At 50.7% G+C, this 57,671-nt stretch carries 36 protein-coding genes (1 of these 36 running past the window's edge); 17 read left to right on the plus strand and 19 right to left on the minus strand.

Annotation, left to right across the window (positions count from 1 at the left end):
- Positions 1–221: 221 nt before the first annotated feature.
- Positions 222–1,355 carry a hypothetical protein gene (locus tag C5O22_RS02890; protein WP_132779698.1) on the plus strand — a complete coding sequence of 378 codons (1,134 nt, stop codon included), beginning with the start codon at positions 222–224 and terminating at the stop codon, positions 1,353–1,355.
- Complete coding sequence (locus tag C5O22_RS02895; protein WP_243692855.1) at positions 1,352–2,371, plus strand: hypothetical protein; 1,020 nt, start codon at positions 1,352–1,354, stop codon at positions 2,369–2,371. Before C5O22_RS02890 ends, C5O22_RS02895 begins: the two co-directional genes overlap by 4 nt.
- 157 nt (positions 2,372–2,528) lie before the next feature.
- On the opposite strand, the gene C5O22_RS02900 is transcribed toward C5O22_RS02895, so the two are convergent.
- A complete protein-coding gene (locus C5O22_RS02900) occupies positions 2,529–3,104 on the minus strand; it encodes an NUDIX hydrolase (protein WP_132779699.1) in 576 nt (191 codons plus the stop codon).
- A gap of 55 nt (positions 3,105–3,159) precedes the next feature.
- Here C5O22_RS02900 and C5O22_RS02905 point away from each other — a divergent pair, with 55 nt between their 5' ends.
- The gene (locus tag C5O22_RS02905) at positions 3,160–4,659 is read left to right on the plus strand and encodes a sensor histidine kinase (RefSeq protein WP_132779700.1); all 1,500 of its coding nucleotides are present in this window, start codon (positions 3,160–3,162) and stop codon (positions 4,657–4,659) included.
- Positions 4,660–4,878: 219 nt separating this feature from the next.
- Complete coding sequence (locus C5O22_RS02910) at positions 4,879–5,700, plus strand: cytidylate kinase-like family protein (protein ID WP_132779701.1); 822 nt, start codon at positions 4,879–4,881, stop codon at positions 5,698–5,700.
- Between the two features lie 142 nt (positions 5,701–5,842).
- Here the strand turns inward: C5O22_RS02910 and C5O22_RS02915 are convergent, their stop codons facing one another.
- Both C5O22_RS02915 and C5O22_RS02920 read right to left on the minus strand, forming a co-directional pair.
- Entirely contained in the window at positions 5,843–7,663 is a 1,821-nt protein-coding gene (locus C5O22_RS02915; RefSeq protein ID WP_132779702.1) for a phosphoenolpyruvate carboxykinase (GTP), read from the minus strand.
- A 214-nt stretch (positions 7,664–7,877) separates the two neighbouring features.
- Positions 7,878–8,255, minus strand: coding sequence for a hypothetical protein (locus C5O22_RS02920; RefSeq protein ID WP_132779703.1), 378 nt, complete (start codon positions 8,253–8,255; stop codon positions 7,878–7,880).
- Between the two features lie 225 nt (positions 8,256–8,480).
- Between C5O22_RS02920 and C5O22_RS02925 the strand changes: the two genes are divergently transcribed.
- From C5O22_RS02925 to C5O22_RS02935, 3 genes are all read left to right on the plus strand, one after another.
- Positions 8,481–9,149, plus strand: coding sequence for a tRNA 2-thiocytidine biosynthesis TtcA family protein (locus C5O22_RS02925; RefSeq protein ID WP_486389485.1), 669 nt, complete (start codon positions 8,481–8,483; stop codon positions 9,147–9,149).
- A 362-nt stretch (positions 9,150–9,511) separates the two neighbouring features.
- Positions 9,512–11,476, plus strand: coding sequence for a glycosyltransferase (locus C5O22_RS02930; protein WP_132779705.1), 1,965 nt, complete (start codon positions 9,512–9,514; stop codon positions 11,474–11,476).
- A gap of 122 nt (positions 11,477–11,598) precedes the next feature.
- Positions 11,599–14,592 carry a hypothetical protein gene (locus C5O22_RS02935; RefSeq protein WP_132779706.1) on the plus strand — a complete coding sequence of 998 codons (2,994 nt, stop codon included), beginning with the start codon at positions 11,599–11,601 and terminating at the stop codon, positions 14,590–14,592.
- 66 nt (positions 14,593–14,658) lie between these two features.
- On the opposite strand, the gene C5O22_RS02940 is transcribed toward C5O22_RS02935, so the two are convergent.
- From C5O22_RS02940 to C5O22_RS02960, 5 genes are all read right to left on the minus strand, one after another.
- The gene (locus C5O22_RS02940) at positions 14,659–16,794 is read right to left on the minus strand and encodes a beta-galactosidase (protein ID WP_132779707.1); all 2,136 of its coding nucleotides are present in this window, start codon (positions 16,792–16,794) and stop codon (positions 14,659–14,661) included.
- An 18-nt stretch (positions 16,795–16,812) separates the two neighbouring features.
- Complete coding sequence (locus C5O22_RS02945; RefSeq protein ID WP_132779708.1) at positions 16,813–17,676, minus strand: sugar ABC transporter permease; 864 nt, start codon at positions 17,674–17,676, stop codon at positions 16,813–16,815.
- Positions 17,673–18,995: a carbohydrate ABC transporter permease gene (locus tag C5O22_RS02950; protein WP_132779709.1), complete on the minus strand. Its 1,323-nt coding sequence runs from the start codon at positions 18,993–18,995 to the stop codon at positions 17,673–17,675. The genes C5O22_RS02945 and C5O22_RS02950 overlap by 4 nt, the downstream gene beginning before the upstream one ends.
- A gap of 174 nt (positions 18,996–19,169) precedes the next feature.
- Positions 19,170–20,381, minus strand: a complete 1,212-nt coding sequence (locus C5O22_RS02955) for a sugar ABC transporter substrate-binding protein (protein ID WP_132779710.1) — start codon at positions 20,379–20,381, stop codon at positions 19,170–19,172.
- The gene (locus tag C5O22_RS02960) at positions 20,378–21,553 is read right to left on the minus strand and encodes a LacI family DNA-binding transcriptional regulator (RefSeq protein WP_132779711.1); all 1,176 of its coding nucleotides are present in this window, start codon (positions 21,551–21,553) and stop codon (positions 20,378–20,380) included. The genes C5O22_RS02955 and C5O22_RS02960 overlap by 4 nt, the downstream gene beginning before the upstream one ends.
- Positions 21,554–22,002: 449 nt before the next feature.
- On the opposite strand from C5O22_RS02960, the gene C5O22_RS02965 reads away from it, so the two are divergent.
- Positions 22,003–23,214 carry a type II toxin-antitoxin system HipA family toxin gene (locus C5O22_RS02965; protein ID WP_132779712.1) on the plus strand — a complete coding sequence of 404 codons (1,212 nt, stop codon included), beginning with the start codon at positions 22,003–22,005 and terminating at the stop codon, positions 23,212–23,214.
- Positions 23,201–23,437, plus strand: a complete 237-nt coding sequence (locus C5O22_RS02970; protein WP_132779713.1) for a helix-turn-helix domain-containing protein — start codon at positions 23,201–23,203, stop codon at positions 23,435–23,437. Before C5O22_RS02965 ends, C5O22_RS02970 begins: the two co-directional genes overlap by 14 nt.
- A gap of 122 nt (positions 23,438–23,559) precedes the next feature.
- Here C5O22_RS02970 and C5O22_RS02975 read toward each other — a convergent pair whose 3' ends face one another.
- From C5O22_RS02975 to C5O22_RS02985, 3 genes are all read right to left on the minus strand, one after another.
- Positions 23,560–23,904 carry a nucleotidyltransferase domain-containing protein gene (locus tag C5O22_RS02975; protein WP_132779714.1) on the minus strand — a complete coding sequence of 115 codons (345 nt, stop codon included), beginning with the start codon at positions 23,902–23,904 and terminating at the stop codon, positions 23,560–23,562.
- A 5-nt stretch (positions 23,905–23,909) separates the two neighbouring features.
- A complete protein-coding gene (locus C5O22_RS02980; RefSeq protein ID WP_132779715.1) occupies positions 23,910–24,305 on the minus strand; it encodes a nucleotidyltransferase substrate binding protein in 396 nt (131 codons plus the stop codon).
- 183 nt (positions 24,306–24,488) lie between these two features.
- A complete protein-coding gene (locus tag C5O22_RS02985) occupies positions 24,489–35,963 on the minus strand; it encodes an Ig-like domain-containing protein (protein WP_165910379.1) in 11,475 nt (3,824 codons plus the stop codon).
- A 352-nt stretch (positions 35,964–36,315) separates the two neighbouring features.
- On the opposite strand from C5O22_RS02985, the gene C5O22_RS02990 reads away from it, so the two are divergent.
- The 5 genes from C5O22_RS02990 (at position 36,316) to C5O22_RS03010 (ending at position 44,498) form a co-directional block, all read left to right on the plus strand.
- Positions 36,316–38,100: a sensor histidine kinase gene (locus C5O22_RS02990; RefSeq protein WP_132779717.1), complete on the plus strand. Its 1,785-nt coding sequence runs from the start codon at positions 36,316–36,318 to the stop codon at positions 38,098–38,100.
- A complete protein-coding gene (locus C5O22_RS02995; protein ID WP_132779718.1) occupies positions 38,093–38,821 on the plus strand; it encodes a response regulator transcription factor in 729 nt (242 codons plus the stop codon). Before C5O22_RS02990 ends, C5O22_RS02995 begins: the two co-directional genes overlap by 8 nt.
- Before the next feature lie 241 nt (positions 38,822–39,062).
- Positions 39,063–39,542, plus strand: coding sequence for an NADH-quinone oxidoreductase subunit NuoE family protein (locus tag C5O22_RS03000; RefSeq protein ID WP_132779719.1), 480 nt, complete (start codon positions 39,063–39,065; stop codon positions 39,540–39,542).
- A 5-nt stretch (positions 39,543–39,547) separates the two neighbouring features.
- On the plus strand, positions 39,548–42,730 hold the full coding sequence (locus C5O22_RS03005) for an FAD-dependent oxidoreductase (RefSeq protein WP_132779720.1): 3,183 nt from the start codon (positions 39,548–39,550) through the stop codon (positions 42,728–42,730).
- A 4-nt stretch (positions 42,731–42,734) separates the two neighbouring features.
- Positions 42,735–44,498: an NADH-dependent [FeFe] hydrogenase, group A6 gene (locus tag C5O22_RS03010; RefSeq protein WP_132779721.1), complete on the plus strand. Its 1,764-nt coding sequence runs from the start codon at positions 42,735–42,737 to the stop codon at positions 44,496–44,498.
- Positions 44,499–44,534: 36 nt separating this feature from the next.
- On the opposite strand, the gene C5O22_RS03015 is transcribed toward C5O22_RS03010, so the two are convergent.
- The 8 genes from C5O22_RS03015 to C5O22_RS03050 all read right to left on the minus strand — a co-directional run bounded on the left by C5O22_RS03015 (position 44,535) and on the right by C5O22_RS03050 (position 54,104).
- Positions 44,535–45,524, minus strand: coding sequence for a LacI family DNA-binding transcriptional regulator (locus C5O22_RS03015; RefSeq protein WP_132779722.1), 990 nt, complete (start codon positions 45,522–45,524; stop codon positions 44,535–44,537).
- Between the two features lie 184 nt (positions 45,525–45,708).
- On the minus strand, positions 45,709–46,707 hold the full coding sequence (locus C5O22_RS03020; RefSeq protein ID WP_132779723.1) for a glycoside hydrolase family 5 protein: 999 nt from the start codon (positions 46,705–46,707) through the stop codon (positions 45,709–45,711).
- An 86-nt stretch (positions 46,708–46,793) separates the two neighbouring features.
- Entirely contained in the window at positions 46,794–47,633 is an 840-nt protein-coding gene (locus tag C5O22_RS03025) for a carbohydrate ABC transporter permease (protein WP_132779724.1), read from the minus strand.
- On the minus strand, positions 47,630–48,493 hold the full coding sequence (locus tag C5O22_RS03030; protein WP_132779725.1) for a carbohydrate ABC transporter permease: 864 nt from the start codon (positions 48,491–48,493) through the stop codon (positions 47,630–47,632). The genes C5O22_RS03025 and C5O22_RS03030 overlap by 4 nt, the downstream gene beginning before the upstream one ends.
- A 229-nt stretch (positions 48,494–48,722) precedes the next feature.
- A complete protein-coding gene (locus tag C5O22_RS03035; protein WP_132779726.1) occupies positions 48,723–50,045 on the minus strand; it encodes an ABC transporter substrate-binding protein in 1,323 nt (440 codons plus the stop codon).
- Positions 50,046–50,347: 302 nt separating this feature from the next.
- Positions 50,348–51,523: a glycoside hydrolase family 130 protein gene (locus C5O22_RS03040; protein WP_279432185.1), complete on the minus strand. Its 1,176-nt coding sequence runs from the start codon at positions 51,521–51,523 to the stop codon at positions 50,348–50,350.
- A gap of 28 nt (positions 51,524–51,551) precedes the next feature.
- A complete protein-coding gene (locus tag C5O22_RS03045) occupies positions 51,552–53,081 on the minus strand; it encodes an AGE family epimerase/isomerase (RefSeq protein WP_132779727.1) in 1,530 nt (509 codons plus the stop codon).
- 24 nt (positions 53,082–53,105) lie between these two features.
- On the minus strand, positions 53,106–54,104 hold the full coding sequence (locus C5O22_RS03050) for a glycoside hydrolase family 130 protein (protein WP_132779728.1): 999 nt from the start codon (positions 54,102–54,104) through the stop codon (positions 53,106–53,108).
- 181 nt (positions 54,105–54,285) lie between these two features.
- Between C5O22_RS03050 and C5O22_RS03055 the strand changes: the two genes are divergently transcribed.
- The 3 genes from C5O22_RS03055 to C5O22_RS03065 form a co-directional block, all read left to right on the plus strand.
- Positions 54,286–55,983, plus strand: coding sequence for a glycoside hydrolase family 43 protein (locus C5O22_RS03055; protein WP_132779729.1), 1,698 nt, complete (start codon positions 54,286–54,288; stop codon positions 55,981–55,983).
- A 288-nt stretch (positions 55,984–56,271) separates the two neighbouring features.
- The gene (locus C5O22_RS03060; RefSeq protein WP_132779730.1) at positions 56,272–57,357 is read left to right on the plus strand and encodes a hypothetical protein; all 1,086 of its coding nucleotides are present in this window, start codon (positions 56,272–56,274) and stop codon (positions 57,355–57,357) included.
- A 262-nt stretch (positions 57,358–57,619) separates the two neighbouring features.
- Positions 57,620–57,671 carry the 5' portion of a glycoside hydrolase family 5 protein gene (locus C5O22_RS03065; protein WP_132779731.1) on the plus strand. 1,253 nt of this gene lie beyond the right edge of the window, so only the first 52 of its 1,305 coding nucleotides appear in the window; the start codon lies at positions 57,620–57,622; its stop codon lies off the right edge, out of view.

A 57,671-nucleotide genomic window follows, 5' to 3' on the forward strand; every position in this document is an offset into this window, starting at 1 on the left:
TTTTATTTTGAGGCATTACGGTAGGAGGCTCGAAAAAGTACCCTTTGCATCGGCAGGAACCTGTTTTTTGGTGGGAGAAGGGGATCAATATGGTGCTCCCCCTCGGGGTTCTCTGTAAAAATTTCAAAAAATAAAAACTTTAGTAACAAAATCCACTATTTTGTGTTGTGATAAATGAAAAATCGGTGTACAGTAAAGAAACTAAAAGTAAGGAGTTGCCTATGCATAAGCAGTTAGGACGACTACTCGTATGGGTGGTGCTGGGGATGCTGGTGGCATCCTGTGCTGGTGCCCCCAAACCGGCAGTAGGTCCGGGGGAACAACCCACGGAAACCCCTACAGAACAGCCTGCGGTGGTACAGGAAACAGACCCTGATAAGTTGCCACCGGATCAGGCGACGGAAGCGGCCCTCCTTGATCAGCAGGGACGGACGGAAAAGGCCCGCAAGTTCGCCTTTGATGTGGGAAGCCCGGAATTCTTTGCCGATGAATGGAAAGCCGTAGAGGCCCAGTTTATTCAGGCAAAGGAACTTTCTCAGCAGAAGACGATGGGTACCTATAAAAAGGCAACGGAGCTGTATCGTCAGGCCGCGGACACCTATGAAGCATTAGCGCAGAAGGCCCTTCCCCTCTATGCCCAGAAGCGGAAAGAGGATCTCCAGCGTCTTCGCTCTCAGGCTGTAACCGCAGGGGCTCAAGAGCGGGTACCGGAGCTTCTCGTTACCGCCGACGAATCGGCGGATAAGGCCCAGGCCCTTTTCGATGCGAAGGAGTATTATGGAGCTATCGATGCTGCCATTGTTGCGGAGAACCGCTATGTGATCCTTGCCATGGGCATGAAGGCCTATACGGTCCAGCAGGAAATCGATCGACGGAATTTCCGGGTGTATGATGAAAGTAACTATACCCTGGCGGAATCAAAGCTTCAGGAATCAATCCTGTCGTATAAAGAAGGGGACCTTGACAAGTCCCGCAATGCCGCAGAGGAATCCCTGTTACGCTTTAATCTGGCCCTGAATAAGGGGAAAGAGATGAATGCCCGAACCCTTTCTGATGGGGCAAATAAAGAACGACAGGCCGCATTGGATCTCAAGGCCCATGTGGCGGTAAAACAGGACTATGATGCGGCGAATGCGGTTCTTGCAAAGGCAGAGGCGGCCTTTAAAGCAGAAAAATATGATGAGGCGGCAGAACTCTATCAAGAGGCGGCAGTTCAATTTGGCAAAGTTCGGCAGGTAGCGGCCCAGAAGCGACAACAGGCCGAAGAAGCGCTCCAGAAAGCCCAGGCAGGAATTACCGCAACGGAAGAATCCGCACGACGGGCAAATGAAATCCTGCAGGGAGGTGCCCAATGAAAGCCAAAATTTCTATGGCAATGATTTTTATCCTGTGGGTCTCTATTTTTTCCCTGGGAGCCCAGGAAATAATAGGGGAAGAAATAGAACTGGTAGAGCCCAGGGGCGGAGAATTTGTTGAAACAGAAAGCCCGCAGGATCTCGTGGCGCTGGATGCTTTAGCGCCTTCTGAACTGGCCCTCGCAGAATCTGAGGTGGTTGCAGTAAGCGATAGTAACTCAGAGGTACTTGTGCAGGTTCTCCCTGTGCTGTGGAACCTCGATCTTGATTCTGGGGTGGGTGGTGTGGAACTGGACTTTAACTCTCTTGCCACGTTGGTGCAGGCTGTTGCTTCGGATTCTTCCCAGACGGTGGTAAGCGATCAGGAAGTTCCGCCGGGAGTCTTGAACAACGAGTATTATCGAGAAAGTCTCCGGTATAAGAAGCTTGCGCAGGAAGCCTTTGAGTATGGAGACTATGATGCGGCGGCCCAATATGCCGCGGAGTCCCTTAAATTTGCCCAGCAATCAAATGAATACATTGCGTTGCAACTTAAGATCCGGGAAGTAAATACCACGCTCCTTCAGGCAAAGACAAGGCTTGATTGGGCTGCATCGATTGGGGCGGATAAAACCTACCCCATTCAGGTAAGTCGGGCCCGGCAATCCTACGATCAGGCCCTCCAGGCAAAGGAGGCGGAACAGTGGGATGAAGCCCTGCGTCTTGCCAGGGAAGCGGTTCAGGTTCTTGCGGAGGTCCAGGAATTGGCTCCTCTCCCGGCCAAATATACGGTTCGGCCCTGGGCGACCAGTCGGGATTGTCTGTGGAATATTGCGGGTTATAGCTGGGTGTACGGGGATCCGACTAAATGGAAGATCCTCTATGAAGCAAACAAAAAGAAGTTTCCGCAGCCGGATAATCCTAACTTGATTCACCCGGGAATGGTACTGGATATTCCCAGTATCCGGGGCGAATATCGGACGGGAGTGTGGGTAAGTGGCCGGGCCTATGTGCCTCTTCCTAAACCTGTAAAGTAGGGAAGTTCTCTCTTGGGCGAGTGGGGAGCTTTTAAAGGAGTTGATAAGAACCACCACCGCTAGATGAGATACAAAGTGTATAATGATCCAGGGGCCCCTTTTCAGGGCCCTTTTTTACGGGAAGGGCCGATGCATACGACAACTGTTGGAGGTCCCTTTAGAGAGGGGCCGTTTGGGTAAGAGTTTTCCACTGTATAAACAGGGTGAGGGCGCTTGCCATAAGGGCATGCACATATGGGGGCTTCCCCATAGCAGAAAGCACCGTAGTAAAGGGGACCCGTTCCACATCTACATATTCATCGGCGTCAAGATGTTGGGTTCCTGTTTTTACCAGGTCGGTGGCTAAAAAAACGTGAACGCGGTTTTTCATGATGGCAGGATTGGGACTGAACTCTCCGATTTTTTGGATGGTTCCGGCCACATACCCTGTTTCTTCCTGTAATTCCCGCCGGGCCCCTTCGATAGGATCTTCTCCCTTTTCTATGACCCCACCCGGGAATTCGGTGCTCAGACATTGGGACCCATGCCGCCATTGGTGAACCATCACAAAGGTATCTTCTGTTTCCTCTTGGAGGAGAGGAATAATAATGGCCCAATCGGGGGCATCTATCACTGAGAAACTTTTCGTATCTCCCTCGGGAGAGCGACATGTCGTATCTTTTACGGAAAAAACTCGACATCGGTAGGTTTCATGTTCTTCCAGAAACGTCCATTGAAGATGTTGCTTTGTCATAGGAAGTATCATATAAACTTTTGCATTTTTCGTATATCCCGGTTATACTATTTTTATGAAAAATAACGAGCCCATTCGTATCCTCTTTGCAAGCTCGGTGGAAGAAGAAAAAAAACGATTTGAACTTCTAATAGAGGTAAAAAAACTTCCCTACGAGGTGTATTATCCAAAGGATTTCCAGGAAGCGGATCGTATCATCAGTACCGAACAAATTTCAATAATCATTACTGATACAAGTTTCTCCGCCGGGGCCTTCGCGGATTGGCTTTCCCTGTGGCCCTATCCCTATATACTCCTTGCCTATTATGGCGAAGAAGACATCGTCGATGAACTTATTCAGGATGAGGCCTGTAGTTTTATCATGAGGGATCCCTCATACCGCCATCTCGGGAGCCTTCCCACCATGATCCGGAAGGTTCTTAACATTCGGGAAAGTGTGGAACGGCAGAATGCTCACCTGCGGATTTCAGAGCAGCGCTACATGGAACTGGTAAGCTCCATCCCGGATATTGTGTATACCCTGGATGGAAAGGGCTGTTTTACCTATATAAACGACGCCATAACCCAGCTGGGGTATACCCCCTTGGAGTTAATTGGCAAGCACTTCTCCACCATTCTTGCGGAAGAAGAAATTCCCCGGGTAAGCCGGAAAGAGGTATTACCCCGCTATCGGGGTATACCGACCGGCCCGGAGCATGCCCCGAAGTTGTTTGACGAACGTCGGCGGGGTCCCCGTATGACCCGACACCTGGTGGTAAAGTTAAAGCCTAAAACCGATTCTTCCGCTGAGATGGCTACCACCGCCGTGGTCTATTCTTACGGAGAAGTGGCCGCGGTGGGGATTGAACTTCCCGAATATGAGGGGATGGAAATCGGAACGGTAGGCATTATTCGGGATGTGACCCAGCGAAAAAAGAAGGAAATCGAGCTCGAAAATGAACTCTATCATAAAGATATGCTGTTACGGGAAATTTATCATCGTATAAAGAATAATCTCCAGGTGATTGCAAGTCTTATCCGGTACCGTTGCGATGATCTTCAGGATGAACAGAGTAAGGAGATCTTTCTGGACCTTCAAAATAAAATCGAAGCCATCGCCCTGGTGCATGAACAACTCTATTCTAATCGGGTCGTTGGAAAGGTAAATATAAAAGAATTCCTTTCCCAGCTGATAGAATTGTTGCAGGATTCCTATTCGGTGAACCGAACAAAAGTACAAACCACCCTTTCTTGTGAGGCGGTTCAGATTGATTCCGAACGGGCCCTCCCCCTCACCCTTTTATTGATAGAGATTTTGAACGAGAGTTATCAATATGGGGTGCAACGGAATGGGGGTAGCATTCACATTCTGCTTCAAGTAAAGAAAAACATTCTTCGACTTACTATTGATGATGATAGAAAGGGTATACCATCTGCAGACATGAACCTCTTTAACGTGGTAGATGTACGGCTTATTAAGGCTTTTGTGGATCAACTCCATGGATCCTACCGATGGGACCATACAGACGGAAGTCATTTTGAGCTGGAATTTTCTCTCCGAAATGGGAAAAACTGATGTGGAACGTGTTTTTGGGGGCCGCTCCCCCTGTCCAAGATCGATTTTTGACAATCTGCTTTTTTCCTTATATCCTTTACTATGGGTAGTTTACCTCACAGACGGGGAACGATCTCTCAAAGAGGAATGGGTGAGTAAGGAACAAGGACGGAAGAAAGATGGTACGGTTTTAAAGGATTCCCTGGCTGTGCTCATTCTTTGTTGTAGGGAGGCGGTGCTATGGCGGTGATTGCGATTTCTCGGGAATTAGCGGCCCTGGGAGATGAAACGGCGCGAGAATTGGCTATCAAGATGGGCTACCGTTTTGTAGATAAAGAAACGCTGGAACAGCGAATTGCCTCATATGGTTTCAGTATAAAAAAAATTGAGAAATTTGATGAGAAAAAACCGGGCTTCTGGGCATCCATTTCTCGGGATAAGGATGATTATCTCCACTATCTTAAAATGGCCTTGTACGAAGAAGCTGAAATGGGAAACTGTATCTTTGTGGGTCGTGGTGCCTTTGCGTTACTCAAAGGCTTGCCTGCGGTTATATCGATTCGCCTTGTCTCTCCCCTTTCGATACGGTTGGAGCGGGTTAAAAGCTATTTCCATTGCGATGAAAAACGGGCCCGCATGATTATCGAACAAAGCGATCGGGATCGCAGTGCCTTTCATCGGTACTTTTTCGATATTGATTGGGATGATGCGACGAATTATCATATCACCTTCAATACCGGCATTATCCATCCTACTATGGCTGCGGAATTGGTGGTACATTTTGTGCAGCACCTCGTACAGCCAGGGGAGGAAGAACTTCTTATGCATAAACTCGCTAATCTTTCGCTCGGAGAACGAATTGTACACCAGATTTTATATTCTTTGGGAATCCCTATTCATTTTATGGAAGCCCAGGTAGAAGGAGATCAGGTGATGCTCCGGGGGGTGGCGAGTTCTCCTTCTGCGGCTGAGGCTGCTGTGGCGGGGGCCCAGCAAGTGCCTGGTGTTCGCCATGTATCGTCTGAAATCCAGGTGGTGCAAGAGTATAGTGTTATGCCCTGAGGTAATAGACCATATACCTGCTCTTTCTGAAAAAAAGAGGGCAAGCTTTTGTATATCTGTTTTTAAATGTTTTTAAAAAATCCCCTGCTCCTTTACCTTTATAGATATGTGTAAGAGCAGGGGAATTCTTAATTAAAAAGCCTTACTTCTGCAGCCGTTTTTCAATGGCATCCAGTTCATCCCAGAGTTCTTTGGGAAGCTTGGAGCCGAATTTGGGATAGTGATTCTCCCGAATATCGGCGATTTCTTTCTTCCAGCCTTCGATGTCCACCGCCAGGAGTTCCTTCATGTCTGCTTCGGAAACGCCTTCCGGCCGCTGGATAGCGTCGATAGTAGGCATATACCCGATCGGTGTATCCACCGCTTTACCCGTTCCGTCGCAGCGCTCGAAGATCCACGCCAGAACGCGGCTATTTTCACCGTAACCGGGCCACAGCCACTTGCCATCGGCGGTTTTCCGGAACCAGTTGACAAAGAAGATCTTGGGAAGTTTGTCTTCGGTGGTCTTCTTGCCAATGTTGATCCAGTGTTTAAAGTAATCGCCCATGTGGTATCCACAGAAGGGGAGCATGGCAAAGGGATCTCGCCGGATGGTTCCCGCCTTAAGGTCCAGGGCAGCGGTAGTAATTTCAGAGCCTACGATAGACCCCATGAAAACTCCATGAACCCAGTTTTTGGCTTCATGGACGAGCGGAACAATGCTTGGCCGCCGACCCCCAAAGAGAATGGCATCGACCGGGACCCCGTTCGGATCTTCCCATTCGGGGGCCATAACAGGGCACTGACGGGCTGGAGCAGTAAAGCGGGCATTCGGGTGGGCCGCTGGTTCCTGGGCCTTGTTGTTCTTATCCTGTACCCACTCATTCCCCTTCCAGTCGATGAGTTTGCCGGGAGCGTCGTACCCAATACCTTCCCACCACACATCTTTATCTTCGGTCATACCCACATTAGTAAAGATGGTGTTTTTCTCGATGGAACGCATAGCATTGGGGTTCGATTGCATGTTAGTACCAGGGGCTACGCCGAAGAACCCTGCTTCGGGATTAATCGCGTACAGCCGTCCATCCTTACCGAATTTCATCCAGGCGATGTCGTCACCTACCGTTTCTACTTTCCAGCCGGGAATAGTAGGTACGAGCATGGCAAGGTTTGTTTTACCGCAGGCTGAGGGGAAGGCGGCGCAGATGTATTTGGATTTCCCCGCGGGGTTGGTAATCTTAAGGATAAGCATGTGTTCGGCAAGCCACCCTTCATCCCGGGCTATGACTGAAGCGATGCGAAGGGCAAGACACTTTTTCCCAAGCAGGGCGTTCCCACCATATCCAGAGCCGTAGGACCAGATTTCCCGGGTTTCGGGGAAGTGGGAGATATATTTTTTCTCAAGAGGAGCGCAGGGCCATTTCCCATTGTCGCTTTCGCCGGCCGCGAGGGGCTTACCTACCGAGTGGAGACAGGGCACGTACTCACCGTTTTTGCCAAGTACATCCAGAACCTTCTTCCCAACCCGGGTCATGATGTGCATGTTGACCACTACGTACTCGGAATCGGTAATTTCCACCCCAATTTTGGCAATGTTGGAACCCACCGGCCCCATGGAGAAGGGGATGACATACATGTGTCGACCCTTCATACAACCCCGATACAGGTCGGTCATGGTCTTTTTCAGTTCCACGGGATCAAGCCAGTTATTGGTGGGACCCGCGTCATCCTGGGATTTACTTGCGATGTAGGTGCGGTTTTCTACCCGGGCTACGTCGGAAGGATCGGAACGGAAAAGGTAGCATCCAGGGCGTTTCTGGGGATTAAGGGGCGTTGCCATGCCAGAGTCTACCAGCTTCTTGATCATGGCATCATATTCCTGCTGAGAGCCGTCGCAGACATACACGTCTTCAGGCTGCATGAGGGCGACCGCCTCCTGAATCCACTTTTTAAGACCTTCATGCTGAAGTTCTTCAACTTTCATAGGAGCTCCTTATGAGAAAAGGTTTGGCATCTGTGAATACAGATGAGGGGGGCTGCCTTATACAGAGGCGAACACCAGTATAGTACAAAAAAGATCGATATTAGACAAGGGGGCGATAGTTAAAGAAGACAATTGATTTTAGATAGAACCGGCAATTATGTGCTAAAAAGAGGCTTATTTCATTACACCTGCTTCAGAAACCCTAAAAAGGGGGTTATGCCACCATGTTGAGGAAAGTTCCTTCCCGTAAAGAGGGGCTGGGCTGATAGGGAAATGCTTGATGGGCCCTCTGGGCTGCCTTAAGTTCCTTTGTGTATTGATCTATGAGGGCATCTATCTGTTTTTCTGAAAGGGCCGTGTTGGATAGGGTAGGGCTTCCCTTTTTGAGTTGAGAAAGCTGTTCTATCAGGGTATCCAAAATTTTAAGCCGGGTAATACTTATCCCCCGTTCTCCTTCCGGGGCCGGGGTACCTGATACATGACGAAAATGGGAATAGATATAGGCATCAGGGGATACGGGCAAAGTAAATTTCCCCTGTCCCTGAAAGATTGCCTGAGGAAATAAAGAAACAGAAGATATGCCATATATCATAGGTATCCTCTCCCCCGAAAAGATAAACGTTCTCTAACATGAGTATCGGTAAAAAATGGCTCTTTTTTAGAAGATTTTTATATTCCTATCCCATTCCTCTAAAATCTTTATCCCTCTTGTAAAATATGGTATAGTCTACCCGTCGTTAAATTTGCTGCAGGAGAAATACCGGTGGCTCTGTATCATATAGAAAAACTCATCGCCAAAGCCGTGCTTGACTACCAGATGATTCAGGAAGGGGACCGCATTCTTATCGGTGCTTCGGGGGGAAAAGATTCAACCACCCTTGCCTGGGCCTTAAGTCGCCGCCGAAAATGGCAGAGGCCCTCTTTTGAGTTAGTAGCCCTCCGAATAGCCACGGATGTGCCGGGAGGACAGCTTCCTCCTGAGGCGGTTCGATATATTGAAAATCTATACCGTAGCTGGGAGATTCCCCTTATTACCATAGAAGTCCCGGTGATGGCCCTGGTAAAACCAGGCCAGGCCATGAACTGCTATTGGTGTTCTACCCTGCGACGGACGGAGTTGCTCAAATATGCCCTGAGTCATGGGTGTAATAAGATTGCCCTGGGACATCACCTTGATGATATTTTAACCACCCTTTTGATGAACATGACAAAGAAGGGGGAATTAGGAACCATGCCGCCCCGGCTACGGTACGAAAAGTACCCCATCGAAATTATTCGTCCCCTTACGCTGGTAACGGAAGAACAGATTCGTAACTTTGCGGAGGAGATGGGCTGGGCTAAGCACACCTGTTCCTGTGCCTGGGGGGGTGATAAAGAACGAAAGGATTACCAGCGACGGCTTGAGGTGCTTACCGGGGGAAGTAAAGAAGCCAAATACCTTATGCTCCGCTCCCTTTCCCACATAAAAGAAGGGTACTTAGCCTAGCCTGATGGTCTGTTTTTATCTGAGTAAAGGGGTGCTATTCTCCCGTGGTGGAAAGGAGGGCTCACTGCGCCGCGTCCTGGTGGCCACAGCCCAGGAGCGTGTTACTCCAAAAATGGCGGAAAGGAGGGCGCCCTTGTTTTTTGTATCTATGTCCGTACCCTTCAAACATGGTAGCTTCTGAGGCCCTGGCTGCAGCGATGACCTTCCTGGGTATGCAGAGGGAGTGCACACACCCCATCTGGTCTATAGGTAAAAGGTAGGATATACTGGGGGTGCGTGTTCTATCCCTTGCTACAGCGTGTTAGCGCCGGGAAAAAGACCCACTCTGCACGGCCAGGCGCCACAAGGAAAGGAAGGGCCCGATGGTTATCGTATTTGTGATTGATAATTACGGCATTCTCACTAATGGGACAACAATTACGGCCTATCGATTCGTGGAGGCCCTTAAAGCCCGGGGACACACCGTCCGGGTGGTAAGCGTGGGTGTTAACGGTCCCGATATGTACGCCCTGCCAGAGCGGTATATTCCCATAGTAAGCGAGATTGCCCGCGGACAATCGGTGTTGTTTGCTCAACCGGTAGATAGGGTATTGCGGGAGGCCTTTACCGGGGCCGATGTGGTGCACCTTTTCATGCCCTGGAAACTGGCTCGACGGGCCCGTCGTATTGCCCGGGAAATGGGGATCCCCTGTACCGCCGCCTTTCATGTACAACCCGAGAATATCACCTATGGGGCGGGATTGGGACCTGCGGGGAGCCCGGTGGCCCATTTTATTTACCGTTATTTTCGCTGGATACTGTATCGACACATTGATCATATCCACTGTCCGTCCCAGTTCATTGCCCGTGAATTGCGACTCCATGGCTATACGGCCCATCTTCATGTGATTTCCAATGGTATCCATGATTTTTTCCATCCCGCGTCTTATCAAGAGGATAAAGAGGGAGGGACCCATCCTTCAGGCAGTGAAAAAAAGACAGAAGATGCTGAAAGGGCCGCCGGGGAGGAAACATATCCTACCCCTGAAAAGGGCACAGGGGCTGACCCTGAAAATCAAGAAAGGGGCACCCCACAAACAAAGCCCTTTACCATTATGATGGTGGGGCGCTATGCCCCCGAAAAACGGCAGGATGTGCTTATCAGGGCGATAGGACGATGTCGGTATTGGGACCGGATTCGGCTTATTCTCGCCGGGGCCGGACCCCGGGAGGCCCATTTACGGCGGCTTGCAAAACGCTATGGGATACCCGTGACCTTTGGGTTTTATAAGCAGGAGGAACTGCGAAACCTCCTGTGGCAGGCGGACCTCTATGTTCACGCGGCGGATGTGGAAATAGAGGCCATTGCCTGTCTGGAAGCCATTGCCTGCGGCAAGGTTCCGGTTATTTCGGACAGCAAGAAGAGCGCCACCCGTCAGTTTGCTCTGGATGAGCGAAGTCTGTTTCGCCATGGAAGTAGCCGGGACCTGGCTCAAAAAATTGAGTACTGGATTGAGCATCCCGAGGAACGGCATGCCATGGAAAAACGGTACTATCAGCGTTCTCGGATATTCCGACTTGAATATTCCGTTAAGAAGGCCGAGCGGATGTTCGAAGAGGCCATGCTCGATGAGCGTATCCGGCGGACAGAAACCCAGAGTGAAGGAAGGGCCTATAAAAAGCGGATCCTTAAGGGACTGCCTACCCGGCTTTTTTCTCTGGTGTTTTACTATCTTGTGGCGATTCCGCTCCTCTGGCTGTATTGCCGTTTTGTCTTGCGTGTCCATTTTCATAATCGTAAGGTGATTCGAAAACTGCTCCTCCGACGGGAGGGGGCCGTGACCATTGCAAACCATGTGCATACCTTAGATTCCGCCATGGTAGGGCTTGCCACCTTTCCTCGAAAGCCCATCTTTACGAGCCTGCCCGCCAATTTTACCCTCCCTGTGGCGGGCTTTCTGGTGAACATCCTGGGGAGTGTGCCAATTCCTTCTACGGTTACTGAAAATGGCATCTTTTTTTATGAGCTCTCTCGACGGCTCCGTCGAGGCCGGTACGTGCACTTTTACCCTGAGGGTGAACTGGTCCAATTTGATGAAAACCTGCGTCCCTTTAAGCGGGGGGCCTTCCAGTTAGCGGTGGACGCCCAGGTGCCTATTATCCCCATTGGGATTTCCTTTAAAAAAGGAAAGAGCGGCTTTCTTGGCTTCTTTTTCCGCCGTCAGATTCACGTGCGGATTGGGGACCCCCTCTACCCGGATGTGCACCTGCAACGGCGGGATGCCCTGGAAGATCTGGGGCACCGGGCCTGGCAGGCCATGGAGATCCTGGTGGGTCCCCGTTCGTAATGGTGGCGGGCACAAAAAATGACTCCCTAAGTTGGAAAAATCGGTATCCCTATGATATGGTTTTAACAGAAATTGAACAAGAAAATAGCTGGTAACACATTAAAAAAGAAGGGAGAAAATGTATGAAAAAAAAGGTCTTTTTGGGGATGGTGGTGCTTCTCTGCTATTTTGTGACAACAGGAGGAGGCCCCCTCTCGGCGCAGGTATATCGGGATTTTCGGCCCCTCTATCAGATAAAAACCCGGTATTTTACGATTATCTTCCCGAAGGAATCTTCCCTATCCGCCCGGTACCTGGCGAGTTTTGCGGATAGGGTGTACGAGGATGTGGCGGCAAAGCTCGAAACACAACCGGAGCTTCCTATCCCCGTCCTTATTACCCCCGATCAGGAAGCCTTCAATGGGTACTTTAACTACTATCCTGGGCTGGTTATCGTGCTGTATGAGACTACCCTATCGCCCAATGGGAGTCTCCTCTTTGATGATATTTTGTATCGCCTGTTCTATCATGAACTTACCCACTTTGTGTCCCTTGTGGGAACCAGTCCTTCGGCAAAATTGTTGTATCGCCTTTTTGGTTCCCTGGGGGTGGCCTTGCCCTTGTTCCTGGTTCCTTTCCCGTTTACCGAAGGGGTTACCGTTTCTTTTGAAAGCCAGGAAAGTTTAGGTCGCCCCGCCCTGGGACGAGCCCGGGACCCGCTTATTGCAGGCTATTTACGACAGGATATTCTGGAAAACCGCTGGAAAAGCTTTCCCCAAACCCTGGGCTGCTATGACCAGTACCCCGGCGCTTCGCTGGGGTATTGGTATGGAGGCTATTTTTCCCGCTACCTTCAGGATACCTACGGGATGGAAAGGTATGCCCGCCTCTGGCGCTATCTATCGAACCCTTTTTCGCTGAGCCCCCTGGAGGATGTGTACCTCCCCTTTTCTAACCTGCGGATCGCGACGGGCGCTTTTAGAAACCTGTATGGCCTTTCTCTAGAAGAGGCCTGGAATAATTTCCGGGAAGCTATGGCTATCCAGGAACCGGTCTTAATGAACCCAACCCGGCTTTCGGATTTAGGGAATTATGGGGCCCTCACTACGGATGGAAAGGCCCTCTATTATTATGATAGCTCCCGGAGAACCGTATATCGGCGGAGTATTCAGCAAAAGATGGATGGACGGGAACGCCTCTTGGCAAGCCATACGGTAAAAGAACAGGGAACGCAGCAAACCCTGGGGAGCCCCCAGCCTCTTTTTACCACCTCTTTGCCGGTGGAAGGCCTTTCGGTACATCCTGAAACCGGGGAGATCCTGGTTTCTACCTATCGGGGCGATAGGTCTTTTCCCCAATTAGCCGTGGGAATCTGGAAAGATGGTCGGTGGAACTGGCTAGCGGTCCCTCGTTTGAGCGAGTCTACCTGGTGGGGGCCCCATATTCTGGCCATTCAAAGTGTAGGCTATCAACGGAACCTGGTACTGGTTACGAGGGATGGTCGGGTCCAGCTTTTGTTCCAGGGAAGTCTGAGCAGTATCATCTGGAATCCAGTTGCCTCGGCGGATGGGAAAAAGCTGTATTTCTGGATGCGCCAGGGGGACCAGCAGAAACTGGTTCGCCTGGAGCTAGAACACCAGGGGTTTGCTCCGGAAACCGTGAAAATTCGGCAGCTTCAAGAAGCCCGGCTTCCTGATAACATCGCCTGGCTGCGGTACCTTTCTCTTGGCAAGGAGGGGCTTCTCGCTGCCTGGAACGATAATTCCCTCTACCGGCTGGTTCGTTTCTCAGAAGATAGGGTAGAGTACCAGACCATTCCCTTGAGTGGGGGTATTCATCAGCCCCAGGATGTGGGAGGGACCCTGTTCTACCTGGGATACTTTTCTGAGGGAGAGCGGATTTGTCGCCTCGATTATAAGGATGAGGAGCTTGGTGTTAAAAGGGCGCCCCTTTCATGGATAGAAGCGGGGAACTTGATTAATCAAATTTCTCCACTGGGGTTCCAGCCAGCCCGATCTTCTACCAGCCCCGAAGGGGTAGACGAAACGGCATTCCCTATCCGTCCCTATCGAGATTGGGGGGCAGTGCTCCCTCGCTCATGGTTTCCCCTGGTTACCTACAATTTTACTCAGAACTCCTGGGGGTTTGGGGGCGCTCTGTTGTTTGGGGACCTCACGGAACGGTGGAATACCCTTGTGTATGGCACCTACAATCCTCAGGGGCCCGGGGGGGTAAACCTTTCTTTAAGCTCCCAATTCATTCTTTATCCGCTACTTTTAAGTCTTACCGTATCTGACGACTTTTTCCCCGCCAGCGATGTGGGGCCAGCACAGCGTCAGAGCCTGCTGAGCCTTTCCGTTCAAGCGGGGGAGGAAGCCTACCTGGGTGGAAGTTTTTCTGTCGGTGGGGGTAGCCGTATCGAGGCCAATGAGTCCCCCTATAAAAACTGGGACTGGCTTCGAGTGGGGGCTACGGCATCTCTGGGATACCAGTTCTGGTATTCGGTTTTTAGGGATCCTTCTAAAAAACCGGGCTGGAATGTGGAGCTTTTGAGTCGTGCTCTCTACCTTCCTCCTTCAGGGGGAAGCGATTTCTTTAAGGGCCCCCTCTATGGAGGGTTTGAGGTTTTCTCCCAGGGGAACCTGGAGTGGCCCTATGTGGAATTTACCCTGGAAGGCGCCTGGAGCCCTATGGAAGGCTTAGGCTATGGCCCCCGGGGAATGGGCTATAGAGTAGGGGGACAAAACACGACGGAACAGGCACGGTACCGCTCCCTTGTGGCCCTGGATTCTCCCTACACCACCTCCTGGTACCTCCAGGGGACCGCGGCGGCGCGGCTTTTTACCCTGGAAATTCAGAAAGACTGGGGAACGCTCTATAGCCAGCGGTTGTATGGTAATTGGGGCCTCCATGGCGCCTATGCGGCCACGCCCCTGTGGACCATCAGTTTCCCTATCGTCGCCGATGGAGAAGCCCAGCCTTCCCGGGCATTTGGGGCCCTCTTTGTCCAGGTGGGAATCGTGGTTTCACCCACGGTAACCCAACTTGCCCGCGCCCACTTTGCCTTTGAGTTTGAAGGAGGCTATACCCTGGCGGGAAACCCCTATACTTACCTCGGCTTAAAGACGGCCCTTTAACCAGAAACAGAAAAACCTAAAGAGGGGCCGTACCTCGTTCTGTTCCCTTAGATCAAAAACGGCGCCCTAACCAGAAAAGGGGCGCCTTGTTTCTATTTCGACAGTTACATCGATAAGAGTGCAAAGTTCTCCTTCTGCGGGGAAGGATGGCCATTCCTCTAAAAAGAGGGGAGTCTCTTTAGAGAGCCCCTCGATTTCAAGAATGAAGGTACGGGGCTGCCTCTTCCCAAAACGTTTCAGTCCCACTTCCCACATGTGCCCTGGACCAGTGTAAAAATCATCGGCCACGAGGGAGCCATCAAGGTACAAACGGGCCACATCTCCTTCCCATTGGATTTGTAAGAAAAGATCTTCCCCTGTCCAGGAGGGCACTTCAAGACGCCAGTATCGGAGGACCCCCTGTAGAGGGGTTTCCGAACCCCGTAAATGGAGGGAGTCTCGATTTCCGCCGGTTAATTCTTTCCAGGTAAGGGTGGGGCCTGGTCGACGTTCGAAAATAAAAATGTACTCCCCTTCTTCGATAACTGGCCCTTCATGAAACAGGAGTTGTTCACGAATCTTCCATGCTCGGAGGGCCTCTTCTCGACTTAGGGTAACAATCTCTACGTCGGTGGGCCACCGATTGTTTTTAAATTGATAAAGGGCATCAATCTTACCTGCTTGCCTTAGTTTTTCTGCGTACTGAAAAGGTGTATAAAAAATCCACTGGGGCCGAGGACCGGGAATAATACAGAGGGGACTTACCAGGGCTGTTCCAAGCACACTGTCCCCTACAGGCATATTCATGGGAAGAAAAAAGTATTCCCCATCTTCAATATCCATGGGTGGAAAAAAGGATTGCCCTTGACTATCATCGAGCCCGGAAAAAGGTGCGCTATTCTCATGGCCCTGTGGTGAGGGGTGTCCCCCGACAGGATTGCTGTTTTCAGAGAGACCTCGAGGGAAAGGAATCCGCACCTCCCGATGGGGTGCCATCTTTTTTCGTCGTTGATAATTGTTTACAAATAGATATCCCCACTGACCATTGTGTCGATAGGAATAGCGCAGGTGCTCATAATCGGTGGGATGGAGGGGGTTTTCGGACGGAATTTCTGCAGACATGGTACAGAGGTCCTGTCCAAAATCGTGGAGGAAAAGGGTAAAGAGCTTTAGTTCCCGATAGGTTTCGGAAATTTGACCATATTCCCGGATAGGGGCCCGGAAATCGTAGGAATATTCTGGTAGGTCGTTGATAAAGCCGGTGGCCCGGGATTCCTGAAGGGTACTGAGTTTCCCCCGCGGATTGGTTCCTCCGTGGTACATGTAGTATCCCAAAAGGGTAACCCCACTTCCCAATTTTACAAGGCTCATGGCGCCAATGTCTCGGGCACGAGCTACAGGCCGCCGATGTCGGGTTACTTGCAGACCCCCGCCGAGTTCTGCCGTTAGATAAGGGAATTTCGAAATGTCAAAGGTAATCCCATGGCCAAACCCAAAATCACTGCCAATGTTGTGGTCATTCCGTTCGTGGGTAAAGATGTAGTTCCCTGAGGGTTCGATTTCGGTAAGCCGCTGGTCCCAGGGGGCTTCGCAGTATCCCCCCATGACAGGAATAAGACCGCCCGTTACCGCTCCTCCCCAGCCGGTGGCACTCCAGTAGGGTGCCTCGAAGCCTATTTCTCGGGCAAGGGTGGTAAGGCGTTGCATGTGCCGTTCCCCCTCTTCTCCCCCCAGACCTCCACAGTGGCCGTATTCGTTTTCAATCTGGATGCCAATAATCGGCCCCCCATCTTTGTGCTGGAGTCCCCGGATTTGTTCGTAAATGGCCCGATAAAAACGGCTTACCGTGGCAAAATAGTCTTCGTTGTTTACCCGGACGGGGAAGGGCTTCTGTAATAACCAGTCGGGGAACCCTCCGTTCCGGACTTCCCCGTGGCACCAGGGCCCGATGCGGATCCAAAAGTATAGCCCGCATTCTGCCACGGTTTCTATAAAACGCCGGAGATTCCGTTGCCCTGAAAAGTCGTATTCTCCTTCAATCTCTTCGTGATGAATCCAGATGACATATGAAGAAACAATGTCCACGCCTCCGGCCTTCATCTTAAGGAGGGATTCTTTCCAGTATTCCGCAGGATAACGGGAATAGTGAAATTCTCCCATTACGGGAAACCAGGGTAACCCATTTTTTGTAAGATACTGAGGTGTCATCCCAAAGCTGTCCATACGCATTCCTTTAATTATTTATTCTTTTACTGCTGCGCCACTGAAACTGTTCACCATGAACCGCTGAGAAAGTAAAAAGAAAATGATGAAGGGGATGGCTACGATCAGAGAACCGGCAGCAAAGGTGGTAAATTCGTTCTTTTTGTCGGTAACAAAACCAAATAATCCCAGGGCTAGGGTTTGCTTTTCCACAGAACGGAGTACCATTCGGGGAAAAATGTAATCCATCCAGGGGGCGGTAAAGCTCGTAATCGCTAAAAACGAGATAACCGGTTTGGCCACGGGGAGCATGATGCTAAAGAAAATCCTGAAATGTCCTGCTCCATCGATTTGGGCCGCTTCGTCGAGGTTACGGGAAACCGTATCCATGTAGTTTTTCACAAGCCAGGTGTTGTAGGGGAGATTTCCCGCCACGTACACCAGGACTAGTCCCCAGAGGGTATCAAGCCCATTGATTCGCAGGAGGATCACGTAGATTGCTACCATGCCCACGAAGGAAGGAAAAATCTGAAGTATCAGGTATGACATGAGGAAGGGTTTCTTAAGCGAAAAATTAAAACGAGAATAGGCATAGGCTGCAATAGAAGTAATGAGGACCGTCAAAAGACTCGTACTTGTGGCAATGTAAAGGGTGTTTAAAAACCATCGGCCGTATAGGGTTTCTGTAAAAAGACGAACAAAATGTTTTGCCGTAAAACCATCCCCGAAGGGAATTATGTTTACCGATGCGATACCGGTCCCTGGAGAGAAGGCTGCACTCACCACATATACAAGAGGATAGAGGACAAAAAGAGAAATAATGATGAATATTATCATCGTGATGGTGGTGTTTATCTCTTCGATAACCCGATAGTTTTTTCGTTTTTTTAAGGTGTCTTTCATAGGTCGCCCTCCTTGAAAGCCTTGGTTTGCCGGAAGTTAAAGATTGCAAAGGGAGCCAGTACGAGGAATATCAATACCGCTATTACGGAAGCATAATTATACTTTAAGAGGGTGATGGTAAGTTTGTATATCCAGGTAACCAGAATATCGGTTCCTCCGGCACTGGTTATGGTACTATCTGCTACGGTAGGACTACCGCCAGTAAGAAAGAAGATGGCTCCAAAATTGTTGATATTGTAGGTAAAGGACATAATGATAAGAGGCATAGTCTGGTATAATACCAATGGAAGCGTGATGTGTCGCAACACCTGAAAACGACTTGCCCCATCGATACGGGCGGCTTCAAAAATATCCTGGGAAACTGCGGTCATGGCCCCGGTTGCAAGGAGCATAAAATAGCCGAAACCGGCCCAAAGATTGATAAGGATGACCACGATTTTAGCAAGGAGGGGGTCTCCAAGCCACGGTATGGGGGTGTCTATGATATGGAGGGCCATCAAGGTGCGATTAATAGTTCCAAAGGTCCCATTCAGCAGATTCCGCCAGACGAGCATGCTTACTACCGAGGGAACCGCATAGGGAAGAATAAAAATCAGGCGGAAAAAGGGAACAAGGCGAATCTTACTTTCCCGGAGAAGGATTGCCACGAAAAGACCGCCGAAATAACAGGTAAGGGTCGCAAAAAAAGCCCAGATTACCGTCCATGTGGCCACCCGGACAAAGCCGCTGGTCCAGGACGCCTCTCCTCCTAACAGGGTTTTAAAATTGGCAAGACCAACCCAATCGACCGTATTATTCGGCGGGATATTGTCGGGAGCCGAATAGTTGGTAAAAGCCACACTGGCGGAGAAGATAAGGGGAACCACGACGAGTACCAGAATAAGAAGAAAGCTGGGGGTTAATCCTATGACAGGGAAGGCCTTGCTCAAGATATTAGAAAAGGATTCTCCCATGTTCATAGGTCGTTTTTTTCGACAGTACTCCCGGTATCCCTGTCGTGCGCTGCGAACAGATATCACGTATAAACTGAAAAATACAATGAGCGCAACGATGGTAAGGATCCCATCGATCAACATAAAGATAGAATTATCCCGCATTTTTATGGGTAATTCAGGCTGAGGACTTCCAAGCGTAACGAGGTCTATTAGTTTTTTCCCAATAGAGGGAATCATAAAAATGTAAAAGATCTCCACCGCCGCAAAAAGAAGCCCCTTCACCGTATCCCGTAGCCACAGAAGATGGGCAAGCCCCATAAAAAGAACGGCCGTTCTTACTACCTTTTTTTCTCCTGTGCCATCTAAGGGTAAAGGATTGTGCATGAAACCTCCTTGCTCCCTTTTTCAGAGGGGAAGAGGGCGAAAGAGCTCTTTTATATCAGCCTTTTTCGCCCCCTCTCTGATAGGGCTTGCTCTGACCGTTTAGATGTTAACAAACCACTTTTTCTTAAATATCACCTTTTTCGGGACCTGGGCCCCGAAAAAACTGGGAAAACACTATTTCCCCAGGATCGCCGCATTACAGGCATCCAGTTCCTTTTTTACATCCGCCCCATCCCAGATGTTTTTGCTTGCATTTCCCATGGCTTCCCAGTACGCCCCCATTTGAGGAATTGAAGGCATGGGGAAGGCATAATTAAGCTGGGTAATAAAGCCCGCCATGTAAGGGCTATCGACCTTTACGTCGATGGCAGGCATGGCGCCGGTAATATCAAACCGGAGTTTCTGCATTTCTTCGGAAACAAGGAAGGAAGCAAAGAGATGAGCTTCTTCTGGGTGGTCCGAATAGGCGGAAACGAACATAGCCCGGGTTCCTGAGAAGGATGCCGGCGGAGTGCTTTCGCCCGGGAGGGCCGGAAGGGGGGCTACTCCGAAATCAATGCCTGCATTTTTAAAGGGAACCACGTTCCATAGGCCAGTAATGTACATGGCCGCCTTTCCGGAGGAAAATGCCGTGTCAGCCACAGAGGTAGTAAGGTCTGCCGCAGGAACATTCAGAATAGAACGGAGGCTCTGGAAAAACTTCATCCCTTTGATAGATTGTTCTGAGTTAATATTAGTAGCAGTTGTGTCATTCCCGTTGGGACCGAAAAGGCGATTTCCCCCACTGGTGGTAAAGATGATGGTGTAATACGCATTCCCAACATCCATGATAAAGGCATATTTACCAGGATTGGCGGGGTTAAACTTCTTCGCAAAATTTACAAGTTCTTCCCAGGTTTTGGGAACCTCTGAGTCTTTGATATAGGCCCGGTTATAAAAGAGTGCATAGGTTTCGGCAGAAACGGGGTAGCCATACATGGTTCCATTATACGTAAGGGCCGTAGCACAGGAACTCAGAACCTTTTTCTTTATTTCCTCGGGATTTTTAGTGGGAAGTACATGACCGCCGGAAACCAGTTCGCCCAGTTTGTCGTGGGGGGCCGCAAACACATCGGGACCGACGCCGGCAGGTCCATCAAGGGCAATTTGGCCTGCCGCATCCCCCAGTTCTACGTTCACGTATTTAATCTTGATGTGGGGGTATTTCTTGGTAAAGGCCTCTCCCGCTTGTTGAATGAATTTATCGGGACCATTGGTAGATTCCCACACGGTAAGAACCACCTCTTTGCCACCCTTTGCTGTTCCTGTTTTACCCTGGCATGAAAGGGCCAGTAGGGAAAGCAGGGCCACTAGGGCACTCAAAATTACGAGCCATCGCTTATTCATGATAAGCCTCCTTTGAAAAATCCTATATTGCTCGGTTGCATCGCAACCGTCGAATCCTTTTGTACTGCCCTCGAAGAATCCCGTATCACAAAATCCGCTTTTAACCTGTGAATAGCATCAATCTTCCTTCCTTCAAGCATATCGATAAGAAGTGTGGCTGCAAGACTCCCAAGCTTCTGAATTTCCACATGAACTGCGGAAATAGGTGGAAGATGCTGTTCCATGGTTGTACTATCATGAAAAGAAACCACCGCAACATCATCGGGGATGCGAACTTTATAGCGATGCAGAATATGCAGAGCCTTAGCGGTGATAACGTCATCCATTCCGATGATACACTGGGGTCCTTGGGGGAGAATGTGGTGTATCAATTCTTCCAGAACAGTTTTACTTGTGGCATTCCAGAAAACAAGGGGGTAACCTTCCTGTAATGGTAGTTGTCGGAGATCTGTGGGCACTTGAAAAAATTCTTTTACTTCTTTGATACCTCCTTCGGTGAGGGCTAGGCGATATCCTTCGTATCGATCCTTGTTTACCTGATGATGGGGATTACCCGCCAGAAGGACCTGCCGAGAAAAATCCTGCCGCAGAAGATGGAGGGTTGCATTTTTGCATGCTTCTCGATGGTCTGAATCGACCTGAACCACGGAAAGGTCTGCCACACTACCAATCACCACAAAAGGAAGGGATTGTTCTTTTAGAAACTCGATGCTTCGATCCGTGGTAAGGGGCCGAGTATGAATGACCCCATCCACTTTACGATAACGAATAAGGCGTTTAAGAGAGGCAATGTCGTGCTCCGTGGTCACCGCTACGACCGTATCGTATTCTGAACGAGAAAGGGTTTCCGCAATGGCATGAAGGCAGGTCTGAAAAAATGGGATTTCCTGGACTTCGGTATCGCTCGGCATAGTTACCGCAATGTTGTACGTACGGGCCTCTGCTAGTCCTTTGGCAATACGATTTATCTGGAATCCCTGTTGTTCAATAAAGGAACGGATTCGTTCTCGGGTTTCAGGGCTGATACGGCCTTTCCCGGAAATTGCCCGGGAAACGGTAGATTTAGACACTCCAAGAGCTCGGGCAATATCTTCGATATTTTTTACAGAGGTGGAAGGAGATAATTCCTGAGACGATAGTGAGCCATTGTCTAACAAGGAACCTTCTGACATTATACGGTCCTCTTTCTTATGGTGCGCAACAATGCGCAACCGGTTGTTCTATTGAATAGAACTATAGCACTATTTTTTTAGTCTGTCAAATTAAAAAGGTTTTAAGGGGAACCTTATGCCGTCGGGCCTGGTAGGTAAGGCGCAGGCTTGTCGGTCCCGTACACCGAACAGCTGGGGGCGTTGCGGGGGTGTCCCCCGCAGAGGGGGTAGCGGAGGCCGCCAGAGGGCGTGGTGGGGCTTGGCAGCGGTGACCTGCTGGCTGCAAGCCCGGGACCACCGGAGAAAAGCAGTGCCGCGGCGAATTGCGCGGTGACAGGGTGCCGGGAGTTTTTCCCCTCTGGCGGCCGGAGCGAGGGGGAGACTTCCCCCTCTTCTACTCAAGGGATTATGCTAAATTCTGTATTAGAATACTTAACATTTTAGAAAAATGCGCTTATAATGTTAATTAAATGAATACAATAAAAGTACTGGTATATGTTAATCAAAAAGCAGCAGGGCTCCTTACGAGAGAAGGACGGGACTATGTGTTTACCTATCAAACAACCGACCCTTCCTGCTTTGTTTCTTTAACCATGCCGGTACGAAATAAAAGCTATGTTTTTCCCCGGGACCAGCTTCATCCTATTTTTAACCAGTATATTCCGGAGGGGTACCTTTTTGAAATTTTTAAAGCCCTCCTTTCCAAAGAAGTGGGCGAACTTGATGAACTTACCTTGCTCGCGGTTCTCGCTCCATCAATTAAGGGGAGGCTTACCTTTTCCGCTGTGGATATGCCTCCGTCGCTCATCGATAAAGTGTCACCCCCGAAAACCCCTGAGCCTCTTCTTCTGGATGAACTTATCCATAGGAAAGACGACCTTTTTGAGGAACTCCTGGAGCGGTTTTTATACCGCTCTGCGATAGGGGGAATTCAACCTAAGGTTCTCGGGGTACTCCGTGACAAAATAAATCTTTGTATGGATGATTATATCATTAAAACCAGTGGAGAGGCCTATCCATTCCTTACGGTTAATGAATATTTTTGTTTACAGGTAGCTCGGCATGCGGGCTTATCGGTGCCTGAGTTTTTTCTCAGTGATAGTCAAAAGCTTCTCATTATTAAACGATTTGCAGGTAATCAGAACCCCGCTGTCGGCTTTGAAGAAATGGCGGTCCTTCTGGGTAAAACTAATCGACAGAAATATGAAGGAAGCTATGAACAGATTGCGAGGGCTATTAGCCTGTTTACCGGTCCTTCTGAAACCAGAGGGTCTTTAGAGCAGTATTTTATGTTGATGGTCCTTATGGTTCTTCTCCGGAATGGAGACGCCCATCTTAAGAATTTTGGGGTCCTGTATGGTACTGGCCAAAGGGACTGCCGTCTTGCACCTCCCTACAACCTGGTTACTACGACCTGCTATCTTCCCCATGATACGCCGGCCCTCACTCTGTTTGGGAAAAAATCATGGTGGAATAAAAAAAGGTTGTTCCATTTTGCAGAACAGTACTGTATGATGACGCCCCGCAGGAGCGCCGAACTTTGGGATTCCTGTATTTCCGCGGTTTCTCAGGTTCGGAGGGAACTAGTAAAATACTGCAAGGAGCATCCTGATTTTAATGTTATAGGGGAACGAATGCTGAAAGAGTGGCAGATAGGAGAAAAAGCAAATGGAGATATATGATCTTGGGCCGGCCATTGCCCAACGAAGAAAGGCCCTGGGTATTACTCAGGAAGCCCTTTGCAAGGAACTGCACCTAAGTCGGGTAACCCTTTCTGCCTTTGAGACAGGTAAAAAGCTTTCCCTCTCTCTGAGACAGTTGGGTCACATTCTTAAGCGGCTTGGGCTGGAACTCGACATAAAGGAACGGTCAAGTACACCTACCCTGGATGATTTGTTGAATTAATTCAGAAATCAATGTTCATTTCTAAGAACGGGAATGTCGAGACTAATCGGCATTTTATTGCAGAATCGTCAAGACTAAATCGCATTTCATTGCGGTTTAGTCATATGAGTAAGAAAACCTAGTTAGTCGCCCACCTTCTCTGTTGTTGGCGGTATGCTCGCCGGGGCTTCGTAAATTAGCTGGCCAACCCTATCGATGTGCTCTTTTAAGGCTGGATTTTCTATGTCTTCGTAGTGGACAATATCAATAAAGTATGGTAAGGGGCCCTGGTCTTCGAGCAGAGCATGAAGTTTTGATATGGTGGTAAAGGTGATTGATGGACCCGCTATGGCAATATCAATATCTGAACCCCTTTTGTACGTTCCCTTTGCCCGGGAGCCGAAGATAAAGGCCCTCTGGATCTCTGGGAATTGTTTCAAAGCGGCTATGATATATGAAAGGTCCGCTTCGTCGAGGCCGTATTTCATATTATCTATGCCCGTCCTTCCAGAGTCCGGTAGAGGTCTTTTAGGATCTTATAATATGAATGCATTATCAGATTGGCCGCTTCTTCTGCCCGCGCTTCATCATAGGTGTGGGCCATAAGGTTCCGTTTTTCAAGGGCATCGATCCACAGATGCCCTTCGTGGATAAGGCCGGACTGAAAGGCGGTCTGAATGGTATGCCGGGGGCTTTGAATGGTATACCCTTCGGCTTCTAGATAATCCTTCATGGTTTTCCAGGCAAGTTCAAAGGTGTACTCAAAGCATTGGATAAGCCCTTGTTTTTCAAATTTATTAAGATCCCCTTTGTTAATAAATTCGTCGAGTTGGGCCATGGCTTGCTTGTAATTGGAGAATCGTTGCTTCCAGCGGATATCCTGTTCCATCTATGGGCGCCCCCTCCGGTGATAGTATAACGATAATATGGTTTTTTCTCAATGGAACTGAAAAGGGAAAAACTCAGGGCCCCCGCTGAAGGGGGCCCTGAAGGGAACCTCCTTACGTATCCTTATGGCCCATAGTAGAACACCCCCTAAGAAATTTCGGGGGTGTATACCCAAACGGATAGATTATTTTAATTGGGCTGTTTCAAGGCTAGTAGTTGTAGCATAACCAAGAATAGGCTGATTTCCCTTAATGCCTATACCTACTGTAAAGTCTTTGGGGATATTAGATGTGGGAACAGTCATGATTTCCCAACTCCCAGTGTACATATCATTATTTACTCCGTCTGATAAATCACCATTCAACCAGGCAACCTTAACACTGAAGGATGTGGCGGTAAAAGAACTCATGTAATAACTTATATAAGGAATTCGTTTTGTTCCATTGGTTTTCCAGCTTATAGAAATATTTGTCCCCACTGCAAGGAAGGAGTCTACCGTGACCACCGTGGCAGGCTGATTATAGGCACTCTTGTATGCGTACCGAAGATCGCCATTAGAAGAATTATAATATGCAATATGAATTCCCCCAAGATCATCAACAACTAGATCTACATACCACCCAGAAAAATCTGCATCAATCACAGTTGCATTGGTTTGCCATTGGGAACTGGAAGCTCCAGTTGGATCAGTGTTATAGCTAAACATAAGTTTTCGATTTGTTGCATCATACCATGCTATAACAGCAACAGAGCCATCTGGGGTAATTCCAATTGCAGAATATTGGCCGGCTTTATAAGTAGTAGTGGTGTTTCCATCGGCTACTACATGGTAACCTGCAGCAGAACCATCCGCCACATTACCATGATTTGCTATATTGCCTCCAAAAGTGGGACTCCCAGGATATGTACCGGACACAGTTCCATAGCGATACCGAACTTGATTATTAGAAGCATCGTAGTAACTCATGAATACATTTGTTGTACCACCATTAACAAACGTGACCATCTTGGGACTTTGAATCCTATTCGGATTGAAATTCGGGGATGCAGCGGTATTGCTATTTGCATTTTCAATCATGCGTTTATGGGAACCACTGCTATAGGCTCCGGTACTATTTAGTATATTGGTTCCAGCTTGCCAAGCATAGAAACCAAAATTAGCCCAGCCTCCTCCTGTACCAGTATTCATATCTTGATCACTACCAGTAACACCACTTCCTCCGTAATCTCCATTCATAGCTCCTGCATACCAGCGATCGTTTGAATCGATTGCAAAACCGGTATCATACCACTGGGTATAAGATCCATCTATTTTTGTATCTGTTCCATTGACGTTAACATGTACCTCTTGAGCCCCACTAGCGTATGCAAAGCCCACATATTCATTAGCGCTTCGGGATACCCGCATAGAAGGATAACGAATCATTGAACTGGTAACGAGACTATTGAATTTCCAGAGGTAGAGATAAGTATCATCGTTCAATTGAGCATTATTGACTCCATTACTAAAGGAATTCCATTCTTTCTCGTTGTTATTGTTATTATTAATAGAAGATACTCCGTTTACGGTAAGTATGAGTGTTCCACTGGTAGCTGTTGTTCCGGTATTAATTACGATTTGGGTCGTAGATCCACTTGATGGTGTGATAGATGTTCCATTAATAGTCACTCCCGTACTTGTCCCATTCAAATTAAATCCACTAATAGTAATATTTTCATTTTCTCTCACTGGATACCATCCAAGAGCAGACCTATTGAACGCACTCGGCTTAGATGCATACGCTGAGCTAAGCGCTGTTGTAATATCCTTGACATACGGCACCACGTCCACCTTCATGATGTTGAAGCCGGTGGTTAAGGCTGTGCTGTCAGTGGGAGTAGCGGGGGTCTGGACTGAGCCGTTGGGGCCGCCGCTTGCGGCAGGCCGGGCATCTTCTGCCCGCACCCGGATGCGCACATTCGCCCGGGCAACGCCGCTTACCTTACTGCTGTCCCATTCAAACGTCCATTCCACCGTATGGCCGCCTGCCAGGGTAAGGCTCTCACTTGTGGCAGTCCATTTTCCAAGAGTATTGCTTGTGTCTTCTACAAGACTACTGCCGCTAAATTTTGCTACCTGTTGCTCTTCGCCTGCATCAACTGTTCCGTTCCCATTCAGGTCTATCCAGATATAGAGGGCGTTAATCCGCTGATTGTCGCTGGCTCCGCCGCGGAACACGATGGTGCCGCTCACATCCGCATCGTTGCCAAAGACCTCATTCGTCTTATTAAATCCACTATCCTCGTTATCATAGGGGCTCTGGTTCCAGGGTTCGATATGGCCCTTCCATACGGACCGGTCGCTTGCGTTGTAATCCTTCACGTCCGAAGCAGCGAGCTGGTACAGCCATGCCGCGGGGGCCACCTCGTCCACATTGTCGATGGTAAGACCCACCGTAATGGTGGCGGTTAGCTCGTCGGTGGAATCATCATCGTCACTCGTGGTGCTGTCGTAGACCAGGATGGTAAAGAACCTATCGTTGGCGCTGCTGCTCTCCGCAAAACTGCTGGTATTGATGGTGACCGTATTGGATGTCAGGGTCCCATTCTGTTCGGTCCCGTTGTATGTAATCGAGTAGCGCTTGGTCCCGTTGCCGCCCGTCGCATTCACCTGAATATACAGGCGGTTCCCCCGGGCGGTAAAGTTCGTAGCGCTGTAGCCCGAGCTAATTTCGCTTGTTTTTTCGCCCGAGTCATCGGTATCGTCATCCCCATTCAAGTCTGTTCCAAGGACTATAGAAGTAATGCTTGGCTTGTTGTTGGCCACATAGGCGTTGGTGCTGCCGCTCACGGTGTTGCCCGCAAAGTCATAGGCCACATAGTTTACTTCCGTCTTGCCATCAGAAACCAGGATTGAATTGAACCGGGCCGCCCAGTTGTACACACCGCCGCTAATGGTAAGCCACTCGGCAAAGCCATCGTTATCTCCCGCAGAGCCAGTGTCGTTGCCGTCTTCCAGGCGGTTATCAATAACGATGCGGTAGTCGTTGTAGGCGCTGTCGCTCAGGTTCAGGACGCCGCTTGCATCAAGACTGCCACTACCGCCCTTTAAGCGGACTACGCTGTCGCCTCGCTTGAGGTACACCACCACCTGCTTAATACCCGACACAATGCCCGTATCCCGGACCGTTCCTTGCACTTCTGCCTGGGTACCGATGATTTCGCTCCCCGCCGTATAGGTCAGGTTCGAAGGCAGAATGTTGTCCACGTTAAAGCTCAGGCTTAGGATGCTGTGGAATCCACTTGAATCAATCGCATCCAGGGCCACCGCCATGATACCTGAGGAAGCGGGGAAGAGCCCTGCTTCGGTGGTGTTAATCGGTATTTCAAGCCGGTAGGTCATGTAGCCTGCCACATAGCCGGGTTCGCCGCTATTCACAAGCACCGCCCGGGGCTGGCCAGAGGCAGCCCCAATCAGTTCCTGACTGGAGATGCGGGGCCCTTCATGCTTAAAGATGATGCTCTGAAGACCGCTTTCGTCCCGTACATAGCCGGTGATAGTAAAGCTGCCCCCTACGGTGCTCCCTGTTTCGTGGGATATGTCGGCGTACTGGGGCACGGTCTTATCAAAGGTAATGGTCCGCACCACCTCAATTCCCGGAATACCATCGCCGGGGGTGGTCTTGTAATCCCAGGCTCGGACCTTGAACTTTATTGTCCGGGTGGTGTCGGTGCCGGTGGGATTGAATTCCCCATACAGGTTGATGGTCTGGTACCAGCTCGTGGTGCCGTTGACGAGGTACCAGGCGGTGGTACTGCTGTCCGATTCGTCCGCTGACGGCGGAGTAAAGCCGCTGATGCTCGGCCATACATCCCCCGCATCATTAAAATCACCGTCGTTATTCATATCAAAGGCAATCTGGACCTTCCAGATGGACTGACCATCCTGGGCAATACCAAAGATCCGCTTGTACCCCCCGATGGTTGCCCCATCGTCGGGGTCAAGGACGGTCACTTCCGGCCGGTCCCGGTTGGGGTCGATTTCAAGGGTGTAGGTTGATACATAGGATATATTCCCCGTGCTTCCTAGTCCCGCGGTATCTTCAGCGCGGATATAGATCTTCATCCGCCAGATATTCAGCCAGGTTTCGCCCGCATCCTGGACACCGTCCTGGTCGGTATCCCCAATGTCCACCGCATAGGTAGTATTGGCATAGGCGCTGATATTATTAAAGGTGTAGGACCAGCTTACCGTTCCCGTAGCAGGATACCAGGGGCTTCCTTCATAGTCTTCCTCGTTGACGGTCTTGCCGATACCGATCTTGATATTCTTAATCGTCGTGGTAGTATCCTCAGCGCTTCCGCGGATGCTTACCTTGCCATATACACTGGTTAAGTCCGCAGGATCGATGATGGTGACCACGGGGCCTGTGGTATCCACTACCACGGTGCGGCTTATAAGGGTGGTGCGACCCGCCGCATCGGTGACGCGGGCGTAGATGGTCCGGGTGCCATCGGGAATGGTAGCGAAGGTGTAGGTCCAGGTACCGCTCGTGCTGCCCGAACCACCTGACATGGTGGCCGTGACGGCGCCGCTCGTAAAGTCGCTAGAATCAATCTTAAGCTGTACGGAAACGACCGGGTTTTCGTCCCCATAGGTTCCTGTAAAGGTAAGGTCTCTGGCCTTAAGCTTGCTGTTAGCCGCAGGAGCGGTAAAGGCTCCGTCCGGGGCTTCCCGGTCAACCAGGAAGGTAGCGTCACTACTGGTACCTACGATGGCGGGGCTTGAAACATCGGTTACCCGGACCCGCAGGCTATACGCGCCGTCGGTGCTGCCCAGGTCGTAGTTCCAGCTTGCGCTGGTTCCCCAGCCACCGGTGGGGGCGGAGAGGGTAGTCCAGTTTGTACCACCGTCGGTGCTTACTTCTATAGAAGCAATACCATCATCATCGGTGGCGGTTCCGTAAATCTTAGAATCCGCAAGGTACACGCTCTGCTGGGTGGTAAAGCTTATCTGCGGTATATCGGTGCTCTGGTCGATCCTGAAGGTCCGGTCGACGGTGGCGATGTTTCCTGCCACGTCGGTTATGATGAGACGCAGGGTAATTTCATAGAGGCTGCCACTAATCAGGGTTGCGTAGGCGCTCTCGTCGTAGGTGCGGGTATCGAAACTCAGGCTCCAGTCATTTGCGCCAGTGGGGGCGCCAAGGTCGGCCACTTCCGTACCATCCTTCATGATGGCGAGCCGGAGACTACCTAAACCAAAGTTATCTGAAGCGGTTCCCGACAGGGTGATGATGTTATTGGTGGTGCTGCCGCTTGCGGGACTTGCAAAACTTCCGGAGGGCAGGGTCCTATCCACCGTGTAGGCATAGCTTTCCTGCCGTTTGTTGCCCGCATTATCTTCGGTTTCAAAGGTTACCTGGTAAATGCCCGTGCCGCTGCTTGTGGGGATGAGTCCCGTGGTAAAGCTTGTTGTGGCAGAACCGGGGCTCCCGAGGGTACAGGCGGTCCAGTTTACAACCACCGTAGCGCCATCCTTGACAACCCGGTAACGCACCGCCGTGACCGTACCTTGACTATCAGTCGCAGTTCCGCTCACCGTAAAGTCCCCATTGCGGTAGCCCGTGGTTGCGGGGCTTATGTTGCTGATGGTGGGGGCCCCCGCATCCTGGGTAAAGGTGATGCTCTTGGTGGCCACGGTTCCGTTCACATCCGCAATCTTAAGCTGCAAGACTTTGGCTCCATCGATGCTATTGGTAAAGGAGAAGCTGCTTAAGGTTTTTGCTGTAGCCGAACCGGTAAGGTACGAAGCGGGAATTTGCGTCCAATCGGGGCTCCAGGTGGTGCCCCCATCGGCGCTTAAGCGGTAATACAGGGTAGCATCGTTAAGACCGTCATCGTCGGCAAGACTTCCGCTGATGGTAATGGTCTGGCTCGACACAAGGCCGCCTTCCGTGGGACTGCCAATCGTAAAGGTGGGTTTATCCGTATCCTGATCTACCCGGATGGTATAGGATGCAACGGCCACATTGCCCGCATTGTCGGTACCCCGTACTTCGATACTGAGGTCTGCCTTATCGGTGTATGCAGTGGTATTAACCGCGAAGGTAAAGCTGATGTAGGGAGCGGTTCCGACGCTCTGCCAGGTGCCGCCACCAACGCGGTATTCCAAACCCGCAAGGCCGTTGAGATCGCTGGCGGTGCCGCTCATGGTCATGGTGCCGTTGCCGTACACGGTTCCGCTTATTTCAATATACGGAGCCGGTTGGTTAAAGCTTACTACCGGCGCGGTAGTATCGATAGTAATGGTTTTGGTAACCGAGGTGGTCTTCAGGGCGCCATCGGTCACGGTGATGCGGTATTCATAGGTACCATCGGAAAGGCCAGTAATATTCCGAGTGTAGGACCAGATGCCCGTTCCGCTGTCGTAATCAGCCGTACCGATGTCAGTAAAGCTAGTATCACCGGGTTTCTTTTCTGCTACCGTAACCAGGGCCACGAGGTACGAGTCGCTGGCAGTCCCCGTAAAGGTAATCGAGCCATTAGCAAGGGTTGCCACTGGACCGGTAAGACTAATCGAGGGGGCGCTCTGGTCAATGCCAAAGGATCGTTCGGTCTGGGCCGAGACATTGCCCGCCTTATCCACCGCTTTAACAAAGAGCTTCTTGGCTCCTTCGCCCAGGGCTGTTAGATTGATAGTCCCGCTCCAGCTTTCGGTTCCACTTGCCAGGTTCCAGCCTGCCAGGTCTGTGGGGGGCGTATACCCCGTGGCGGGTCCGACGATGTAATAAACCGCACCGATGCCAGCGCTTCCCACGTCACTGGCGGTGCCGCTGACGGTGTAACTGGTCCCGAGGATCCAGCTATTCATGCCGGGGCTGCTCACCGTGGGAGCCGAGGGGGCCTGGGTGTCCACAACCACCGTACGGGACGCACTGGTACTGCGGCCCGCTACGTCCGTTACCGTGATGGTGTAGGTATAGGAACCTTCTCCACTTAAGGAAATTGAGGCAGTCCAGGTTCTGCTCGTGCTCCCGGTTCCAAGGCTTACCGTAACAGGCTCAGAGGATCCCCCTTCTTTTGTCTGGGTAATGCTGACCGAAGCGACCCCATTGGTGTCGGTGACACTTCCTGCCAGGGTAAAGCCCGTGGTGCGGAAGACGGGGGATTCCCCAAAGGTGGTCCCATCAATCGTAATAGTTGCGAGGGCAGGTATGTTCTGGTCGACCATAAGAGTGATACTCTGTACGCTGCTCTGGTTCCCCGCCTTGTCGGTTACATACACATCCAGAGTATGATTCCCTTCACTTAATCCTGTATCGGGACCGGTGCCATCCGTATCCAGATCCAGGGTAGTATTCCAGCTTGCGGTCCCCGAAGCTTCCTGCCAGGAGCCTCCATCAACACGGTAATAGACCTTATCAAGACCGCTGGCCTCACTTCCACTATCGCTACTTGTCCCCGTAATAGTAACACCAGGTCCTGCCACAAAGGTCCCCGGACTTGTTACTGAGATGGTTGGCGCTACCGTATCGATAGTGACGGATACACTCGAAGATACGCCAACCCGTCCAAATTTATCCGTCGCCCGGACCAGCAGAACCTTTGTCCCATTGCTACTCGCTGCCGTAATCAGCTTGCTCCAGGCCTTGTTTTCGCCGGATGCGGCGGTAATACCCAGGTCCTCCCAGCTTATTCCACTATTCATACTGAACTCGACGTTGCTAATCCCGTTCGCATCCTGTACCGTTCCCTGGACCGTAAAGTCCGCCTTCCGGTAGGGGCCCACAGGGTTACCATCGCTGGCGTTTGCGTTCAATACCACCGTCGGTACCGCCGTATCGTAGGCAAACCACACCGGCGTCATCGAGGCATTAGAGACCCCCGTCGTATCGGTTACTTCAATCTTGAACGCATACGTCCCATCCGCAAGACCCGCCGTACTTACATCAAAATCAAAACTCTTCGAAAGGGTGCTCCCCGTCAGGTTTACCGTATAGCTTTCGCCAGAACCAAAACTTCCATCCTTGTTCTTGTCTATCCAAATCGTTGCCGTGTCCGGTACTCCATCGTCATCGGTAATTGTGCCGCTGATCTTTCCGCCGCTTACCAACAGGTTCTTTATCGTCGACCCCAGAATCCCGGATTCCGCCGTAACCGATGGGTCGAGGGACGTGAGACTTACCACCGGCAGGTCCGTGCTCTGATCTACATAGAAGCCCACCGCACTGCTCGCCCCTTCGTTCCCTGCTTTGTCCCGGGCTACTACCCACAGGTAATACTGGGTGTTGTCGGCCAGGGTTGTGGTATCGATGGTCTGGCCTGTAAGTATCTGCACTATAGAACCACCCACAGTGGCATCATAGGCTGGCGCACTTGTCCCATTCGTACTCACAAAGTACTTGACTCCCTCAAGACCATTCGCATCACTTGCGAGGGAGTTAAAGGTTACTGTTTTATTGACTTTATTTGCTGTGGCATATTTGGTAAAGCTCGTGATTTCTACAACAGGCTTGGTATCGTCGAATACAATCCGGCGGGTAAGGCTTGTCTTTTTCCCCGCGAGATCTTCCACGGTGATCCGATAGGTGTACTCCGCATCCACCAGGGTTAAGGCCGCGGGATTCCCCGGATCCCGGGGAAGGTTGTTCACAGTCACGGAGCTCGTGGTTCCACTGACAGCCCCGGAGTAGATAGTAACGTAGGCCCCGCTTCCCTGTTGCTGTTCTACGAGGATACTCTTTAGTTGATACGTATCTCCCACCGTTGTGGCAAGACTAAAGGTAGCGTTCCGGTATTCCCCATCACCAACGGAAACTCCGCTGATGGTGGGATTGGCCTTATCAAGATAGAACTGTAAACTCTGGGGAGTACTCACGTTGCCTGCCAGGTCTTCTGCATAGACCCAGAATTTTTTAGAACCCTCCAAAGCAGTTGAAAGGTCTACCGTGGCGGACCAATTTACGTTTCCTGCCAGACTTGTCCATGCCGCATTTCCGACAGCGGGGGGGGTATCGGTTTCGTTACCGATCCAATAGTAGATTGTCTTAATACCGGTGGTGTCGTTCGCGGTTCCGTCAAAGCGGGCAAGGCTTTCGAACCAGGAACCAGCGGCGGCCGGATTGGTGATGCTGATGGTGGGGGGCACCGTATCCAGGCGAATCTGGTGGGTTATGACGGTTTGTTTGTTAAAGAAATCCTGGGCCAGAATATAAAAGGTTTTTGTTTCGTCGATCCCCGCATTCACGGTGTAAGAGTAGGACCAGGTGCCGTCACTTGCGACGGTTACCAGGGTATTGTTGGCCGTATCAGTAAAATCTGCATTCAACGTACGGACGATAACCGCCTGGGTGCCCGCTGTGCCTGTATCAAGGTCTTTCAGGGCAAAGCTATCGCTGGCAGTTCCCTGGATCTGGAAAGTCCCGAGGCCTTTGTAACTACCGTAACTGGGAGAATTAACTGCCAGGGACGGAGGCTGTCGGTCTATGGCAACATAGAAGGGGCCAATGGTAGTGGAAACCGCGGGCTTCCCATCCTTGAGGGAGGCCTTATCAAATACCCTCACTTCCACCGCCCGCACTCCTTCGGGGATATCCGAGGGGAAGGTGTAATCGAAGCTGGTAGTGCTTGCGCTCGTTGCAGCCTGCCAGTCTCCCCACACAAGTGGATCGGATGAACTTTCAAGCCGGCTGGTATAGCGGATCTGCACTGTGGTGGCATCGATACCATCATCATCGGATAAGAGGCCGATGATACGGGCATTCGATTCAAGGAGGTTTGCTGCTGCCCCAGCCCAGGTACTCACCAATTGATTCAGGTTGGTAAGGTTAATCGTAGGATTATCGGTACTCTGGTCTATGGTAAGTGGGTCGTAAGTTATATATGTAGTGTTCCCAGCCTTATCTCGAGCCCCAAAACGGAGATACAAGGTACCAGTGAGACTTGTGGTGTCAATAGCTACCGCATAGGGAGCGCTGCTAAGTTCCACATAGCCTGAACCATTCCAGTTCTGGATCGATTCGGCCGGTGGTGTCGTTGTGTACGTCCAATACCGAACCCCCGCAAGACCGTTGGTGTCCGCCGCAGTGACCGAGGCTTTGATGATACCGTTTACTCGTTTATCGCTGGATTCTACAATTGGGTACACCTGGTTAAAACTAAGGTCGGGCGCGGTGTTATCTATAGTCACCTGCAAGTCTCGACTTGATTTTGAACCGCCCCGATCTACCGATCTTACCTGCACATTGTAGTAGCCCTCGGTGGTGTTGGTGCCATTCCAAGTCCAGGTGTAGCTTCCGGCACTTCCTGAAAGATTGGCGTCCTGCCAAGAAACACCGCCATCCAGACTTATCTGTACTGAATCTATATCCCATCCATCGCTCGCGGTACCCGAAAGGGCAAAGACGTCAGAACGGAGGACGTTGCTTGCTAAGGGATTCACCGTCAACGTCGGGGGACCGTTGTCGATAACGAAGGATTTGTTTTCTACTTTCGTGGTTGATGCATCTTTACCATTTTTATAGGCCGCATCATCGGAGACTTCAAAAGAAAACTTGTATTCACCCTGCGGAAGAGACGTCTCTTGGGGCACCGTAAAGCGGAACCGCACACTGGTGGCTTTTGTTGTGCCTGAGGGATTTGCAGTGAGGCCCAAATTTGCGACAGTGTATTCATATTTAGTTCCAGTACCTGTTTCCAGCACCAACTTCGCACTGCTGCGGTCCACCGCATCGTCGTCTTCCACGGTGATATCGATGGTGTCCCCATTTTTAAAGATGTTGCCGCTGTACAGTGTGGGATTTCGAGGATAGTTTGCAGCGGTACTTACATCCAGACTGGCGGGCCAGGTAATCCGCGGCGCGTCATAGGTTAAATCCACATAGCAGGTTTGGGTAACCTCAGCGCTGTTTCCCGCCTGGTCGGTCACAATGAGTTTTAACTCAGCGCTGTAGAGGTTGCCTGAAATATTAGTAAACGCCGCGTCCTTCCATTTACTTCCATCAGTAACTAAACCAGTAACTACATCATCAAAATCAAGGTCTACGCTCCAGCTTGCCACCTCCGAGGCAGTGGGGGAAGGATTGGCGTCGGTAGGGAATATGCGGACGCCGCCGAGGGTTACTACCACACTGGAAAGCCGGCCGCTTCCGTCTTCGGCCATACCCTGTATTTTTTCTTTGCCATTATAAGGATTATCCTGAGAAGTTCCTCGGTCAGCTGCAAATATAAAGGCCCCTGAGGGGGGCGTGGTATCCACGTTTACCGTGCTCTGCCATTCACTGCTCTTATTGCTTGCGTCGGTGGCCCGGGCGGTAAATACATAGCGTCCATCCGCCAGTTCCCCCTTGTTAAAAGTCACCGACCAGCTATTTCCCGAAACCACGGCCCGTTTCGATTTAGTGCCACTTTCCCAGATCAGCTCTACCGACGAAATAGCCCCATCGTCGGTAACGGTTCCGCTGATTACGATCTTACTATCGGTATAGTTCACATAGGCATTATTCACGGGGCTGGTGATCCGGACCTCCGGAGGATAGAGATCCACCTTATTCCCAAGACCCACGTTAAACAGTTCGCAGGAAAGGGGAACCATCACACCTATCAGGCTTATACCAAGAACTCCCCACCAATAAATTCTTTTATGAGGATTCTGTGATGGTTGCCTCATTGTATTCATATATGTTTCCTCCACTATCTCTAGCTGTCTTTCTAAAAATGACTCGAATGACCGAAAATAGCATGCAATAATCATGCCATATACGGTTTGATTAACAGGTCTTTCATGAATCTTAACTATTTGCATATAAATCATTTATTATTTTTACATCTATTTTACATCTTTTATTTTGGAGATTCTTGTTAAAAAGTCGACAGATTCGTCGAATTCTAATAATTTGCGGCGAATGAGCCGTTTCTGGGGGGAAAACTGTGTTTTGTAAAGAAGGCGGTAAGAATGTAAAAGTTCCCTTTTTACGGGTATAGAGCTTTTGTGTTCTTTTTCAATCTTTGCTATAGTAAGTAGTACCATTATGTACAAGCTCCGTCGTTACTGGTCCGTATGGATCCTTATTCCCCTTATTCCGATTCTGCTTATTCTTGCCTATGGACAGATCCGCTGGGCCATCGATGTGGGTAATAAGGAACAGCTTCGATTATCCCAGGATTTGTATTCCGCTGCCCTACAACTGCGGTCGGCCCTTCAAAATGAAATTGCCGTATTGCCAGGGATTTTTACGGTCTCGGCGGAAGATTTTTTGGAGATGCTTAAGGAGAAAAATTGGACCCCTTTCCAGGAGCGATGGAATAGTTACCAGCGCTATGCCCTGGTTCCCTCGCTTATTAAAGATCTTTTTATTGTGAAGAAAAACAAAAAAGAGGGTCAGATTATAGCCGCCTGGAAATGGGAAAAGGACCGTTTTGTTTCGACCACGGTACTGCCCGAAGGGCCGGGGGTGTTTTTTTCTCCCCTGGAAAAAAAAGAAAAAAGCTCTTCCGCGGCCCCTCCCGATGTTCCTCCCGGGGTTCCCCCGGGGGCTTCCCATAGTGAGTTTGAGCTTATTATCAGGATTGATTTGGAAGTCCTGGGAAACAAGCTTATTCCTCTTCTTGCAAAGGAACAACTTCAAAATAAAGGAGATTATTACTTTCGTATTCTTGATACCTATCAGAAAGCAACGGTGTATGTTAGCGGAACTAACAAGGCTTTTCTCCAGATAGATGAACTGTTCTGCACGCCCGATCTTCGCTATCCTCTGTTTAATACTAATTTCTTCGTTCTGTTTTCCCGTCTTTCCCGGGATCTCTCCGCAGAAGGGTCCGCTCCGGCTATGAGTCTTCTGAAATTTCGTCGAGAAAACCTGTTTATAGAGCCGGTTCCCCAGGATGTACCGGTGCAATATCGTCCCATGGGTCCTCCGCCAGAAGAGGACCCCTTTCAAAGAAGCCGTTGGATTTTAGAAGCGGTTCATGTCTCTGGATCTCTTGCGGTGGTAACCCACTGGGCAGTGGTACGGAACATTTCCCTGAGTGCTATCATTCTTTTCTTGATTACCGCGGCCCTTATAGCCCTTTCCCGGGGGGTCCGAAAAAACCAGGAGTTGGCGGAACGACAACAGGAATTTATCGCCACCGTAACCCATGAACTGAAAACCCCTATCGCGGTCATCCGATCGGGGGCTAATAATCTTGCTTCGGGGATAATAAGCAAGGGAGAAAAGACCCGTGAATATGGAGCGATGATAGAAGAACAGGCCCTGCGGCTTCTGAATATGGTAGATCACCTTCTGTTGTATTCCCGTCTGGGAAATCAGGATGGTCTTTCTCTTACAAGAATCAACATGAGCCATCTTACTGAAGGAATAATTCAGGAATACCTTCCCCGCCTTATGCAAGAGGGCTTTACCCATGAATTTCATATTGAAGGCGATCTCTTTGTCGACGGGGATCCCCTTGCTCTGGAACTGGTCCTGACGAATCTTATAGAAAATGTGTTTAAACATGCCGTTTCAGGTCGTTTTCTGGGTATTGACCTTTGGAAAGAATCTTTGACACGATGGGGTAAAACGAAAGGATGGATTGTGATACAGGTCCGGGATCGAGGAAAACCGCTTCCCCGGAGGGAGCGCTTTTTAATTTTTGAAGCCTTTTATCGGGGAATTGATGCCCGGCGAGAACAGCGGCGGGGAAGCGGTCTGGGATTAAGTCTGGTACGTCGTATTATTTCTGCCCATGGGGGGACCGTCACGTATGAAACCGACGGTAACCTCGGTTCCCGTTTTATTGTTCGTTTACCGGAGGGAGTAAAAAATGAATGAAAAACCTATGATTCTGATTATTGAGGATGAAAAAGATCTGGTGGTTACTATTGGCGATCGTCTTACTGCAGAAGGATATTCCTGCGAAGCGGCTACTACGGGTCCTGAGGGGTATGAGAAAGCCCTCAAGGGGAATTATGGGCTTATCCTTTTAGATATCATGCTCCCCGGGAAAAATGGTTTTGATATCTGTCGGGACCTGCGGGCCCAGGGTGTCCAGACGCCGGTTCTTATGCTTACCGCCCGGACCCAGACCATCGACAAGGTGCTGGGGCTTAAATTGGGGGCCGACGACTACCTCTGTAAACCCTTTGATATGGAAGAACTCATGGCCCGCATCGAAGCAATCCTGCGGCGGGCGGAGCTTTCTCGGGAACCCGCCGGGCCTGCCCTTTCTAAGGAAATCCTGCAGCAAAAGCGGGGAAGGGAGGTATATGAGCTTTTTACCGTGGATTTTTCCCAGGCCATCATAGAACGGGATGGCGAGAAGATCCCCCTTTCCGCCCAAGAGTATAAGGTATTGGTGTATCTTACCCAGCATCCCAACGAAGTGGTAAGTCGGGAGACCCTTCTAAATACCGTCTGGGGCTACGAAACCGACACTACTACCCGGACGGTGGATGTGCACATTGCCTGGCTTAGAAAAAAAATCGGCGACCACGATCCCTTCCCCCGGCATATCCATACGGTTCGGGGCCTGGGCTACCGCTTTGTGCCATAAGGGATACTCGCTGCGCCGGGCCTTGCCTTTCTGGTGGTCAGGCCTGGCATAGAGGAGACAAAGCATAACACTCACATCTTTTCTCTTCCGTTGAGTCGATATCAATCATTCAAAAAATATCTATAAAAAAACCTTGCTTCTTTAAAAAAGAGGTCGTACAATAGCACTGTAACAGCTTTTGTCCAGGCAACGGTTTTCCTTCTTTGGTGGTACAACAGGATAGTAAACCAGGGAGGATGCTATGGACCAGCTTAGCACGGTACTCCACAAATATCGAGATAAGCCAGGGGCCCTCCTGGCCATGCTGGAAGAACTCCAGGAAACAAGTCCAGGACACTATCTAGAAGAACAAAAGCTTCGGGATCTTTCCCAGGCTACAGGAATTCCCCTCTCTCAGATATATTCGGTGGCTACTTTTTATTCCTATTTTAACCTTACTCCCCAGGGGAAGCACAGCCTTGTGGTGTGCCGGGGAACGGCCTGCCATACCCGGGGATCCCTCGGGCTTTTGCAGGAAGCCCTTCGCCACATTGGTATGGAGCTTCAAGGTGGAGAGGAGGAAGGCTCTTACACCAGCGCCGACGGTGCCCTTACCATCCGCACCGTGGCCTGTTTTGGCCAATGTGCCCTGGCACCGGTGATTGCCTTAGACGGCAAAATCCATTCCCGCCTTACCGTGGGAAGGCTTATCTCGATTATTGAACGACTGCGTCGGGGGTAGGGCCTATGAATCGACTGACGACGATCCAGGAATTGCAAGAAGCCCAGAAACGGGCGGAACCCCTGTTACAGCCCCCCTATCCGCGGGTCACTATCGGGATGGGCACCTGTGGTATGGGGAATGGGGCGGAAGAGCTCTATCAAGTATTGGCCCAGCAAACCTCGAACGGGAAAGGCCGGGAAGCGTGGCGGCTCGTCAAAACCGGCTGTTTTGGCTATTGTGCCGCAGAGCCCCTGGTATTCATCACCCTGCCGGGCTCGCCGGTTCTTATGTTTTCCCGGGTAGAAAAGAAAAGGCTCCTTAAACTCATGGATACCCTCTTTTCTGATAGGGGAAGGGAAAAACTGTTTTCCCAGGCGGAGGGACAAATCGATAGCTGGGACTTTGTAACCCGCCTCCACGAGTTTGGTCCAGCCATTTCTTCGGTGCCTCGATGGAACGAGTGGGATTTTTTCCGATACCAGACAAAGATTGTGTTACGGGATGCGGGGCTTATCAATCCCGAAAGCCTGGAAGAATACCTTGCCGCAGGGGGCTATTCGGCCCTGGCCAGGGTACTTTCCGGTATGAAACCCAAGGAAGTAATCCAGCAAGTAGAGCTTTCCGGTCTCCGGGGCAGGGGAGGGGCGGGTTTCCCGACGGCTCGGAAGTGGCAGCTTCTGGCCGAACAGGCGGATTCCCTGAAATACCTCATTTGCAACGCCGACGAGGGGGATCCAGGGGCCTACATGAACCGAAACGAAATAGAAAGTGATCCCTTTGCTCTTATAGAAGGAATGACGATCGGGGCCTATGCTACAGGATCCAGGGAAGGGATCGTCTACATTCGGGCGGAATATCCCCTGGCGGTAGAACGGCTTAGCGCCGCGGTAGAACAGGCCCGTGCAGCGGGGCTCCTGGGGGCCCATATTCTGGGAACGGATTTTTCCTTTGATATCCACCTGGTAAAGGGCGCTGGGGCCTTTGTCTGCGGAGAAGAAACAGCCCTTATCGCCAGTGCGGAGAGTAAGGCGGGACGGCCCCGGCCCCGGCCCCCCTTCCCGGTTCAGCAGGGATATCAGGGGCATCCTACGGTAATTAACAACGTGGAAACCTGGTGCACCGTTCCGGCCATTCTTGCCCGGGGCGGGGCATGGTATAGCCAGTTTGGCACCGAAAAAAGCAAGGGCACCAAGGTGTTTTCCCTGGTGGGTAAGGTACGCAACACGGGACTCGTGGAACTTACCCTGGGGACCTCCCTGGAGAAGGTAGTGTACCAGATGGGGGGCGGGGCCGGGGCCAGAAAGCGGGTAAAGGCCCTTCAATCCGGAGGCCCTTCAGGGGGCTGTATCCCCGCCGCCAAATTCAATGTACCCATCGATTATGAGTCCCTAGCGGCCCTGGGGTCTATCATGGGGTCCGGCGGCATGGTGGTGATGGATCAGGATACCTGTATGGTCGATGTGGCCCGCTACTTCGTGGGGTTTACCACCGCCGAATCCTGCGGGAAGTGCACCCCCTGTCGGGAAGGGCTTGCCCAGATGCGACGGATCCTGACGGCCATTACCCGGGGAGAAGCCACGGAAGAGGATCTTCAAACGTTGGAACGGCTTGCCCGGATCATAAAGGATACGGCCCTCTGCGGATTGGGGCAAACCGCCCCCAATCCGGTGTTAACGACCCTTGAGTATTTTCGGCAGGAATATGAGGAACATATTCGGGATAAGCGCTGCCGGGCGGGGACCTGTGAAGATCTCTACCTGGCCCTCTGTGAAAATTCCTGTCCCCTTCACATGCATATTCCCGGCTACCTTGCCCTGGTACAGGAGGGGCGGCTGGAAGAAGCCTACGAACTTACCCTGCGGGATAATCCTCTGCCGGGGAGCATCGGCCGGGTCTGCCACTTTCACTGTTCTACCCGGTGTCGTCGGGAAATGCTGGATGATCCGGTGCAACAGGGCGAAATCCATCGATACCTGGCGGATGCCATGCGGAAAACCGGAAAGGACCGGGAGATATGGAAAAAACTGGCCCGGGAAAAGGCCGCCCCCACGGGGAAGAAGATCGCCATCCTGGGGGCGGGTCCTGCGGGACTTACCGCGGCCTTTTATCTTTCCCGTTTAGGCCATGAGGTGCACCTTTTTGATGCCCATCGCTTACCGGGGGGAATCCTTCGGTATGGTATCCCCGCCTATCGGCTTCCCAAGGAGGTGCTGGACCACGAACTGGGGCTTTTTAAACAGTTAGGGGTCACCTTCCATGGGGAACTGCGACTCGGGGTGGAACTGCATCTTGAGGAGCTTGAAAAAGACTACGATGGGGTGGTGCTTGCTATCGGAGCAGAAAGGGACAGAAAGCTCCACATCCCCGGGGAAGAACTTCCTGGGGTTCACCCGGGATATGAGTACTTGGATCTTTTTGCGGAGCGGCGGGCCCCAAAACTGGGGAATAGGGTGCTTATCATTGGGGGCGGTAATGTGGCTATCGATGCGGCCCGGACACTCCAGCGATTGGGTAAGCAGGTGACGGTGGTGTATCGGCGTATGCAGGAGGATATGAGCGCCAATCGGCAGGAACTGGAAGGTGCCCTGGAAGAAGGTATCGTCTTCCGATACCTTCGGGCCCCTAAGGAAATTGTACCTGCCCCTGAAGGCAAGGGCCTGGTACTCCGTTGTGATGTCATGGAAGCGGGTCCCATCGATGCGAGTGGTCGTCCCCGTCCGGTGCCCACCGGCACTGTAGAAGAACTTGGGGCGGATGATATTATTGTGGCGGTGGGAGAAACGGTGGAGACTCCCCTCCTGGAAAGGGAAGGTCTCCTTGTAAGTCCTGAGGGATCCCTGGCTATCGATCCTTTTACAGGAAAAACCAATCGACCCAAGGTCTGGGCCATGGGAGATGTGGTTTCGGGGCCTTCCACCGCTGCAGAGGCTATGGGGATGGCCAAGCGTCTTGCCCGGGAGATAGATCGATCCCTTACCGGAGCGGATCGTTTCCGGAGTCTTTTCCGGGAGTTTTCTTACAAGCAGGAGATTCCCCTTACACCGGAGGGAAAGCGAAAAAATCGGCCGCCCCATCTTCCCCCGGACCAACGGATTGGAAACTTTGTGGAGATCAACCTGGGCTATGACGGAGATCAGGCCTTAAACGAAGCCCGTCGGTGCCTTCGCTGCGATGTACGACCCAATGCCCGCAGTCCCTGGAGGTAAGGTTATGGAACATCAATCCATTCAAATTGAAATTAACGGGATGCCCATTACGGTACCGAAGGACACCCTCATTGTGGAGGCCTGCAAAACCGCGGGCTTCCCGGTTCCTACCCTCTGTCATCTTCCGGGTCTTTGCAGCAATGCCTCCTGTGGGGTCTGTGTGGTGGAGGTAGGGGGAGCAAAAACCCTGGTTCGCTCCTGTGTTCAGAAGGTAAGTCCCGGAATGAAGATTGTTACCAATTCTTCCCGGGTTTTGCAGGCCCGGAAAACGGTGGTGGAACTGCTTCTTGCCAACCATCCTGAGGACTGCCTTTCCTGTCTGCGGAACCAAACCTGCGAGCTTCAGGCCCTGGCAGAACAGGTGGGCGTTCGCCGGGGCAGCTATCGGCCTACGAAAAAATTTCCACCCCCCGACGATGCCGGAGCAACCATTGTTCGGGACAACACAAGGTGCATCCTGTGCGGTCGTTGTGTCGCGGCCTGTCGGGAAATTCAAGGGGTGGGGGCCATTGATTTTATGGGACGGGGGCTCCATACCCATATTGGGACCTTTATGGACCGTTCCCTGGCCCAGTCGGTATGTGTGTCCTGCGGTCAGTGTACGCTGGTGTGTCCCACCGGGGCCCTTACCGAACGGGACGAGAGTGACCCCGTGCTTGCGGCCATTCATGATCCCGACAAGGTGGTAGTTGTGCAAACCGCCCCGGCCATCCGCTCCAGTTTGGGGGAGGCCCTTGGCATGCCCGCGGGGAGCCTCGTGACCGGTTCCATGGTAGCGGCCCTCCGGCGACTGGGCTTTGATTATGTCTTCGATACCCAGTTTGCGGCGGATCTTACCATCATGGAAGAGGGAACCGAACTCCTCCATCGAATTTCGAATGGTGGGATCCTTCCGATGATTACGAGTTGTTCCCCCGGATGGATTAATTTCATTGAAACCTTTTATCCGGAATTGCTTCCCCACCTTTCTACCTGTAAGAGTCCCCAGCAGATGTTTGGGGCCATAGCAAAGTCCTGGTGGGCAAAAAAGATGAACATCGATCCTGCCCGCATCGTGGTTGTTTCTATCATGCCCTGTACGGCCAAGAAATACGAGGCCCGACGACCGGAAATGCGGGACGCATATCGTTGGTGGCAGGAGCAGGGGTATGGTAGGGCTCCCTTTGATGACGTGGATTATGCCCTTACCACGCGGGAACTGGCCCGCATGATCCGGCGGGTGGGGATAGATTTTTCCCTGCTTCCGCAGGAAGACTTTGATGCCCCCCTGGGGCTTTCCACCGGCGCTGCTACTATTTTTGCGAGTACCGGTGGGGTGATGGAAGCGGCCCTCCGCACGGCCTACGAATTGGTAACCCACAAATCGCTCCCCCGGCTGGAGTTTGAAACCTTACGGGGTATGGAAGGCATAAAGACAGCCCAGGTAGAACTGGATGGTACTTCTCTTAAGGTAGGTGTAGCCCATTCCCTTAAAAATGCCCGGATGTTATTGGAGGAACTCCGTTCAGGTAAGAGTCCCTATACGTTTATAGAGATCATGTCCTGTCCTGGAGGCTGTGTCGGAGGTGGGGGACAACCCCTGCGGACCGATTGGAACAAAAGGGAACTGCGCCAAAAGGCCATATACCAGGAAGACGCGCGGCTTCCCCTCCGAAAGAGCCATGAAAATCCAGCAATTCAGGAACTATACCGGGACTTCCTTGGTAAACCTCTCGGGCATCTAAGCCATGAACTGCTCCATACTTCCTATGGGCCCCGGAAGGTGTAGAGTGGAATGATTGCGAAGGGCCCCGGGAAACCTCCCTTACCGAAGGATCAGTTCTACATCAAGTACTTGCTGCATCACCGGTGGTTTGCGGTGATGTAGCAGGGAAAAGAGCATGGAGGCCGCTAGCTCTCCCAGTCGGTCGATGGGCTGGCGTACGGTACAGACCGGTATATCGAGGTAATCAAAAAACCGGTAATCGTCAAAGGCTCCGAGGCCAAAGCGCTTTAAATGGATACCGGCCAGTCTGAGAACATCGATGCAGTCCAAAAGTAGATCTCCCCCAGCGGTCACGCAGAGGGCATCCATATCAGGATGGTCCTGTAACATCTCTCCGAGAACCCGTCGGGTTTCTTCGCTTTTATATTCGGTATAATACATAGCTTGCCAGGTTATACCTGCTTTTTGGAGGGCCCGCTGATATCCCTGGACTCGTTCCTGGGTATAGAGATACTGAGGTGGACCACCAAGGCACCCTATTTTCCGATACCCCTGTTCTATCATATGGCTCACGAGCCGTTCGCTTCCTCCAAGATTATCCACGTCCACCGCATAGTGGTGGATCCAGCTATTACGGCCAATGAATACAAAGGGAATTTCTTCTTCGATAAGCCGGGAAGTGGCCGCCGCATCGATCTGTTCTGCACCGATGATAAGGCCATCCACGTTTCTCCTCCGGATGACCGTGTTGATAGGGGCTGATATTTCGCCTTCATGGGGGGTGGTGAGAATAAGAAGGGAGTAGTTATGACGGGTGGCTGTTTGGGCTATAGCGGTGATCATGGCAGACCAGTAGGCACCCGACAGAGAGTAGGCCGCTTCATGGGGAATAAGGAGCCCAATGCTCCCGGTCCGATTCGAAGCTAAGGCCTGGGCAGTGGCACTGGGTTCGTAGTTTAATTTTTTCGCCAGCTCCAGGATGTACTGCCGCTTTTCTTCGCTAACCCCTTTGTGTCCATTCAGCGCTTTAGACACGGTACTCTTTGCAACCCGGGCGATGCGGGCAATTTCATTGATAGTGGTTTTCATTCAAACCTCATGGATGCTCTTGGTAGTAATATCGTATTACTATAGTATACCATGAGTTCCTTTTCCACTGGGGAATGATTGTTACTTTTCTCCCGGCGGTTTTCTACGACGAGGGGTTGGAAACCGCCGGCAAAAGCGCTACCCTAGGGGTACTCTCCGAAGAGGATGTGTTCTGCACCGTTTCCTAGGGTTTTATGAGTTCGAAAAGTTCCCGATCCACCCGAAATCCGTCGATAGTCTCCCAGCGAGTTCCTGGCCGGCCGTGATCCACAATGCCAAAGTCTCCCCGAAAGTTCCAGAGGGCATAGCCCCAGCCAAATTCTCGAAATACCGAGAGAATATCCCGGAACCACCGGAGGGCAAGCTCGTTATCAATCTTGTTATAGCACCCAAATTCCCCAATGTGGACTGATACCCCCTGGCTTTCTACTTCCCGCCAGGGGGCATAGTGGGTGTACAGGGTTTCCTTCGTCCAGCGCCGACCTTCATACTCGGTTCCCGGATAGACCGGATAGGGAAGGTGTTTGGAGTCCTCCCACCAGGAAGCCTGGTAGTGGGTGAGGGCCATAGGTTGATAGCCGCGGCCACTGTGAATGACCCCAAGATGGGTAAGTTCGGGCATGGCGATGTTACCGCCCCCAAGGCCATCGAGGATGAGGGGACGATCGGAATCGATGGCTCGAATGGCTGCCACGGTCCGTTCCATAAGGGCCTTATGGTTTTCTCGGCTCAGCCCATATTGACCGATGTTGGGGGGTTCATTAAGGAGGTCAAAGCTAAGCTCATCAGGTGAATAGGATTGATAGCGTCTGGCAAAGAGTTCCCATTGGTGCACAAAGGCATCCTGGGCTTCCGTATCGAGCCACAGGTTGTGTTTTTCCAGGTGGTTACCGTTGATACAGTAGCCGGGAGCCCGATGCAGGTTCAATGAGCAGTGAAGTCCCCGTGAAACGACCGCCTCCACACAACGGTCCACCTCTTCGAGCATCGCCTCATCGACCTTGAAATACTGAAAATCCCGTACCCAGAATCGATAATCCAGCGGAAGTCGAATAAAGGTAAAGCCGTATTTGGCAATAAAATCGAGTTCCCTTTTTTCAATATTGATGAGGGGGTTCCCCTCTGTGTCAAAGCGCCCCCGACTGAACATCCAGAGCATGTTAAAGCCTATCCACTGTTTCATGATGACCTCCATTTGGTTGTAATGTACCCTCTCGTTGATAGCAGCCAGGGCCGCCTTGCAAATACCATGTTTTGGCTCAGGGCTTGTTACTCTTTTACCGCCCCCTGTACGAGACCATTATATATCCGTTTTTGCATGGTCACAAAAACAATAAAGGTCGGTAAAAGGGCCAACATAACCCCCGCACAGATTACTTCCCATCGGGCTCCGTAGGGCCCTTTAAAAGTAAAAAGCACCGTACTAATAACACGAAGGGATTGTTTTGGCATATACAGGAAGGGCATGTAGAAATCATTATAGAGTCCAATACACTTAATGATGAGCACCGTTACCGTGGCAGGTTTTAAGAGGGGAAGAATTATTTTTCGGTAGATGGTCCAGAAACTGGCCCCATCTATTAAGGCCGATTCATCAAGAGAACGGGAAATGCTATCTAAAAATTGAAGATAGATGTACACCCCAATGATATCAGTCCCCATGGAAAGAATGATTCCGGCAAGTCGGGTGTTGTACAAACCCAGTCGCTGAACAATTTGAAAGGTCGCTACCTGGGCCGTGACGTTAGGGATAAGGGTAATCCACAAAAAAAGGAGGCGGATAAAATTTTTCAGGGTAAAATCAAAACGATGGAGTACATAGGCCGTCATAGTCCCGGTGAGTACCGTCCCAATGGAAGAAAAAAACAATAAAACCAGGGTATTCCAGAACCCCAGGAGCATGTTCCCCTGCTGGATAGCTACTTTAAAATTCTCAAGGTAGAGAAAACTATGGGGAAGCTCGAAGGGGCCTGTGGTGGCAAATTCCTGGTTTGTTTTGAAGGCTCCGAGAAACACCACGATAATAGGTAAAAGGGTGATGAGGGCGGCAAGACCCAATACAAAATACTGGGCAAGGCGAAAGAAAAAATCCCGTTCTTTTATAGTCATAGGGAGCGCTCCTCTTTAAACATTTTTTCCTGGATAGCGGTGATGAGAAGAATGATGATGGTAAGCACCACCGCCATGGCTGAGGCCAGGCCGATTTTATTGAATTTAAAAGCCGTATCGATGGTTCGAATTACAAAGGTGGAACTTCCATTGCCTCCACCGGTCATGATATAGGGAATTTCGAATACACTGAGGGCACCCTTAATTGAAAGGATAAGATTCAATTTAACCACCGGTTTTATGATGGGGAACATGATATATCTAAAAAGATTCCACCGCTCTGCCCCATCAATGGCGGCGGCTTCGTAAATCTCTTGAGAAATAGACTGAAAGGCCCCAAGGAACATAACCATGTTAAAGCCCATGTATCGCCAAATGGATGTTGCCGCAAGGGAATAGTTGATTACCCGGGGATCGGTAAGCCAGAGAATTTGCCCTTTAAAGCCAAGAAAGCGAAGGAAGGTGTTTAAGGTACCGGTATCTCGGAAAAAATACAAAAAGATAAAACCAATAGCCACCCCATTAATCAAGTTGGGAAAAAATAAAATTCCTTTAAAGATGTTTTGTCCTTTGATAGGAAAATTCAGGAGGGTTGCAAAAAAGAGGGCCAGGGCAAGTTGGATAAAGGCTCCTACAAAATAGTAAATACTCACAAAGAAGACCCGGAAATTCTCTATCCGCGTAAAAAGTTCCAGGTAGTTGGCTAGCCCAACCCATTCCTTTTTGCCCAGCCCATCCCAACGGGTAAAGCTGTAGCCAATCATATTAAGGATGGGAAGATACCCAAAGACAAGGAGTAACAACAAGGGAACACATAGAAAGAGGGTGATAATCACTTTCTTTTGTACTGTATAGGTCATACTGGCATCCTGCCTTTTCTAAAAAATAGGGGACCCCGGACTCTCCCGAGGGCCGGTGTCCCCCGGGAGATAATCTTCTTTATTAATCAGCTAGTACGAGCGGGCCCACCAGAGGGTCCCCTCTCTCGCTGACCATAGTAACTTTACTGATCAAAAAGCTGATTTTTAATTCCTTTTTTCCCGATAAGAGGGGACCTTTTCTGGTCTCTCTTTTAGCCCCCTTGTTCTGTTATTTAATCCCCAGGGTTTGCCGGGCCCGGGCCCACCGTTTGTTCCAGTCATTCATGATATCGTCGAAACTTTCCTTGGTGGTCCCCATGGCGGCATCAACGATGCGGATCTTCTGAGGAGCCTGCCAGAATCCAATTTCCGATTCCTTGTCAAGCTTGTCCAGAAGGCCTTCTTCTCCTGGTTTTGCCGGCGCCCCAATGATAAATTGTACCCCCAGATCCTTAAATGCGGTAAGAACCGCAGGGAACTGGCCGCCTTTTAAAGCGGGAATGGACTCACAGTCTTGGGCATATCCCGATTCGGTAGCGAACCATTTTGCCCAGGCCTTTGCGGCTTCCTTGTTTTTGCTGTTTTTATTTATAGCCAGATTGTAGTCAAGGCCTACTTCTGCATATACCTTGCCGTTTACCGTTACGGGGTAGGGCATATACCCGATGTTTTCAGGGGTTTTTGAAAGGGCCCGAATCTGGCCAAGAGCCCAGGAACCGAGGGCCATAACGCCGATTTTCCCATCCGCCATCAGCTGTTTGGAAAGTTCCCAGTCAGAGGTAAGGATATCCTTTTCGCAGAGCCCCCGTTTCACCACTTCATACATGATCTTATAGAGTTCGTAGTGGGGTTTCCCTGGGGAGAATGGTGCATCATCATGGATCATCTTATTGAGGTAATCGGGATCTCCGGCAAAGGAAAGTCGCCCTCCTTCCCACTGAACTAGGGTCCACTGGGCAGGGTAATTCAGATACAGAGGGACTGCACTCGTCTTGGCCTTTATTTTTGCCAGGGCTTCGTAGAATTCTTCGGGGGTAGTGGGAAGTTTTTCGATCCCCGCATCTTTAAAGACCTGTTTGTTATACACGAGGCCACCGGCTACGTTCGCATTGATGGGGTAGCCATATACGATGCCATTATAGGAAATGGTGGTACTGGTATCCACAAAATCAAAGATTTTAGAGAATTCCTCTACGGTCCCCAGGGGCTCGTAGAAATTGGCAAATTCCTGTGGTGTGGGCGGAACGGTTACCATGCAGAGTACATCCCCGTACTCTTTAGTGCTCATCCGGGTTCGCACCGTTCCTTCGTAGTCCGTGATGGCTTCGAATTCTACCTCTACTTTGGGATACTTGGCAGTAAAGGCCTTTTTGTAGTCCTGGAATTTTGTGTTTACCCAGTCGGTTCGATGGGTAAGAACCACGATTTTCCCGGCTATTTCCCCTTCTTTTGTTGAAGAGCCGGTCTTACCGGTACAGGACCCGAGTACAAGTCCAAGAATTCCCAGTATCCCGAGGAGGATACGGAAACCGTGAGACAACTTCCTTTTCATAGAGTAACTCCTTTCCTAAAAATTCTTTCCGCCCCAAGGCGGCTGTTCTCATTTTTGCTTTTCAATAAAAACCGGTTTCTTTTCGGGCTAATAAGGGGGAAAAATTTGTCAGGACCTCCGAGGGCTTCCTGCTCCTTTCCCCTGGTTTGTTTCAATTTCCTTTTTTATAAGAAACCGTTTTCTTTTTTTAAGTAGACATTTTATTTCCTATTCTTATACCTGTCAATGAAAATTTTCTTGTGGTATCTGTTAGATTACCAAAATTTCTGGTGACGGCCATTTATCTTCCGACCCTTGCCCTTTTATTCATGCAAATTCCGCCGAATAAGCTCGATTCGCTGTCGTACCGAAGCCTGGGTAGAAAGGCCATCGGGAGGGGTGTGGAGACAGTAATCTACCATCCGGTCGATGGTACTTTCCGCTACATGCAGTCGGGTATCCGATGAGGCGTAGTACATAAGAAGACGCCCGTCCCGCTCGGCAATGGCCCCGTTGATAAACACCACATTGGAGACATCCCCAACCCGCTCTTCCCCTTCGGGGGCGATAAGGTAGCCCCCGGGACGGGCAATGACCCGGGTTGGATCGTCCAGGGCGGTCATGAAAGCATAGATCACATACCGGAGCCCCGCGGCGGTATTCCGAACCCCATGGGCCAGATGAAGCCAGCCGGCACTTGTTTTTATAGGCACCGCCCCTGCTCCGTTTTTTACTTCTTTTATGGTGTGGTACACCTTTTCGTCCAGGAGAAATTCTTGAGTAATAACCGGTTTTTCCATCGATTCGGTAAATCCGTAACAGATACCGCCCCCCGAACCGGTGTCGATAAAGCCATCCTGGGGGCGGGTATAGAGCATATACTTGCCCTGCACAAACTCGGGGTGAAGTACCACATTCCGTTGCTGAGGCGAAGGGGTTACCAGGTCGGGTAGTCGAATCCAGGTTTTTAGGTCCCGGGTCCGGACAATTCCTGCGGCGGCGACGGCACTGGAGGTATCTCCCTTAGGAGCCTGTGGATCCTTCCGTTCTGAACAAAAAATCCCATAAATCCAGCCGTCTTCGTGGACCGTAAGACGCATGTCATAGACATTTACATCGGGATTTTCTGTCTGGGGTAGTTCGATGGGATAATCGTGGAAACGGAAATGGTCGATCCCATTGGGGCTTTCTGCGAGGGCAAAAAAGCTTTTGCGATCCGCCCCTTCCACCCGTACCATGAGGTAGTATTTCCCTTCCCACAGGAGGGCCCCCGCATTAAACGTCGCATTGATACCCATCCGTTCCATAAGATAGGGGTTGGTTTGGGGATTAAGATCATAGCGCCAGAAGAGAGGAGTGTGGGCCGCCGTGAGGACCGGGTATTTATATCGAAGATAAATACCATTGCCGGGATAGATAGGTTCGTTAGGCCGATTGATGAGAGCCTCATATTCAGCCTGTAGCAGGGTAAGTCGGTCTTTAAAATTTTGCATCATCATAGAAGCGTTCCTTGTGTATTAGGGTGATTTATAATGTAGCGGCAGGTTTTGCCCGCCGTATCAGTTCCATGCAGCAGCGGCCGTTATGATAGGAAGCTTTCCAGTTTCCTCCCTTGGGTTGAGAAAGGTCGGGAATGCCCTCTCTGCTGACCGCCCAGAACCATTCTCCATCGATGGGGTCGATCTGGAATTGACTGATCCAGTTTTTTACCTGATAGGCCGCATCAAGAAAAGCCGACTTGCCACTAAGCTGGTAGGCATTTATGTACCCCACCAGGGCTTCTGCCTGACACCACCAGATCCGGGTATGGTCCCGATGGTTCCCGTGGTGTTCGTTGTCCAGGGCCCCGGAGGAGGGCTTTCCTGAGAAACCTTTCGGCGGTTCCTTGAGTTCCCCCTGGGGCTTCTCCGGGGAATCGAAGCCTTCTTGCAGAGAAACCTCCGCCATTCTTACGGCGGTGTCCCGGTAGAATTGTACGGCCCCTGTACTCAGGTCTCCACCACTTGCAAGGGTTTCGGCCGCTTCCCACAGGAGCCAGCTTGCTTCAATATCATGACCATAGGAAATGAGGGGTTCGCCCAGGGGACGCCAGGTTTCATCAAAATAAAGGATGAGGTGCCCCTCTTTCCCTAAAATATGCTGCGTTGTGATTTCGAGGAGATCGCGAAGGCTTTCTGCTACCTGATGGGGGGAGACTATCCCTTCCTTCTGGGGGAGCTTTTTTTCTTCGTGGCTCATCTCGCGAAATTTCGCCTTGGGTTCCGATTCTTGCTGGTGGGCCCTTAGGTGTTGTAACAGCCGGTAGTAGGTGGTGTAGGCCTCGAGGACATGGAGGTTCGTGTTCATCGATTTCTGGCAATTCATATCCCGGGGCGAAAGCCGCATGTCATCGGTTACCGACCAATCCTGACTGCGGGCTTCCCAGTAGCCCCCATATGTTGGATCCCGGCCATAGGTTTCCATCAAGGTAAAAAGCCTATGGGCGAGTTGAAGTACCGCGGGAAGTTCTGTTTCCCGGTGAACATCTAGGGTTCTTTGTAAGGAAGGCGAAAAAACCGAGGTATATCTTGTTTTTTCTAGGAGCCGAGAGGAGGATGCCTCTGGCGAAGGGGCCTCTTTGGCGCCTCCTTCCAGCAAAGCCAGGGCATACTCGCTTAACCCATAGAGGGCAAAGGCCTGCCCATATAACTGTTTCTTGGCAACCTCTGGCTTCCCATCGGGATGGACCGTCCAGAAGACCCCACCGTGCACGGGGTCCACATACTGCTGGCGCAACACCTGGTAGGCATAGGTAGCCATTTCGAGGTACCGCGGCCGATATTGGGGAAAAAGTCGGCTTGCGGCACTGTAGGTCCACAGATGCCGGGCCGTCATTACCACCGATCGGGGAACAGAGGAATTTCCCCGCCGCTGGTTATCCAACTCGCCATAAAAGCCAGGATGCTCTGGATCCCGGCCATAGCACTCCCAGAAGGGAAGAATATGGCCTACAAGTTCCTGCTCTCCCCATAGGGCAAAAGGCCCAAGACCCTCAGTAACGTACGAATGGTCCATCATGGTTCCTTTATACAAAGAGGGCCCTTATAACCGGTTGTCCAGGACAAAACGGACCACTTCGTCAATTTTGCCAAAGGCAAGACCGGTTACCGTATCGGCACAGCCGTAATAAATGGCCAGGCGCCCCGTGTCCTTATCCACCAGGGCCGCACAGGGGAAGGTTACGTTGGGTACATCTCCGACGCATTCGTAGTCCCGTTGAGGGGAAAGAAGGTATGGTCGGGCCCGGGCAATAACTTTCCAGGGTTTTTCTAAATCCAGAAGGGCCGCACTAAAGGAATAGACAAAACCATTACAACTGGTAAGTACCCCATGGTATATGAGGAGCCATCCTTCTGAGGTCTCAATGGGAACAGGTCCCGCTCCTATTTTGGTGCTTTGCCAGGGACTTTCGCTCCCTAAGGGGCCCATCACATGACGATGCTTCCCCCAGTACACCAGGTCGGGGCTTTCGGAGTAAAAAATATCCCCAAAGGGGGTGTGGCCTGAATCGCTGGGCCTGCTGAGCATAGCGTAGTTTTTGCCGATCTTCCGGGGAAAGAGAACCCCGTTTCGATTGTAGGGCATGAGAGGATTTTCCATCTGGTAGAATTTCTTAAAATCGAAGGTGTAACCGAGCCCAATACTTGCCCCATGGTATCCATTACACCACATGATGTAGTATCGATCTTCGATAAAGATTACCCGGGGATCGTACTTGTATTCCGAATCGGGAAGTTCCGGATCGGTTTTAATAAATTGAATGGGTTCATCTTCTATCTTCCAATTGATACCGTCCTGGCTGAAACCAGCATGGATGTTCATGCGGCGGGCGGTATCGTCGCAACGGAAAACCCCCGCAAAGGCCCCATTAAAGGGAACCACCGCACTGTTGAATATGCTGTTTGAGCGGGCAGTGGCATCTCGCCGGATAACAGGATTCCCCGAATAGCGCCAGAGCACTTCCTTTCGTCCCTGTTTTGGTGGTTCTTCCCATGGCATATTGGGTAAGGACATACCGTTTCGAATCAAGCTATTGGACATGCTGCGTTCCCCCTTTGCGGTGTTCTGAAACTTATCTTCTGGGTTTTTCTCCTTCATAGAGAAAACGGTTTCTTTTCGATTTATATCATGTACGAGGGGATAGCTTTTGTCAAGGGGATTGAGGAATAAGACCTGGACCAGCTAGGCTGTATCAAAGGCGGTTTAGAAAAAAGGAGTTCCTATGCGATTTTGTAATCCCATAATTCCGGGTTTTTATCCTGATCCCAGTATTTGTCGTTACGGTAATGACTATTACCTCGTAACAAGCAGTTTTGGGTATGTACCGGGGATCCCTATTTTTCACAGCACCAATTTGATCGAATGGAAGCAGATTGGTTATGTATTATCTCGTCCCAACCAAATTCCCCTAGGGGAAGGAAAAAATACTGGCCTTTCGGTTATTGCCAGTGGTATCTATGCACCTACTATCCGGTATTATAATGGCTGGTTTTATGTGATAAGTACTAATGTTACCGCAGGAATAAATTGTATTGTTCGTGCTCAAGATCCTGCGGGGCCCTGGACGGATCCCCTTATTCTGGAATGGGGTGGAATCGATCCATCGCTTCTCTTTGATAATGATGGGAAGGTGTACCTTACCGGTACTGGCACGGTCAACGAACTCCCGGGGATTTATCAAGCTGAAATAGATATAGAAACAGGGTGTCTTTGTTCTCCCCGACGTCGTATCTGGCAAGGTACGGGAGGTAAATATCCAGAGGGTCCCCACCTGTATCACATTGATGCATGGTATTATCTTATGATTGCTGAAGGTGGAACGGAATACGGGCATATGGAAACTATTGCCCGAAGTACCAGCCCCTGGGGGCCCTTTGAGAGCTGTCCTTACAATCCTATCCTTACCCATCGCAGTACGGATGAACCCATTCAGTCGGTAGGTCACGGGGATTTAATTCAGGCCCACGATGGTTCCTGGTGGATGGTCCATTTAGGGGTACGGCCCCATGGATATCCTCCGGTTCACCATCTGGGTCGGGAAACCTTTCTTGCGCCTGTTCAATGGGATAAAAACGGCTGGCCCCGAGTGGGAGTAGATGGCCGTACTTTTCTGGAGATGGAAGGCCCCCGTTTTTATCAAAACAATACTTCTGACAGTCCTGGTAAAGACAAAAATTCGGCAGTGTTTCGGGATGATTTTGATGGTATTGCCCTTTCTTCTCCCTGGTGTACTCTACGGAATGTGCCCCCCGGAATACTTTCTCTTACTGAGCACCCTGGATGGCTTATCCTTAGAGGAACCGCTGCTACGTTAGATGATGCTCTTCCCATGGCCTTTGTGGGGTGTCGTCAGCGTCATTTTTCCTGTCGGGTCAGGACATTGATTACATTTGTTCCCTTGCATGCCGGCGAAGAAGCGGGACTTGTGGTGTACATGAGCGAACGATTCTATTATGAACTGGCCCTTTGTAAATTACAGGAAACCACTTACCAGGCCCTTCGAAGTGATGAAGCGGGGGGCTCTCTTATTTTTCGACGTCGAATAGGCTCCCTTCAAAAGGTAGAGACGTTGCTTCCTCTTACGGTACCTTCCCTGGAACTGTGGATCGAAGCTACGGAAGAAACATATCGATTTGGGTATCGATTGACGGATGAAACACTTTATCCCTCTGGAGGAGAGTCTCCTCACCTACTATCCAGTGCTGTCTTCTCTGAAAAGCCAGAAGGGTTGGCTGTTCTGCAGAGCCAGACAGGATCAGTGCCGGCAGTGCATTGGATAGGAGAGGGAGAAACCCGTCTTCTTTCTACCGAAGTAGCCGGTGGTTTTACGGGTATCTTTTTCGGTTTGTATGCCACAGGGAATGGAAAGGCCTGTCAAAGCCCCGCCTCCTTTGATTTTTTTGAATATCAACCGGAATGAGAGGGACAAGAGGCTGGTTTTCCCCTTCAAATCTATAATTTTTTAATATTTTCCCTCTAATTTTTTACATTTTTTTTATCCTCTTCCCACCCCTACAATACTCTCCAAGGCCTGTACAGGCCAGGACGGTGTAGGTTCTGGGTGTTTGCGATTAAGAAATTCGGAGGGTTTGAGCCTTCCCCTCCGGAGCCTCCTTAAAATGCAAAGCCTTCCAGGGCCTGCCGTCCTTTTAGTGGGGTATCTATCCCACCCGTAGGGGAGGGAATATTAATACAAAGGAGAACTCGTATGAGTATTCTAAGAAGAAGGCCGCTCCTTATTGCCTGTATCCTGGCCGTGGTTGGAGGCCTTGTATTTGCCGACATGTCCGCCAGTGTGTACATGACCGGCCAACTCTGGGGAACCGATGGGTTCAAGTTAAACAACCAGGAGCAAAAGGATGCGGATATGCTCACCTTCCAGATCAACAACGAACGGGCTGGGGCCTACTTCCGCCTGTGGTCCGATCTGGATGAAAGCAACGCGGTGGATGTAAAGGTCCGCTCCGCCAAGATCTGGTTTAAGCCCATAAGCCAGCTTAAGATGGAAATTGGAGGTGTAGAATACGGGCTTTATACGGAACAGCTGAACTGGTGGAAGGTTCCCACCGGGGCAAGCTATGCCCAGTTTACCTCCTGGGATACCCGCTGGTCCAGTGCGGCCACCAACACGGGGGCCGGTTTCCAGGCCGAATTTAAGCCCATAGATGACCTTACCCTGGCGGCTACCTTTACCCCCGGGTTTGGCACTATGATAAAAGAATATGACGGCAATACCGATTGGGGCGTCCTGGCCAAATATAATATCCAGGGCATTGGTTCTGTGGGAGCCGCCTACCGGGATAATGGAAAGGACCAGGAAAAGATTGCCCGAGTGGGCTTTGACCTGAATGCGGTCAAGGGTCTCTATGCCTTCCTTACCCTTATCGCCCGCTTTGATAATACCGCTGGAGCTTATGCTTCATCTACCAATCCTGTAGAACTCATGGGCCTTTCTATCGATAACTATGTGGCCTATAGCATCGATAAGATCAGCCTGAAGGGCCGCTTCCCCGTGACCCTGCGGACAAAGGGCGAAGCCAGCGATCCTTCCTATATGTGCTATGATGTAAAGGCCGCCTATAGCCTGGAAGGCCTTACCCCCTATTTCCGGATTCAACAGGAAGAAAAGCTTACCTTTAATAGCGACCTTAAGTTCGCTCCCCAGTTTAATCTGGGGGCCGAATGGGGGTATGATGGGGCTTCCTTTAATGTAAGCTTCCAGGTGAACATGCCCTCCGAAAGTGGCGCCGAAATGAAATGGTCTATCCCCTTTGAAGTACGGGTAAGCTTCTAAGGGCCGAAACATGGTGATAAACAGGGGTTGCCAGTCATCTGGCTGGTAGCCCGGGTTCTGGATGGGGCCTTCTTCGGAAGGCCCTTTTTTATGGGGTTATAAGCTTGTTGAAGAAGGGCCACGGAAGCTTGTTTGTAGGGTCTTTTTTAAAAAGTTTGTTATCAAGATTGAACAGAAGCTCGTGCCTTCCCTTCTTTTTGTGCTTTTAAATTGATATTGTGAAAACCATGTCGAAGTGATACAGATAGAAAACAAGAGGTCTATGATGATGTATATTCACAAACCGCTATGGGTAAGCGTAACGTTAGGTTCCT

It is taken from the genome of Treponema sp. J25, assembly GCF_004343725.1.
Lineage (GTDB): Bacteria > Spirochaetota > Spirochaetia > Treponematales > Breznakiellaceae > J25.

Excerpts from the sequence above, each read along its gene's own strand:
- C5O22_RS02950 (WP_132779709.1), bottom strand. The coding sequence starts at position 18,995 with ATGCACAATCCTTTACCCTTAGATGGCACAGGAGAAAAAAAGGTAGTA.
- C5O22_RS02910 (WP_132779701.1), top strand. The coding sequence starts at position 4,879 with ATGGCGGTGATTGCGATTTCTCGGGAATTAGCGGCCCTGGGAGATGAA.
- C5O22_RS02900 (WP_132779699.1), bottom strand. The coding sequence starts at position 3,104 with ATGACAAAGCAACATCTTCAATGGACGTTTCTGGAAGAACATGAAACC.
- C5O22_RS02965 (WP_132779712.1), top strand. The coding sequence starts at position 22,003 with ATGAATACAATAAAAGTACTGGTATATGTTAATCAAAAAGCAGCAGGG.
- C5O22_RS02925 (WP_486389485.1), top strand. The coding sequence starts at position 8,481 with ATGATTCAGGAAGGGGACCGCATTCTTATCGGTGCTTCGGGGGGAAAA.
- C5O22_RS03055 (WP_132779729.1), top strand. The coding sequence starts at position 54,286 with ATGCGATTTTGTAATCCCATAATTCCGGGTTTTTATCCTGATCCCAGT.
- C5O22_RS03045 (WP_132779727.1), bottom strand. The coding sequence starts at position 53,081 with ATGATGGACCATTCGTACGTTACTGAGGGTCTTGGGCCTTTTGCCCTA.
- C5O22_RS02995 (WP_132779718.1), top strand. The coding sequence starts at position 38,093 with ATGAATGAAAAACCTATGATTCTGATTATTGAGGATGAAAAAGATCTG.
- C5O22_RS02935 (WP_132779706.1), top strand. The coding sequence starts at position 11,599 with ATGAAAAAAAAGGTCTTTTTGGGGATGGTGGTGCTTCTCTGCTATTTT.
- C5O22_RS02990 (WP_132779717.1), top strand. The coding sequence starts at position 36,316 with ATGTACAAGCTCCGTCGTTACTGGTCCGTATGGATCCTTATTCCCCTT.
- C5O22_RS03030 (WP_132779725.1), bottom strand. The coding sequence starts at position 48,493 with ATGACCTATACAGTACAAAAGAAAGTGATTATCACCCTCTTTCTATGT.
- C5O22_RS03005 (WP_132779720.1), top strand. The coding sequence starts at position 39,548 with ATGAATCGACTGACGACGATCCAGGAATTGCAAGAAGCCCAGAAACGG.
- C5O22_RS02980 (WP_132779715.1), bottom strand. The coding sequence starts at position 24,305 with ATGGAACAGGATATCCGCTGGAAGCAACGATTCTCCAATTACAAGCAA.
- C5O22_RS02920 (WP_132779703.1), bottom strand. The coding sequence starts at position 8,255 with ATGATATATGGCATATCTTCTGTTTCTTTATTTCCTCAGGCAATCTTT.
- C5O22_RS02975 (WP_132779714.1), bottom strand. The coding sequence starts at position 23,904 with ATGAAATACGGCCTCGACGAAGCGGACCTTTCATATATCATAGCCGCT.
- C5O22_RS02985 (WP_165910379.1), bottom strand. The coding sequence starts at position 35,963 with ATGAATACAATGAGGCAACCATCACAGAATCCTCATAAAAGAATTTAT.
- C5O22_RS02930 (WP_132779705.1), top strand. The coding sequence starts at position 9,512 with ATGGTTATCGTATTTGTGATTGATAATTACGGCATTCTCACTAATGGG.
- C5O22_RS03020 (WP_132779723.1), bottom strand. The coding sequence starts at position 46,707 with ATGAAACAGTGGATAGGCTTTAACATGCTCTGGATGTTCAGTCGGGGG.
- C5O22_RS03010 (WP_132779721.1), top strand. The coding sequence starts at position 42,735 with ATGGAACATCAATCCATTCAAATTGAAATTAACGGGATGCCCATTACG.
- C5O22_RS02960 (WP_132779711.1), bottom strand. The coding sequence starts at position 21,553 with ATGTCAGAAGGTTCCTTGTTAGACAATGGCTCACTATCGTCTCAGGAA.
- C5O22_RS02895 (WP_243692855.1), top strand. The coding sequence starts at position 1,352 with ATGAAAGCCAAAATTTCTATGGCAATGATTTTTATCCTGTGGGTCTCT.
- C5O22_RS02955 (WP_132779710.1), bottom strand. The coding sequence starts at position 20,381 with ATGAATAAGCGATGGCTCGTAATTTTGAGTGCCCTAGTGGCCCTGCTT.
- C5O22_RS03015 (WP_132779722.1), bottom strand. The coding sequence starts at position 45,524 with ATGAAAACCACTATCAATGAAATTGCCCGCATCGCCCGGGTTGCAAAG.
- C5O22_RS02945 (WP_132779708.1), bottom strand. The coding sequence starts at position 17,676 with ATGAAAGACACCTTAAAAAAACGAAAAAACTATCGGGTTATCGAAGAG.
- C5O22_RS02905 (WP_132779700.1), top strand. The coding sequence starts at position 3,160 with ATGAAAAATAACGAGCCCATTCGTATCCTCTTTGCAAGCTCGGTGGAA.
- C5O22_RS03035 (WP_132779726.1), bottom strand. The coding sequence starts at position 50,045 with ATGAAAAGGAAGTTGTCTCACGGTTTCCGTATCCTCCTCGGGATACTG.
- C5O22_RS03040 (WP_279432185.1), bottom strand. The coding sequence starts at position 51,523 with ATGATGATGCAAAATTTTAAAGACCGACTTACCCTGCTACAGGCTGAA.
- C5O22_RS03000 (WP_132779719.1), top strand. The coding sequence starts at position 39,063 with ATGGACCAGCTTAGCACGGTACTCCACAAATATCGAGATAAGCCAGGG.
- C5O22_RS02915 (WP_132779702.1), bottom strand. The coding sequence starts at position 7,663 with ATGAAAGTTGAAGAACTTCAGCATGAAGGTCTTAAAAAGTGGATTCAG.
- C5O22_RS02890 (WP_132779698.1), top strand. The coding sequence starts at position 222 with ATGCATAAGCAGTTAGGACGACTACTCGTATGGGTGGTGCTGGGGATG.
- C5O22_RS02970 (WP_132779713.1), top strand. The coding sequence starts at position 23,201 with ATGGAGATATATGATCTTGGGCCGGCCATTGCCCAACGAAGAAAGGCC.
- C5O22_RS03025 (WP_132779724.1), bottom strand. The coding sequence starts at position 47,633 with ATGACTATAAAAGAACGGGATTTTTTCTTTCGCCTTGCCCAGTATTTT.
- C5O22_RS03050 (WP_132779728.1), bottom strand. The coding sequence starts at position 54,104 with ATGTCCAATAGCTTGATTCGAAACGGTATGTCCTTACCCAATATGCCA.
- C5O22_RS02940 (WP_132779707.1), bottom strand. The coding sequence starts at position 16,794 with ATGGACAGCTTTGGGATGACACCTCAGTATCTTACAAAAAATGGGTTA.
- C5O22_RS03060 (WP_132779730.1), top strand. The coding sequence starts at position 56,272 with ATGAGTATTCTAAGAAGAAGGCCGCTCCTTATTGCCTGTATCCTGGCC.